Genomic DNA, 57,190 nt, shown 5'->3' on the forward strand with positions numbered 1-57,190 from the left:
CCTGCCGAGATTCGCCAGTTCGCCGAGTGGGTGAGCAAATACACCTACCCGACGTACGGCGTCCCCGCGGACGAGGTGTCGCTGCTCATTCTTCGGGAGCTGGGGGAGGCGCCGGACGACGACGTCACACCCGCGCATCCGGGCATCGCGGAGTTGGCGGTGGTCATGACCGCCGTGCGTGATCTTGAGCTTAAGCCCGGTCACTTCGATCGTATGATCAGCGGGGGAGAGGAGTTCGCGAGGCAGTTGGGCATCAACCTCGCCGCCTATCGCCCCGGGCCCGTCATGCGGTGGCGCTTCGAGATGGCAGAAGGTCGTTGGTACGGGTACTCGGCCCGGAAACGCTGGGGCGCGGAGCGGATGGGCGCCTTCGTCGACTCGTGGCGGAACGACGACGCCGTCTGAGAGGCAGAGTCCGCCCCGGTGCGAAGATGGTGCGATGACCGACGCGGCACACCGGCACGGGAGCGACCGGATCGAGTACCGCGACATCGTCGTGAACGAGGTCGCCGGATTCCGCCCGCTGACGTTGGACCTCGTCGTGCCGGCGGCGGTTTCCGGTCCGGTCCCGGTCCTGGTCTGGATCCACGGCGGCGCGTGGCTGTTCGGCTCGCCCAAGCACCCGGCGGACTGGCTCATGCGAGCGGATCCGTTCACCGCCGCGCTACGCGCCGGATTCGCTGTCGCCTCAGCGCAGTACCGGCTCAGCGGCGAGGCGGCTTTTCCCGCTCAGCTCGACGACGTCAAGGCGGCCGTGCGCTGGCTACGTCGCAATGGCGACCAGGTGGGCGTGGACCGCGAACGGATCGGGGTGTGGGGAGAGTCGGCCGGCGGGCATCTGGCCGCGCTTGTCGCGCTGACCGGGAACGATCAGGACGACAGCCGCGTCCAGGCGGCGGTCTGCTGGTACGCGCCGACGAACCTGCTGACCATGCAGTCGCAGGCGCACCCGGCCGCGACGATCGACCACGACGCTGTGGACTCACCCGAGTCCCTGCTGATCGGAGCCGCGTTGGCCGAGCACCCGGAGGTGGGCCGGGCGGCCAGTCCGATCGCCTACGTGACCGGCCAGGCCCCACCCATCCTGTTGGTGCACGGCGACCAGGATCTGGTGGTGCCGGTCGGGCAGAGCGAGGAGCTTGCCGCAGCACTGGCCGCCGCGGGTGCCGAGGTCGAGTTGTCGGTGGTGCCGGGCGCCGACCACTGCTTCGCCGGCGTACCGCTGGAACCACTGGTCCAGGACAGTCTGGCGTTCTTCACCCGCGTCCTCTGATCATTGCCCGGCCGGACCGCTCGCGGGGTCGGACCGGTTCCGTCCGGTCCGACCCCGCGCGCCCTGCCCGGTGTCACCCCTTCTGCTTCTCCTGGCACGGCACGCAGCAGCGGACATGCGGGAGAACCTCGAGGCGCTCGGCCGGGATGCGCTCGCCGCACCTCTCGCAGACACCGTAGGTGCCATCCGCGATCCGGCTGAGCGCACCGGTGATCTGCTCGAGGTGGCGGCGGGTGGCCACCAGCAGAGCGGCCCGGTTGTGGGCCTCGCCGGGGTCGCCGGTGTCCGCGTTGAGTTCGGTCAGTTCCCGTAGCCGAGCCGTCTGCGTCGCGAATTCGTCCGCCAGGGACGCGCGCAGATCAGCCAGCCAACCGTGCTCGGCTGCGCGTTGGTCGATGCTCATGGTCAGCCCTTCGAAAAGAGTGGGAAAAAGAAAAAGGGCCGAAGCCTGAGTAGCTTCGCCCTGCGGTCGTTCTGGGATGCAACGATTCCGCGGGTGGGCCTCGGCCGGCGCGCACCGGGCGCGACATGCGGTGCGTGGGCACGATGTAAAGGGCGCCGACGACCGGCACTCCCATGCACGCCTTGCCGAGGGCAGCCGTCACGACCTGGACAGCACCGGCTGCCGTCACGTCAGTGACGGCTGGCGAGCGGAGGGGCACCGGCGGCATGCCTCCACCATAGGGCGGCGACTGCGCTAAAGCCAACGCCCCCTGATCGATGCCCAACGCCTCGGGACAGGCAGTGGCAGCCGGAACGGCAGGGAGCCTCCGGCGCGATGCCGGAGGCTCCCTGGTCTGTCTGCCCCGCTCAGTTGAGGGCGTAGATCTCCGCGGCGGTGGTCCACGGGTTGCCGTTGACCTCGCTCAGAGCGCGTAGCCGCAGGTACTGCCCGGTCTTCGCGGTGAACCGGACCTCCTTCTGGCTGGCGTTGTTGGCGAACGTGCCGGTAGCCACTGCCGTACCCCAGTTGGTGCCGTCAGTGCTGACGTACACCTCGTACTGGCCGATGCGCCCGTTGGCGGCGCCGGAGCCGCTGTCCTGCCGGGGCAGGTAGCGGATTCCGGAGACGGAGTAGCTGGCACCCAGGTTGATCTGGATCTCGTGGGGCATCGGGGCGTTGCCGCCGGTGTACTTCGTGTGCCAGATCGTGCTGAGATTTCCGTCGAAGGCGTTGGTCGCGGCGCCGTTCTCGGCGGTCGTCTCCTGGCTGTCCACGTACTTCAGGGACCAGCCGGTGCGCGGGATGACGCCGGCACTGGGCACGCAGACCGTGCTCAGCTGATGCGCGCCCCGGTCGGGACGGCAGCCCGCCGTGACGGCGCCGCCGAAGTAGTCACGGCTGCCCGGGTTGGTCATGACCTGGCCGCTGGCCAGGGCCGGGGAGCCGGCGCGGAGCCGGTAGCCACCGGCGTCACTGATCGACGTGGCGGTGCCCGGCGCGACGAACAGCGGGTCGGCCGTGATCTTGTTCGGGTCGGTGGGCTCACCGGCCGGGTGCTGACCGTAGAACACGTTGGAGTCGAACAGCAGCGCCCCGGCGGTGTAGCTGGCCTGGGTCGTGGTCACGTAGAAGATGTTGTTGTAGAACTCGGCGTTGGCGCCGGTCGAGCCGTTGCTGTTGTTGATGATCTGGGCTGCCTGGCCGACGTAGAAGACGTTGTTGTAGATCTTCGTGTTGGTGATCTTCCCGCAGACGAGGTCGAAGATCTGCCCGCGGTCGTTCTGGCTGATGTTGTAGCGCACGATGTTGTCCTTGGTGGTCGATCCCCCTCCGTTGCAGAGCAGGATGAAGCCGCCCTCGTTGTCGTGGCTGTAGTTGTACTGGTAGATGGTGCGGATGTTGCCCTCGTCCAGGTCGAAGCCCTGCCCGTCGCAGGTGCTCCGGCCGCCGCTGACCTCGTTGAACTGGAACAGGGCGTCGTTGATGTTCCAGCCCCAGATGCCGGCGGCGCACTGCGCGGGCTCGCGAACCCGGAAGCCGTCGACCCGGTTGTTCTCCACCAGGGCGCTCTGGGTGTGGTGCACGTCGATGGCGTCGCCGCCGATGTCGGTGACCGTGTTGCCGCGGACGACGACCCGGGTCTGCGGAAGCCAGTTGCCGCAGGTGGAGCCGCAGTTGGGGTTGGCCAGCTCGGGCCGGACCATCCAGCGGGTCCAGAAGTGGATGCCGTAGCGGTCGACGGTGCTGATCGTGTTGTTGTTGATCAGCACGTCGTCGAACTTCGTCTGGGTGGTGTTGCCCAGGACCTCGAAGAAGATGCCGGCGCTGGCGTCGTCGTCCTTCTTGGTCTGGTTGCCGTTGACGTCGTGGACGCTGAGCCCGGTCACCCGGTAGTAGGTGCCGGTGCCGGAGTTCTCGCGGATGATGTGCACGCCGCGGCGGGTCGCGATCGCCGACCCCTTGTTGGAGATGTCCAGGTTGCGGATCTCCCAGTACTGCTGGTTGTAGAGCTTCACCACGTCGGCGACGACGCCGTTGCCGGGCAGCGCCGGCTTGGCGCCGCTGCCGTACGCGTCGATGACGATCGGTGCGCCGGCCGCGCCGGAACCCTTGGGGAAGAGTTGCTGACCGGCGCAGGTGGTGCCGCGCCGGATCAGGATCTGGTCTCCGGCGGCGAACGTCCTGGCGTTCACCGGCGTGAAGCTGTTCCAGGGGCTGGCCTGGGTGCCGCTGCCCGACGTGCTCGCGGAGCAGTCGACGTAGTAGTTCGTTGCGGCTGCCGCGGCGGGGGGCGCGGCGACAAGTATTGCGGTGGCTAGCGTGGTCAAAGCCACAAACGAGGACCTGAACAGGCGCATCGAGAGTCCTAACCGTGGGGGTGGGGAGCGGTTCACTTTCTTGGAGCTGTCCTGCGCGTACGACCGGGGGTATCGCCAGTGACGGGGCCCGGGGGGCCGCGGGCCCGTCCGCCGACGGGGGTCCGAGTCACCGGAACTTGCGGTTGTAGTCCGCGAGAAGACCGATCAGCACGGCGAGCGCCACGAGCATGATCGCGAGGCTGCCCCAGCCGACAGTGGGTCGGACGACCACGACGGTGACGACACAGGCGAGCGCGACCAGAATCCGGGCGACGACGAGCAGCACGGCACGCGTCGGTTCCTTCATGACATCCCTTTCTCGGGCCTCAGCCCTTGACGCCGCCGGCGGCCATGCCCTGGATCAGGCGACGCTGGATCAGCGCGTAGAGGAGCAGCACCGGCACGATGACCATGACCATGCCGGCGTAGAGCCGCCCGGGGTCAGCGGCCGCCTTCTGCGCGGCCATCAGGTTGAGCAGGCCGACCTGCAACGTCTTGCCCTCGCCGGGCAGCAGCGTCAGCGCGATGATGAAGTCGTTCCAGTACGCCAGGAAGTTGAAGAGGATCACCGTGGTGACCGCCGGTCGGGCCATCGGCAGCATCACCCGCGTCATGATCCGGAACCGGGATGCCCCGTCCAGCAGCGCGGCCTCCTCGAAGTCCCCCGGAATCGACCGGAAGTACGCGGTCAGCAGGTAGATCGTGAACGGGATCGAGGTCGCCGCGTAGACCAGCGAGAGCATCGCCGGGTTGTCGAGGAAGAACCCGTCGGGGAACACCTCGACCAGCGCGCGGTCCCAGTCGACCAGCATCAGGAAGATCGGCACCACGATGTAGTTGACGTTGACGAACAGCCCAGCCAGCAGCGCCGTCTCGACGATGCCCTTGCCGCGGAACTCGTACCGGGCGACGACGTACGCCGCCGGCACCGAGACCGCCAGCACGAGGACCAGGCCGAGGAGCGTGACAAGTACCGACGTGGCGAAGTAGCGGCCCATCTGCGCGCCGCCGAACGCGTCGACGTAGTTCTGCAGGTGCAGGCCCTCGGGCAGGGTCCAGGGGCTGCCGAAGAACTCGCTCTTGCGCTTCAGCGAGGCCACCAGCACCCAGCCGACCGGGATGACGATGAGCAGGGTGATCGCACCGACGAGCAGGTGGGTGAGGCCACGGCCGGGCCGTGGACCGGATTTGTTGATCGTGGTCATGGAGTGTCCTCTAGAACTGGAGGGGCTCACGCCGGGTCGCGCGGCTCACCAGGAGCGACACGAGGAACGAGAAAGCGAAGATCACCACGCCGATGGCCATGCCGTAGCCGTAGGCCGAGTTCGTGTACGCCTGCTTGTACATGTAGCTGAGCAGCACTTCGGAGGCGCCGTCCGGACCGCCGCCGGTCATCGCCCGGACCAGCACGAAACTGAGGTTGACCGCGCTGAGGATGAAGAAGGTCAACGTGGTGCGCAGGTTCTGCCAGATCAGCGGCAGCGTGACGGCGAAGAACTGCCGAGTGGCCGTCGCGCCGTCGAGCGCCGATGCCTCGTACAACTCCTCCGGGATGCCGGCCATGCTCGACATGTAGATGACCATGTAGTAGCCGAGCGACTGCCACAGCATCGCGATCGCTACCGAATAGAGCACCAGTTTCTGGTCGCCCAGCCAGACCTGTTGCAGGCCGTCCAGCGAGAGCAGCCGCAGCGTGCCGTTGAGCAGCCCGTTCTCCTGGTCGTAGACGGCCGAGAAGATCGCCGCGATGACCACTACCGAGAGCACGTTGGGGATGTAGAGCACGAACCGGTAGAGGGTGTGGCCGCGCAGCTTCTGCCGGGTCATGACGGCCGCGAGGAACAGACCCATCCCCATCGTCACCACTGTCACGACCACGAGCAGCGCGACGGTGTTCTGGAACGCGCGGAGGAACTGCTTGTCGTCGACGAGCTTGGTGAAGTTGTCCAGGCCGACGAACCTCATCTGCGCCGAGAAACCGCTCCAGCTGTAGAGCGACATCCGGAACACGCTGACGGTCGGCCAGATCATGAACAGGGCGAACAGCCCCAGCGCCGGGAGCAGGCAGGCGGCGACGAACCGACCGTCGCCGCGCCGGCCGCGTGCGCCGGAGCCACGCGTCGACGCCGGGGATCGGGTCGGCGTACGCCTGCTGGTGCCCGTTGGTGGTGGAGTGAGGGTCGTCGTCACCGTGACCAGTCCTTGCTTCTCGCGGGGGAGGGGATCGGCGGCAGCCCGGGACCGGGCTGCCGCCGGTGCGTCACTTGCCCGCTTGCCGCAGCTTCTCGCTGGCGTCGTTCAGTGCGGTCTGCCACTGGTCGACCGTCTTGTCGCCGCTGATGATGCTGTTCGCGGTGTCGAAGAGCGTGCCCTTGATGTTCACGCCCTCGACCGGGGCGGTGCTGGCGAAGCCGCCGACCAGAGCGGTGACGGTCGGGTCCTCGTAGAGCTGGTAGAACGGGGCGATCTCGGCGGGAAGCGTCTTGGCGATGCCCTTGACCGGCTGGATCGCGTTGGACTTGGCGAAGATGCCGGTCGCCTCGTCGGAGTAGAGGTACGCGACGAAGTCCTTCGCGGCGTCCTTGTTCTGGGCTCCGCTCGGCACCCAGGCCGACTCGACGATAGTGGTCAGGTAGCGCTTGCCTCCGGCGCTGACCGCCGGCAGCGGAGCCATCGCCCACTCGAACCCGCTCGCGCGCGGCGCGTCCTTCATCTCACCGACGACCCACGTGCCGTTCGGCATGAACAGCGTCTTGTTGTCCAGGAGCGACTGCTGGTTCTTGGTGAAGTCCTGCTCGTTCGCGTACCCGACGGTGGTCTTCGCCGCGTAGCTGAGCAGCTTGGTGGTGATGTCCAGGACCTGGCGGGCCTGGGGGGTCTTCCAGACGCCGTCGGAGTAGGTCATCACGTCCTTGTAGAACTGGTCCCCGCCGACGTCGGCGAGCAGCGCGAAGAAGAACGAGTCGAGGTAGCCCGCGGTCGGGTACGTGAACAGCGCGATGCCCTCGGCCTTGGCCGTGTCGCCGAGCTTGAACATGTCGTCCCACGTGGCGGGGACCTGCCAGCCCTTCTGCGCGAAGAGGCCCTTGTTGTAGACCAGGCCGGTCGGCGCGTAGTACATCGGCATCAGGTAGGTCTTGTCGTCGTTGTACGGGTTCGTGCTGAGGTTGCCCACGATCCCGTCGGCGAGCTTGGCCCGCACCGTGGTCTGCTCGCCCGGCACTGTCATGTCCAGGACGTCGGTGAGGTTTTCCAGCGCCTTGTCCTTCACCAGCGTCTCGGCGAGCGCGGCCTTGCGGCCCTGGGGCAGCACCACGACGTCCGGGAACTTGCCGGCCTTCATGTTCGGGCTGATCTCGTCCTCGAGTGTCTTCGAGAGCTGCAGCTGTACGTCCACATCGGGGTGCTTCGCCTTGTACGCGTCGACGACCTGCACGTACATGTCCCGGCCGTAGCCGCCCTCGAAGGCCGCGATCTTCAGAGTCTTCTTGCCGTCGGCGTTCTCGTCGCCACCGGAGCAGCCCGTGAGCAGGCTGAGCGCCGTCGTGACGGCGACCGCTAGGACTATGGGTTTTCTCAACATGGGGGGTCCTCCATGGGCGGTGCGCACAACTGTGCGGGAGTCGGCGGCGTGCACGGGGCGTGGTCCGCTAGATCGCTGGGCGGGCCGCGCGTTGTTACTGTGGCACCCGTAACATGAGCCGTCAAGAACGGTGCGTCGATACCAACGGTCAGCGGGACCGCGGCGCCGCAGTGGACTCCCGGACGATCAGGCTCGCCTGCGTCAGCGATTCGCCATCTGGATCGGTGCCGAGCAGGAGCGCGACGGCGGCAGCCCCTGAGCTGTAGAAGTCCTGCCGGACGGTGGTGAGCGGCGGGTGGCAGTACGCGGCCAGCTCGATGTCGTCCACGCTCACGATCGACACGTCCTGCGGCACCGATCGCCCGCGCTCCCGCAAGGCTTTGATCACGCCGAACGCCATCTCGTCGCTGGCCACGAAGATGGCCGTGACCTCGGGAATCATTGCCAGAATCTGCCCCTGGCGGTAGCCGGACTCAGGCGACCAGTCGCCCTCCAGCGCCGGTGGCGCGTCGATGCCGGCGGCGGCCAGGCACTCCTGCCAGCCCTGTCGACGCTGTCGGGCCTCGATCCACTCGTCCGGCCCGGCCACGTGCCACACCTGGCGGTGTCCCGCGTCCAGCAGGTGCTGGGTGGCCGTACGCCCCGCCTCGTGCTGGTCGATGCCCAGCACCCGCGCCCCGGTGGTGCGCGAGCCGTCCACGGTGACTGTCGGAATGTCCCGCGTGATGTCCTCCATCCGCTGGGTCACGGAGATCAGCGGGACCGCGATGATGATGCCGTCGACGCCCTGGTCGGAGAGCTTGAGCAGGGATTTCTCCATCAGCGCGGTGTCCAGTTCGGCGAGGGTCGCGATGCTCACCGAGTAGCCCGCCTGACCGGCCGCCGCCTCCACCCCGGCCGTCACCGCCGAGCGTGAGTAGTAGCCGCCGGCCTGGAGTAGCACCAGGCCGAGGGTGAAGCTGCGTCCCGAGGACAGCAGCCGGGGTGCGCCGTTGTACCGGTATCTGAGCTGCTCGGCGGCGTCGAGCACGCGGCGTCGAGTCTCCGCGTTGACGTTGGGCGAGTCGCGCAGCGTGCGCGAGACCGTCTGTGCCGACACACCGGCGGCGCGTGCCACATCAGCCATGCTCGGCTGCTTGCCACGCATTGTCGCCTCGGTCATCCGCCCTGCCCTCCTGAGAACCCGGTACGGCGGCATCCTAGCGCCATTGTTACGAATGGCACGGGTAACATAAGCTTCCGCCATGATCGAGACGACCCGGCCGGGCAGCACAGTGACATCGTCGACCAGACCATCGCCCGCGCTCGGCTGGAGCGACCGCCAGCTCTACCGCAACGGCGTCCCGCACCGCATCCTCTCCGGCGCCCTGCACTACTTCCGGGTCCACCCGCAGTTGTGGCGCGACCGGATCCGCCGGTTGGCCGACCTCGGTCTGAACACCGTCGACACGTACGTGCCCTGGAACTTCCACCAGCCGCACGCGGACCGCGCACCCCGCTTCGACGGCTGGCACGATCTTGAGGCGTTCATCGCGCTCGCCGGGGAGGAAGGCCTCGACGTCGTCCTGCGGCCCGGCCCGTACATCTGCGCGGAGTGGTCCAACGGCGGCCTGCCGGCCTGGCTGACAGCGCGTGACGTGGTCCTGCGCAGCTCCGACCCGGCGTTCATCCGGCCGGTCGAGCGGTGGTTCGACGAGCTGATCCCCCGCATCGCACGGCAGCAGACGCATGCCGGCGGACCGGTCGTGGCGGTACAGGTCGAGAACGAGTACGGCAGCTACGGAGACGACGAGGCGTACCTGCGCTGGAATCGCTCAGCCCTTGTCGCTCGCGGCATCACCGAGCTGCTGTTCACCGCCGACGGCCCCACCGAACTGATGCACGACGCGGGCACGGTGCCCGGAACCCTCGCCGCGGCCACTCTCGGCTCGAAGCCCGAGGCCGCGCGTAGCCTCTTCGCCCAGCGCCGACCCGACGAACCCTTCGTGGTCGCCGAGTACTGGAACGGGTGGTTCGACCACTGGGGCGAGCGGCACCACGTCCGCGCGGTGGACAGCGCAGTACGCACTCTCGACGGCATCATCGGCGAGGGCGGCAGCGTCAGCCTCTACATGGCCCACGGTGGCACCAACTTCGGTTTGTGGGCCGGCGCCAACGCCGACCGGGGCCGGCTACAGCCCACCATCACCAGCTACGACTCCGACGCGCCGATCGCCGAGGACGGCACACTCACCGCGAAGTTCCACGCCATGCGCGCGGCACTCGGCGCGACCGGGCCGCTGCGGGTGCCCGAGCGGATGCCGGTGCTCCCGCCGACGCGGGTGCCGCTGAGCCACCGCGCCGACCTGATCGCCGGTCTGCGCGCCGTGCCGGCACCGGAGTCGACAGGCCCGCGGGCGGCCACCTTCGAGCAGCTCGGTCTGGACGCCGGGATGGTGCTGCTCACCGCCCACCCGAGAATCCCCACCGGCGAGCACACCATCATCCTCACCGACGTACGCGACCGGGCTGTCGTTCTCGCCGACGGCGTACCGGTGGGCGTGGCCGACGCCGAGCACCCGGAGGTGCCGATCCGCGGCACCGGGGCGGTCGTGCGCCTGGAGGTCCTGGTCGAGAACCTCGGCCGGATCAACTACGGCCCACTTGTCGGACAGCACAAGGGTCTGCTCGGACCGGTGCTCGTCGACCGCCGGATCGTGCACGGCTGGACCAGCTCGCCGATCGCCCTGACCGAGTGGACGCCGGACGACCTGCGCCTCGCGACCACCGCCGGACCGGCCGGCACCGGCGCGGGCTTCGCGGTCGCGACAGTGCACATCGACGAGCCGGCCGACACCTTCCTGGCCCTGCCCGGCTCGGTGCACGGCCTGGTCTGGGTCAACGGATTCCTGCTCGGCCGCTACTGGGACATCGGCCCGCAGGTGACCCTCTACTGCCCGGCACCACTGCTGCGTACCGGCGAGAACACTGTCGTCGTGCTGGAGACCGACCGGCTCGGCCCGGTCCTGGAACTGCGCGACCGGCCCGAGTTGGGCCCCACCGAGGAATACGTGGAGGAGTTCGAATGACCGTCTGATCGGGGGCCCGGTCGCCCGCCGTGTCAGCGGTCGACCGGGCCCGGCGCAACGGTCAGGCGCGCTTGCGGCGACGCTTCAACAGGACGAGTCCCAGGCCGGCCGCGAGCAGCGCGGCGCCCCCGCCGGCGACGAGCGGCATTGCGGTCGAACCACCGTCGGCGGCGGCGAGATCCGCGGAGTCGAAGTCGGTGTCCGGCTCCGAGCCGTCGGTCTCGGCCTCCGTGGCGGCGTTCGCGCTCGCGCTGGCGCTCGCACTGGGGCTGGGGGTGGCGCTGGGAGACGGGGACGGGGACTTCGAGGGATCCGCGCCGACGGCAGCGAGCGAATCACCGTTTAGCGCGACCTTGACCTTGGCCTGACCACCGCCGGACGAGACGACGGCGACGGACAGCTTGCTCGCCTTGTCCGTCAGTTTGGTGATGGCGTCCGTGTTCGGCGCTGCGTTGTTGGCGGCCGTCTTGTCCGCCGTCGTGGTGTCGATGAGTGACGATGCGCCGTAGGAGCCCTTGGGGACACGGTAGGCGTGGACGCCCTCGAGCTTCGCGTCGAAGTTGCCGGCCGCGTGGCGGTACTCGATGACGAGCCGGTCGCCGCCCAGGGCGATGTCCAGGGCGCGGACTCCGCTGCCCTTGCCGTGCAGGGAGCGCAGCGTGTAGACCCCCGACTTGGTGACCTTCTGGGACGCCCCGCCGTTGAGCCACCCGGCGTGGATCATCTCGGGCGCGGAGAAGCCGGATGCCCGATAGCCGGCGCCCATGATGCTCTTGTAGCTGGAGCCCTCCGACTTGCACGAACCCAGGTTGCCGCCGGTACACAGGAAGCGACCCTGGTGACCGAAGCCCAGGTTGTGTCCCAGCTCGTGTCCGACGACGTCGATGCCACTGGCGGTGCCGTACAGGTTGATCCAGGTGGTCGGGCCGGGCACGCTGGCAAGGCCGGCCCAGGGGCAGTTGGTCTTCTGCGCCGGAAAGACGATCGAGAGACTTTCGTAGTCCTTGCCCGCGACCAGACCCCGCTTGGTGAGTTCCTCCCGGGTCATCTCGTTGATCTTGCCCTGCGGGCAGCCGGCGGCACTGAGATTCAGCTTGATCGGCCCGAGGAACTGCTCCGGGACGGCGGGTACCACCGTGTACTGCCCGCGTGACACCTCCGACAGGAACGACGCGGCCGAGTCGCTCTTCGCCCCGAAGTAGGTGTCCGGCGTGGACGCCTTCACCTTGTCCGGGAACTGGAAGGAAGCGTCGTTGAACTCCACCAGTACGGGGAGGATCTTGCGCTTCACCGGGGCGGCGGCCGCGTGCGCCGGTGCGGGGAGGATGCCGGCGGTCAGCGCGGCGATGCCGGTGGCGAGAGCGATGCGGCCAAGGGCAGACGTCTTCATGGGTCCTTTTCCTTCGAGGGGTGCCGGGCGGCCACGGGCGCCGTTGCCCGTGGCCGCCCGGACTCTGTGGCGCAGCGTCACGCCACGCGCAGCCAGCCGGGCTGAGGCAGCTGTTGCGATCGGGGTACGGGTGGATTCGGGCAGGCCCGCGACGGTGCCGTCCCCACTACGGCCGTCGAGGACCACCCAGAGTCGACACAGGCACTACATTTTTAGACATCCTATGTCCGATGTCGTATGACCGTAGGGCGCATCAATGTGCCAGTCAAGCCGGCGGGAGACGGCGGCTATCGTGCAGCTCGTGACGCATGAACGTGAATTGGTCTCGCCTGTCGAGTTGTGCCAACCGGACGGGCGGCTCAATCCCGCGGCGGTCGGCTGGACCCGCCGCCCGCTGCACACCGCGAACCTGCGTGGCTGGGGCCGGACCAAGCGGTGGGAGTACTGGGGAATCGTGACGCCGCGGCACATCATCGGGCTGGTCGCCTCGTCACTGGACTACGCCGGTGTGCACAGCGTCTATGTGCTCGACCGGGACAGCGGCACCGAGACGAAGGCCGACGTGGTGGTGCCGCTGGCGCGGGGGACGGTGCTGCCGCCGCGCAGCGGCGTGGGCGAGGCTCGTGCACAGGGTGGTGGCCTGACGATCCGGATCGCTCAGCGGCCGGACGGCACCGCCATCTCGGCGAGCGCCCCCGGAGTACGGCTGGAGGTGGACGTGCCGTTGCCGGCCGGTCACGAGTCGCTCGGCGTGGTCGTGCCGTGGAGCCCCACGCGATTCCAGTACACGGTCAAGGACCTCGGCCGCCCTGTTCTCGGCACGCTGGAACTGCACGGCCAGACGTACGAGATCGGCGGGCCGGACGCGTTCGCCGTGCTGGACCACGGTCGCGGCAGATGGCCGTACTCGATCACGTGGAACTGGGCCGCCGGTGTGGCACCCGGACGGGCGATCCAGCTCGGGGGTCGGTGGACCGACGGCACCGGGGTCACCGAGAACTGCCTGTTCGTCGACGGCCGGCTGCACAAGATCGGCGAGGAACTGCGCTGGACCTACGACCGGTCGGACTGGCGTCGCCCGTGGCGGATCAGCGGCGAACGGGTCGAAGCCGAGTTCCAGCCGTTCCACGAAAAGGTGGCCCGCACCAACCTGGGTGTCGTCGCGAACGAGACGCACCAGTGTTTCGGGCACTTCTCCGGCTGGGCAAAGACGGACGACGGGACGACGGTGAGCCTCGACGGGCTCGTCGGCTGGGCCGAGGAGGCGCGCAACCGCTGGTAGTGGCTCCGCCAGATGCCCGATCCGTCCGATCGGCGCGCCGCTTCGAACTGTGGACACCCCACCTCCGTGTTTATGATCGACGACCCCGACCGGGGCACTGAGGCATGGCCGTCGGTTCGGCCCGGAGCAAGAGGTGAGGTGCGCGACGGTGAACCGCGAGGCGTACGCCTGCTGGGTGCGTGAGCCCGGCGCGGCGGAGATCCGGCCGGTGTCGCTGCCGACGCCGGGCCCGGACGAGGTGCTGGTCCGGGCCCGCTACTCAGGGGTCAGCCGGGGCACCGAGACGCTTGTCTTCGCCGGCCGGGTGCCCGTCGACCAGTACGCCGCGATGCGCGTGCCCTTTCAGGAGGGTGACTTCCCCGGCCCGGTCAAGTACGGCTACCTCAGTGTCGGCGAGGTCGAACAGGGTCCGCCGGAGCTGCTCGGGCGCACGGTGTTCTGCCTGCACCCGCACCAGAGCGCGTACGTCGTGCCGGCCACCGCGGTGGTGCCGGTGCCGGACGGGGTGCCGCCGGCCCGCGCGGTGCTCGCCGGCACTGTGGAGACCGCGATCAACGCCCTGTGGGACGCCGCGCCGCTGGTCGGCGACCGGGTCACGGTGATCGGCGCGGGCATGGTGGGCTGCTGCGTCGCCGCCCTGCTCGCCCGGTTTCCCGGCGTGCAGGTCGAGCTTGTCGACATCGACGCCCGCCGGGCCGGGGTGGCCGGCGCGCTCGGCGTCGGGTTCGCCCAACCGGCCGAGGCGAGCGGCGACCGGGACCTGGTCGTGCACGCCAGCGCCACCGGCGCCGGCCTGCAACAGGCCCTGGACCTGCTCGCGCCCGAGGGCACGGTGATCGAGCTGAGCTGGTACGGCGACCGCCAGGTGCAGGTGTCGCTTGGCGGGTCGTTCCACTCCGGTCGGCTCACCGTCCGCAGCAGCCAGGTGGGCATGGTCGCTCCCGCCCGGCGGGGACGGCGCAGTCACACCGACCGGCTGGCGCTCGCCCTGGACCTGCTCGACGATCCGGCCTTCGACGCGTTGATCACCGGCGCGTCCCGGTTCGCGGAGCTGCCCGACGTGCTCGCCAGACTGAGCGCGGGCGACCTGCCCGCGCTCTGCCACCTCATCACCTACGACGACGGGGAGTGACAGTGTTCAGCGTGACCGTTCGGGATCACATGATGATCGCCCACAGTTTCCACGGCGAGGTGTTCGGTCCGGCCCAACGCCTGCACGGGGCGACGTTCGTGGTGGACGCGACGTTCCGCCGCGCCGACCTGGACGCCGACGGCATCGTCGTCGACATCGGCCTGGCCACCGAGCAGCTGCGGGCCGTCCTGGGTGAGCTGACCTACCGCAACCTCGACGACGAGCCGGCCTTCGCCGGGGTGAACACCACCACCGAGGTGCTGGCCCGTACGGTCGCCGACCGGCTGGCCGAGCGCGTACACGCCGGCCACCTGGGCGCCGGCGCACGCGCGCTGGCGGGCATCACCGTCACCCTGCACGAGTCACACGTCGCCTGGGCCAGCTACGAGCGGTCACTGTGATCGACGCGGGTCGGGCGACGCCCTCCGCCGGCCCGGGTAGCACCGGCCGTACGGTGCACGTCGTCCTGCCCGGCGACATCGACGACCCGGCCACGCCCAGTGGCGGCAACACCTACGACCGGCGCGTCTGCGTGGGGCTCGGCGAGCGTGGCTGGGCGGTACGCGAGCACGCGGTGCCCGGCACCTGGCCGAGCCCTCAGCCGGCCGACCGGGCGGCACTGGCCGCGGTGCTCGCCGCCGCGCCGGACGACGCCGTGGTGCTGCTCGACGGTCTGCTCGCCTCGTGCGTGCCGGACCTGCTCGTCCCGCACGCCCGACGGCTACGCCTGGTCGTCCTCGTGCACATGCCGTTCGACGACGAGGCGGAGGGCCGGGCGCTGGCCGCCGCCCGGGCCGTCGTCACCACGAGCGAGTGGACCCGCCGCCGCCTGCTCCTGCGCCACCCGCTGCGCCCCGACCGGATTCGGGTCGCGCCGCCGGGCGTGACCGCCGCTCCGCTGGCGCCTCCCGGCTCGACCGCCGGGAACCGGCTGCTCTGCGTGGCCGCGGTCACCCACCACAAGGGCCACGACGTGCTCGTCGACGCGTTGACGGTGCTGGCCGAGGTGCCGTGGACGCTTGTCTGCGCGGGCACGCTGACCCGGGAACCCGAGCTGGTACGCCGGCTGCGCGAGCGGCTCGTCGGCGCGGGCCTCGCCGACCGGGTTCGGCTGGCGGGCCCGCTCACCGGTGCCGCGCTCGACGCCGCGTACGCCGACGCCGACCTGCTGGTGCTGCCCTCGCGGAGCGAGACCTACGGCATGGTCGTCACCGAGGCACTGGCCCGGGGCCTGCCCGTGCTGGCCACCCAGGTCGGTGGTCTGCCCGAGGCGCTCGGCCGGACCGCCGACGGCGACCTACCGGGGCTGCTGGTGCCACCGGACGATCCGGCCGCCCTGGCCGGCGCGCTGAGCTGGTGGTTGGGCGACGAACTGCTGCGCGCCCGGCTGCGGTGGGCGGCTGTCGGCCGGCGGCACACCCTTACCGACTGGACAGTGACAGCCGCGTCGCTGACCGCCGTGCTGGAGGAGGTGGCGGCATGACCGTCGAGGAGACCCTGCCATTCGCCGACTGGTTGCGGTTGCGGGAGCCGGCCGACGCGGCGGCGCGGGCCGAGGAACTGCTGGACGCGGTCCGGCCCCGGTTGACCGGCACCACGCCGACAGTCATCCACGACCTGGGCAGTGGTACCGGCTCGATGAGTCGCTGGCTGGCCACCCGGCTGCCCGGCCCGCAGCACTGGGTGCTGCACGACCGCGACGCCGACCTGCTGGCCCGTGCCGCCGAGGGCATGACCGGGGTGGTCGCCGCCGACGGCGCCCCGGTCACCGTGGGCACCCGCTGCGGTGACCTCACCCGGCTCAGCGCCGCCGATTTGGCCGAGGCCTCCCTGGTCACCGCGTCCGCCCTGCTGGACATGCTGACCGCCGAGGAGATCGAACGAATGGTGGCCGCCTGCGTCGGCCGGCCCACCCTGTTCGCCGTCTCGGTGACCGGTCGGGTGCGACTGACCCCGGGCGACCCGTTGGACGCGGCGGTCGAGGCCGCGTTCAACGACCACCAGCGGCGTACCGTCGACGGCCGCCGACTGCTCGGCCCGGACGCCGTCGCCGCCACCGCCGCCGCGTTCGCCCGGCGCGGCGTGAGCGTGCGGCAACGGCCCAGCCCGTGGCGGCTCGGCCCGGCGCAGGCCGACCTGGCCGCCGAGTGGTTCCGGGGCTGGGTGGGCGCGGCCTGCGCGCAGCGTGCCGACCTGGCCGGCCCGGCCGAGGCGTACGCCCGGCGGCGGCTGGCCGACGCGGCGGCCGGCCGGCTCACCGTGCTTGTCGAGCACAGTGACCTCCTCGCGGGTGGATGAACCGTTCACTGCCTGGGTACGTGGACTAGGGCAAGTGGACGATCTTCAAGGGGAGGGCCGGCGCCGATGTTCTGGGCCTGGGCACGAGTGGTCGGCGGGGTCGGTCTGCTCGCCGTCCTGTTGTGGCAGGTGGGCACCGGCCCGTTCCTCGCCGGGGTGCGGCTGATCGACGCGCCGGCGTTGGCCGCCGCGCTCGTCATCGGGGTGCTCACCACTGTCTGCGCGGCGTGGCGGTGGAGTCTGGTCGCCGGTGGCCTGGGTGTGCGGCTGCCGCTGCCGACCGCGGTGGCGCACTGCTACCGGGCGGTCTTCCTCAACGCCACCCTCCCGGGCGGGGTGCTCGGCGACGTGCACCGGGCGGTCCGCCACGGCCGCGACGCCGGGGACGTCAGCCGGGGCATCCGCGCGGTGGTCTGGGAACGTACCGCCGGGCAGGTGGTGCTTGTCGGCGTCGCGCTTGTGGTGCTCGCCGCCCTCCCGTCCCCGGTGCGGCAGTATCTGCCCGTCGCCGCCGCGCTGCTTGTCGCGGCCGGGCTGGTCGCCGTGCTGCTGGCCCGGGTGGTGCCGAACGCCGGCCCCTCGCGCTGGGCGCGGGCGCTGCGCACCGCCGGGGCGGACGTGCGGTCCGGGCTGCTGTCCCGGCGCACCTGGCTCGGCGTGCTGATCGCCTCCGCGGTGATGGTCGCCGGTCACCTGGCCACCTTCCTGGTGGCGGCCCGCACCGCCGGATCCGACGCCCCGCTGTCGCGGTTGCTGCCGTTGACGCTGCTCGCCCTGCTCGCCATGGGCCTGCCGCTGAACATCGCCGGTTTCGGCCCGCGAGAGGGGGTGGCCGCCTGGGTGTTCGGCGCGGCTGGCCTCAGCGCGGCCGAGGGCGTCGCCACCGCCACCGTCTACGGTGCACTGATTCTGGTCGCCAGCCTGCCCGGAGCCGCGGTGCTGCTGGTGCGACGGAACCGACATCCGGTCGCCGCCGGGGAAGCCACCCCCGGTGACGGCTGTTGACTCGGTGGTGAGGTACACGCGTCGCCGCGCGTCGGTGGCGCCGGACAGAGGAGCCCCATGCCCGAAGCATTGCCGGTCGCCACGATCCGTACCCAGGTCACTGTGCCGTTGACGTTTCCCGACGGCTACGCCACGACGGTCCGGGTGTTCTCGTTCAAGGGCCTGGTGGACGGCCGGGAGCACCTCGCGTTAGGCCTGGGTGACTGGGCCGGCGCGCTGGACCGGCTCGCCACCGGGGGAGAGCCGCCGCTGGTCCGCCCGCACAGCGAGTGCCTGACCGGCGACGTGTTCGGCAGCCAACGCTGCGACTGCGGGCCGCAGCTGCGCGAGGCGGTGCAGCGGATCGCCGAGACCGGTGGTTTCCTGCTCTACCTGCGCCAGGAGGGGCGGGGCATCGGCCTGTACGCCAAACTCGACGCGTACGCGTTGCAGGACGCCGGGCTGGACACCTACCAGGCCAACGTCGCCCTGGGCCGGGGTGAGGACGAGCGGGACTACACCGCCGCCGCGCAGATGCTCAGCACGTTGGGGGTGCCGCGGATCCGACTGCTGAGCAGCAACCCGGACAAGGCCGTGCAGCTGGCCCGCCTCGGCGTGGACGTCGCCGAACAGGTGCCCACGAGCGTCTTCCTCTCGCCGGCAAACGCCGACTACCTGGCCGCCAAGGCCGCCAAGGCCGCCAAGGCGGCCGAGGTCGTCGCGGCGGCGCCCGACCTGCCTGTCGACAAGTGAGCCGCCCACCGGCGTCGACGCGGCCGTACGTGCTGCTCAGTTGCGCCACCTCGATCGACGGGTACATCGACGACGCGTCCGACACGCGGTTGCTGCTGTCCAACGACGACGACCTGGACCGGGTCGACGCGGTCCGGGCCAGCTGCGACGCGATCCTGGTCGGTGCCGGCACCGTCCGCCGCGACGACCCCCGGCTGCTGGTGCGCTCGGCGAGCCGCCGGGCCGAGCGGGTGGCGTGCGGTCGGCCCGCCTCGCCCACCAAGGTCACCCTGACCGCCCGCGGTGACCTGGACCCGACCGCCCGGTTCTTCACCGCTGGCGACCCGGCCCGGCTCGTCTACTGCGCCACCGCGGCCGTGGAGAAGACCCGGGAACGCCTCGGTCGACTGGCCACAGTGGTGGACGCGGGGGAGCCGGTCGACCCCGGGTGGCTGCTGCACGACCTGGCCGTGCGAGGCGTCCGGCGGCTGATGGTGGAGGGCGGCGGGACGGTGCACGCCCAGTTCCTCGCCGCCGGTCTCGCCGACGAGTTGCACCTGGTGGTCGCCCCGTTCTTCGTCGGCGACGGCCGGGCCCCCCGGTTCGTCGGCGAGGGGAGCTTTCCCTGGCATCCGGGCCGCCGCGCCCGGCTGGCCGAGGCCCGCCAGATCGGCGACGTGGTGCTGCTGCGCTACGCCCTCTCCGACCGCTGCGCCGACGGAGACGCCACCGCCCCGCCGACTGGTTGATCATGAGGTGGGCCCGACCGCATTGTCGCTTGTGGTCGCGGTGTGGGTAGGCGGCGGGCACCGGGGCCCTCGCGGCCGAGCACGTCGCGGGGGTTGGTGAGGTGGCACGCGCGCAGCGAGAGGCAGCCGCATCCGATGCACGCGCTGAGGTCGTCGCGAAGTGCCCGCAGGTGTTCGATCCGAGCGTCGAGGACGCCACGCCACTCGACGGACAGGCGGGCCCAGTCGTCGGGCGTCGGGGTGCGTTCGCTGGGCAGTTGATCCAGGGCCGCCCGGATCACCGTGAGCGAGATGCCGACGTGTTGGGAGGCCCGGATGAACGCCACCCGGCGCAACGTGTCGCGGCTGTACCGGCGTTGGTTGCTCGCCGTCCGGCTGCTGTGGATCAGACCCTTGCGTTCGTAGAAGTGCAGCGCGGAGACCGCGACGCCGCTGCGGTCGGCGACCTGCCCGACGGTGAGTTCGTGGAACGTGGTGCGGGCCCTCGGCATGGGACCCACTCTAGGACTTGACCTCAATCGAGGTTGAGGCCAGAGGATCAGTGCGTCCAGATCCACGAATCAGGGAGCACTGTCATGGCCAACGTTCTCGTCATCGGCGCTACCGGCAAGCAGGGCGGTGCCGTCGCCGAACTACTGCTCGACCACGGCCACGACGTCGTCGCCTACCTGCGGTCGCCCGAGTCACCCGCCGCGATGGCGCTGTCCAGCGCCGGCGTCCGGCTCGTCGCCGGCGACCTGGCCCATCCGGAGGGCCTCGCCGACGCCGCCAAGGGTGTCGACGCGATCTTCGGCCTGTCCGTGCCGTTCGGATCCGGCGGTAAGGACGAGGAGGTCGCACAGGGACGCCATCTGGTCGATGTCGCGGCGCGCGTCGACGCGCACCTGGTCTACTCGTCGGTACGCGGTGCCGGCCGGTTGGCACAGACCGATCTCGACCATGCCGACAGCAAGCAGCTCGTCGAGGCGTACCTGCGGGACCGGCAGGTCCGGGCGACAGTCCTCGGGCCCGTGTACTTCATGGAGAACGTGCTGAACGTCGGGTTCAGCCGGCTTACCGACGGGGTCCTGGCCAACCCGCTGACCGCGGGCAAGCCGCTGGACCAGGTGACCGTGCGCGACATCGCCGGTCTCGCGGTGCACGCCGTCGAGCACCCGGACCGGTTCGTCGGCGAACGGATCGACGTCGCCTCCGACCGGATCACCGGCGACGAGGCGGCCCGCATCCTCAGCGACGTGCTCGGTCGCGAGATCCCCTACCAGCAGATGCCGTTGGACCAGGTGCGGCAGTGGGCCGGCGACGAGATCGCCGACATGTTCCAACGGTTCGAGGAGAACACCGACTTCGTCGACATCGACGGGCTGCGCGCCAGGTACCCGGAGGTGACCTGGCACCGCTACGCGGAATGGGTCCGGACTGTCGACTGGGACCGCGTCCTGGCCAGCCGGCCGACCTGGCAGTAGGTCTGCCCGCCGTTGCTGGTAGGGGGCGCCCACGCCGCTAGGGTGGCTCGCGTGCCGCGACTAGTGCAGATCACCGCAGACAACGTCGAGGACGCGTGCCGGATCACCGTCCGACCGGACCAGCAGACGTTCGTGTCGCCGGTCGCCTGGTCCCTCGCCGAGGCGTACGCCCAGCCCGAGGTCGCGTGGCCCCGCCTGATCGTCGAGGGCGACGTGATCGTCGGTTTCCTGATGGGCTTCTTCGACATCGTCTGGGCCCCGGAGCGCTCCGACGAGCGACGATCGGGCCTGTGGCGGCTGAACGTCGCCGCCGAGCAGCAGGGCCGGGGGTACGGCCGCTTCGCGGTGCGGGCCGTCGGCGACGAGGCTCGCCGACGTGGGCGGGATCGGATCTACACCACGTGGGAACCGGTGGCGGACGGTCCGGAGCGGTTCTACCTGAAGCTCGGCTTCCAGCCGACCGGGGAGACGAGCGGCGGTCAGGTCGTCGGGGTGCGACACCTGACCGAGTGATCAGTCAGGGGGCGAGGGGTGCGTACGATGCGCTGTCGACTTCCCCTCGTCGCCGCGGAGGTATCGGGTAGATGGCAGGCCAGCACGAGGGTTTCGCCCTCGCCGTCGACCTGGGCACGTCCAACACGGTGGCGGTGCTGCGCTGGCCGGACGGGCGGACCCGTCCGTTGCTGATGGACGGTCAACCGGTAAGCCCGTCCGCCGTGTACGGCGACCCGGACGGCACCCTGCACTCCGGTTGGGACGCCCGCCGGTTGGCGCAGGCCGACCCGGCGCGGTTCGAGGCGAACCCGAAGCGTCGGGTCGACGAACCGACGGTGCTGCTCGGTGACCGCTCGTACCCACCGTCGGACCTGCTCGCCGCGGTGCTGGCGGCGGTCGCGCAGGCAGCCGTGGGCACCGTGGGGTTCCTGCCCCCGGCCGTGGTGACCTGCCCGGCGGCGTGGGACGCGCGGCGACGGCAGGTGCTCGCCGACGCGCTGCTACAGGCGGGCTGGCCGCAGGCCGTCGAGCACACCCTCGCCGGGCCGACGCCGCCCGGCACCCGGCTGCTGCGCGAACCGGTGGCCGCCGCCCGCTACTACACGCAGGTGCTGCATCGGCCGGTGCCGGTTGGTGACGCGATCGCCGTGTTCGACTTCGGCGGCGGCACGCTCGACGTGGCGGTGCTGCGCAACGAGGGCGCGGATCCCTGGGGCGACTCCGGCTTCACAGTGGCCGCCGACGGCGGCCTGCCGGACCTGGGCGGCCTGGACCTCGACGCCGCGCTGGTGCAGCGGGTCGGCGAGCTGGTCGGGGAACGCCACGCCGCGCAGTGGGCCCGGCTGACCCGACCGGAGGACCCGGCGCAGCGCCGCGACCAGGTGCGGCTCTGGGACGAGGTACGCGGCGCGAAGGAGACGCTGTCCCGTTCGACGGTGGCGCCGGTAGCGGTGCCGGGGGTGGCCGAAACGGTCCAGCTGACCCGGGCCGACGTCGAGCGGGTGGCCACGCCGCTGTTGCGCCGCGCGGTGGACCGGGCCCGGGAGGTGATCGCCGCCGCCGGACTCCGCCCCGACCAGCTCGCCGGACTGTTCCTCGTCGGTGGCTCGTCGCGGATCCCCCTGGTGGCCCGGATGCTGCACACCGAGTTGGGGGTGGCGCCGACGGTGCTCGACCAGCCGGAGTTGCCGGTGGCCGAGGGGGCGCTCACCGACCTGCCGCTGCGCCGACCGGTGCCGGTACCGGCGTACGCCGGGCCGCAACCCGCCCCAGCCGCGCCGGCTCCGTTGAGTCCACCCGCGCCGGCCGGGCCGGTCGGACCGGTCGGGGGCGGGCCAGCCGTACCGGCTCAGCCCTGGCCGCACTCGCCCGCGCCGGCCGGCCCGGGTCGGGCCGGTGCCCCGCCGGCCGGTCCGCCCGCGCCGGGTTGGTTGGGGGCCGCGCCGGGGCCGGCCGGCGCGGCGCGCTGGCGGCGGGCGCGCTGGGTGGTGCTGGGCGTGGTGCTGGCCCTGCTCGGGGTGGGCACCGCAGCGACGCTGTACCTCACCCGGGACCGCTACCCGGACCTGGAGTTCGCGCCGCTGCGCGAGCTGTCCCGGCCGGCGGCCGGCAGCGAGCGGCCGGCCGACATGCTCACGGCGGTGCTCGATGACCGGGCCTACCTCGGGTATCCGTTGCCGGACCACCGCCTGGAGGTGGTGGCGGTCGACACCACAAGCGGTGCGGAGCTGTGGCGCAGGGCGACCGACGTGCGGGCCGACGACTGGGAGGCGATCATCGCCGTGCCGGGCGCGGTCGCGGTCCGCGCCGACGCCCCGGGCGACAGCACCACCCGGCCGCTGGCCGTGCTCGACGGCCGTACGGGCGCGCAACGCTGGCAGCAGGCGATCCGCGGCGACGACGACATCTTCTTCGCCGCTGACACGGCGGTGCTCGTGGACCGGGCCGCCGGCCAGTTGGTTGGCCTGCGGCTGAACGACGGCGCCACGAAGTGGACCCAGGCGAGCCCCCGCGACCAGTACGGCGGCAGCCGCACCGCGGTCCGGCCGGTGGGCAGCGCGGAGGCGGCGGGTGGCCCGGCCTTCTTCGACGGCACGCCCCGCGACCCGTGGGCGCCCAAGGGGCGGCGACTGATCCAGGTGGGCGCGGACCGGTCCGTGCGCCTGCTCGACATGACCACCGGCGCCGTGCTGCGTCAGTGGGGCAGCGTCGCCGACTTCGACGACCTGGTGGTCGCCCACGAGGACCGCCTGTTCGTGGCCGCCAACGAGGGCGGTTACCAGCTGCTGGCGTACGACCTGGGGTCCGACGCGGCACCGGTGGTGCTCCACCGCTCCGGGGACGACAAGCAGCGCCCGAAGGCACTCGTGGCGTGCGGCGCGCGGCGGGCCTGCCTGCTGCAGGTGCCGGACAGCGACGTCGAACGCACCGAGGTGGTGGCCGCCACCGAAGGCGAAAGAATGGCGCACTGGCCGGCGCCGGGCGTGACCAACCTGGTCGCGGTGGGGGAGCAGGTGCTCGCCCAGCGGGAGTACCCGGAGCCGACCGTCACCCTCTTCGACGCCACCGGCAAGCCGGTGCTGCGGGACCGCGGTGGGGTGGCGGTCCGGCTGGACGAGGGCAACCTGCTGGTCTTCGCCAAGGCGCCCAGCGCGTTCGCGGACAACCGGGTGCTGGCCGGGGTGTGGGCCGAGTCCGGTGCGGTCGACGAGTTGGGCGAGCTGAAGGACGTACGTAGCTCGTCGTGCTCGTGGAACACCCACGTGATCGCCTGCGGCGCGGAGCAGGACTTCGTGCTGTACCGCTTCGCCGAGGACTGACGTTGGCGGTCGCCGGCCCGGCTCGTACGATGCTGCGGTGAATCTTCGGGGTACGGTCCGGGCCGATCGTCCGTTGGTGGTGCTGGCCGTCGGGGAGGAGGCCCGCTACCTGCCGCCTGACCTGCCGGTCCTGCTGACCGGCATGGGCAAGGTGAACGCCGCCAGCGCGGTGGCCGCGGTGCTGGCCGCCGGCCCCCGCCCCGCCCTGCTGCTCAACCTGGGCACCGCGGGCGCGTTGCGGCCCGGGTTGGCCGGCATCCACGAGGTCGCCACCGTACTCCAGCACGACCTGGACACCGACCTGCTGCGCACGCTCACCGGCGAGACCTACGGGGCGCCGCTGACCCTGGCCAGCGAGGGCGCGGTGCTGGCCACCGGTGACACGTTCGTGGCCGACGACGCGGCGCGGGACCGGTTGGCGCAGCGCGCCGACCTGGTCGACATGGAGGGGTACGCGGTGGCCTGGGCCGCCGCGCGGGCCGGCGTGCCGTGCCGGCTGGTCAAGCAGGTGAGCGACGAGGCGGGTGACGGCGCGGCCCGGACCTGGAAGGAATCGGTGGACGCCTGCGCCAGGGACCTCGCCGAGTGGGCCGGGCGACACCTCGCCTGACCACTCCGGTCACCTGGCGGGCTGGCGTGGTCCGAGCCCTGCAGTGGTTTCCCGGCGGCCGCCCCTGGGGATCAGGACATGCGCGGCCAGAGCGAGGGCCACGATCGCGGTGACCAGCACCGGTGGCCAGCCGCCAGCCCAGGGCAGCAGCAGCAGGGGCAGCAGTTGCGACGCCATCCGCCCCCACGGCACGCGGCCCGACAGCAGGTAGGCGAACAGTCCCCGGCCGAGCACGAACAGCAGCGGCCCGCCGATGATCAGCATCAGCCACCGTGCCGGGGTCGGTCCGGTCGGACGGTCGACGACGAGGTCGAAGGAGGCCGCCGTGACGGCCACGCCGACCAGCAGCACCAGATGGGTGTAGGGCGCGATCCGGGTGGACCGCCCGGGCACCGACGCGGCCGCGGTCTCGAGCAACTCGCCGGCCCGGTAGACGTAGATCTGCCAGAGCAGCAGCATGATGGCGAACGCGCAGAGCAGGGCGATGATCCTGAGGCGGTCGAATTCGCTGCGGCTGAGCTGCAGGGTGGGCACCAGGATGATGTCGCCGAGGGCCAGGATGACGAACTGCTGGTACCGCTCGCCCAGGTGGGCGGTGGTCCGGTCGTACTGGTCCAGCGGCACCCGGCCCAGCCCTGGTGTGGGGTAGCGCGCCGCCGCGGCGAGCAGGTCGATGGCGATCGCGACGGTCCAGATCCACCACCGCTCGGTGTCGGTCACCGCGCCGATGATCCACAGGACGCCGGACACCAGGAACCAGAACAGGAACCGGGTGGCCCGCGCCGTGGCCGAGCGGTGCTGCTGCCGGAACAACGCGCTGACCAGGACGATGCCCCGCACCACATGGGTGCCGACGTACGCGAGGGCGAAGGCCGTGGCCTGCCCGCTGCTGACCATCGGCAGCGATGCCGCCATCCCCACCGAGCCGACCATGGCGACCATCAGGATGGTCTGGATGGGGCGCTGCTGCGGGTCGTAGAACTCGGTGGTGGTGGAGGTGACCGACCAGGTCCACCAGATCGCGGTAAGCATCAGCAGCACTGTCGGGATGCGCGTCCAGGACCCCTCGTCGGCGAGCAGCTTCGAGGTCTGCGCGAGCGCGGCCACGAAGACCACGTCGAAGAGCAACTCCAGCAGCGTCGCCCGGGTCGACCCGTCCAGCCGTCGGACCAGCGCCGGGGTGCCTCTGGTGGTCATACCCGACCCTCCCGCTGCGTCCCCTGGAATTATCGGCGGCGGCGACGGCACCCGTCCGGGGATCGGCGATTCCCGCCGGTCGGGGAAGGGGACGGCCGGAGGTTGCCACGGCGTCGGACGCCGCGCGATGCTTCACCGCATCCATCAGTCTCGATCTCTTCGGAGGTTCGGATGCGCCGCTCCCCGCTTGTCGCCCTCGCCCTGACCATCCTGCTGCTCGTCGCGCCCGGTGCGGCGCAGGCCGCCGTCGCCGACCGGTCCGCCGCGCCCGCCGCCGACCCGGTGGCCCTGCTGACCGGGGTACGCACCGCGGGCACCGCCTGGGGTCTCGACCCCGCCACCGGCCGGATGACCCTCACCGTCGACGACACAGTGGCCGCCAGCGAACTGCGCGCCCTGCGGGCGGTCGCCGACCGGGCCGGGGTGCTGCTGCGTCGTGAACCCGGCACGTTGCGCCCACTGATCGCCGGTGGGCAGGGCATCTACGGCGGCGGCGGTCGCTGCTCGCTTGGCGCTAACGCGCGCAGCGGCAGCACCTACTACGTGATCACCGCCGGGCACTGCACCACCACCGCCAGCACCTGGTACACCGACAGCGCCCAGAGCACCGTGCTCGGCACCCGCACCGCCACCAGCTATCCGACGAACGACTACGGGCTGATCCGCTACACCGGTCGGATCGCCCACCCGAGCGCGGTCTACACCTACCCCGGCCTGGTGACCATCAACGGCCCCGGCACCGCGTACATCGGTCAGGCGGTGTGCCGTAGCGGCAGCACCACGGGGGTGCGCTGCGGCACCGTCACCGGCCTCAACCAGACAGTCAACTACGCCACCGGGGTGATCTACGGTCTGATCCGCACCAACATCTGCGCCGAGCCGGGGGACAGCGGCGGACCCCTCTACGTGGCCTCCACCGGCACCATCCTCGGCATCCTCTCCGGCGGCAGCGGCAACTGCACCTCCGGCGGCACCACCTACTACCAGCCGATCGGGGAGGTGCTGGCCGCGTACGGGCTGACGTTGCCCTGACCGGCGACGCGACGGGTTGCCCGTCTCGCGCGGGACACCTAGGCTCGGCGGCGCCCAGGACCCCGCCGCGAGGATGTGTGCCCGATGCCGAGCGATCCCCGACCTGACCAGGTGCGCACCCCGGCCGGCGGTGCGCCGGTCGAGGTGGCCGCGGTGGGGGAGACGATGGTGGTGCTCTGCCCCGCGCCGGGTGAGCCGCTGGAGCACGCCGCACAGGTCGCCGTCTCGGTCGGGGGCGCGGAGTCCAACGTGGCGGGTTACCTGGCCCGACTGGGGCACCGGGCCGCCTGGGTGAGCCGCGTCGGCGACGACCCCTTCGGCCGGGCCGTGGTCCGGCACGTCGCCGCCGCCGGTGTGCGGGTGGAGCAGGTGGTCGTGGACCCCTCAGCTCCCACCGGCCTGTACCTGAAGGACCCGGGCCCGCAGGGCACCGCCGTGCACTACTACCGGGCCGGGTCGGCGGCCTCCCGGATGGACCCGGGCATGCTTGCCGACCCGGGCCTGACCGGCGCCCGGGTGCTGCACCTGTCCGGCATCACCCCGGCGCTCTCCGCCTCCTGCCGGGCGCTTGTCGAGCACGCGGTGACCGCCCGCCCGCTGGCGGGGTCGCTTGTCAGCTTCGACGTCAACCACCGGGCCCGGCTGTGGTCCGCCGCGCAGGCCGCGCCGGTGCTGCGTGACCTCGCCGACCGGTGCGACCTGGTCTTCGTCGGTCAGGACGAGGCGGAGACGCTGTGGGGCACCGCGGACCCGACCGCCGTACGCCGGTTGTTGCCCACCCCGCAGACGGTGGTGGTCAAGGACGGCGCGGTGGGTGCCACCGCGTTGAGCCGCGACGCCGAGCCGGTCTTCGTACCCGCGCCCCGGGTGACGGTGGTCGAACCGGTCGGCGCGGGAGACGCGTTCGCCGCCGGTTACCTGGCGGGGTTGCTGCGCGACCTCGACCCGGTGCGGCGGTTGCGCCTCGGGCACCTGATGGCGGCGCAGGCGTTGACAAGCAGCGGCGACAACGCGCCGGTCCCGCCGTGGCCCTGGTTCGAGGATCTGCTCGACGCCCCCGTCGAGGCCTGGTCGCCGCTCGACCTGACCGGCGCGACGGCCCGGGCCTGAGTCGTCGGGTTCAGGCGGGCCACCAGGCAACGGACTCACCGCGATCTCGGATGGAGTGCACCATGACCACAGCGGATTTCGACCACATCTTCGGCGGGGCCCGGGTGATGGCCATCCTGCGCGGCCTGCCGGTCGCCGAGACCGTCCGGCTCGCCGAGCGCGCCTGGGACCTGGGCATCGACGTGGTGGAGGTCCCGGTGGCCACCGCCGACGCGGTGCCGGCGCTACGCGCCGCCGTCGAGGCGGGCGCCGCGCGTGGCCGCATCGTCGGCGCGGGCACCGTGCTCGACGTCGAGCAGGTGCACGCCTCGGCCGACGCGGGTGCCGCGTTCACCGTCGCGCCCGGCCTGGACCTGGCGATCGCCGACGCCGCCGCCGGGCGGGGCCTGCCGCACCTGCCCGGTGTGGCCACCCCGACCGAGGCCCAGCAGGCGCTGCGGCACGGCCTCACCTGGCTCAAGGCGTTCCCCGCGATCTCCCTCGGCCCGGCCTGGTTCAAGGCCGTTGCCGGCCCGCTGCCGCAGTTGCGCTTCGTCGCGACCGGCGGCCTCGACGCGGGCAACGCCGCCCCGTTCCTGCAGGCGGGCGTACGAGTGGTGGCGGTCGGCTCAGCCCTGTCCGACCCGAGCCAGCTCGACCGGCTCGCCGAACTAGCCCTCAAGCCCCCAACCCCCTAACCCATACCCCCTACCCCTACCCCCGCCCCCGCCCCTCGCCCCCGTCGATCATGGACATGTGGTGGTGTGCGAAAGCGGCAATTCACCTGACCTCGGGCACCACAACTCCATGATCGACGGGGGAGGTGGGTGGGGGAGTGGAGGGGTGGGGTGGGGTGGGGGAGCGGGGTGGGGTGGGGTGGGGTGGCGGGTTTGTGCCATGGCTCATATGCGCCGCGGTTTGGTGGGGGACGAGGGGTGGGCGTGGCATCGATGCTGTGCTGCGTACCACTTCTCGACACAAAGAGGTCATCTTGGCTCTGTCTCACCGGCGCCGCCGATCCGGGCTGATCGCCCTCGGTGCCGCCCTCACCCTGGCGGCCGGGTTCACCCCACCCGCCGCGGGAGCGTCCGCCGCCCCGCCCCGCACCCCCGAGCGCCCGGCCGGGATTCCTCCCGCCGCCGCCGGACGCGCGTCCACAGTCACCCTGATCACCGGTGACACCGTCACTGTCACCACGGCGGCGGACGGCAGCACCGTCTCGACAGTGCGTCGGCCGGACGGCAGCACCCCGAGCTTCCACCGCACCGTGCTCGACGGCGACACCTACGTCTACCCGGACACGGCGCTGTCCTACGTCACGAGCGGCCTGCTCGACCGGCAACTGTTCAACATCACCGAGCTCGTCGCCGACGGGTACGACGACGCGCACACCGACAAGTTGCCGCTGATCGTCACAATGACCGACGCGGCGGCCCGCGCCCGCACCCGCCCCGCCGTGGACGGCGCCACGCTGGTCCGGTCGTTGGACAGCGTGCAGGGCGCGGCACTGACCCGCGAGCGCTCCACCGCCGGCCGGTTCTGGGCCGCGCTCACCGCGGGCTCGGCCCGTCGTACCGGGGACGCCCCGGTCCTGGCCAACGGCATCGCCAAGGTGTGGCTGGACGGCCGGGTGCACGCCGACCTGGCCGAGTCCACCGCGCAGATCGGCGCGCCGAAGCTGTGGGCCGACGGCAACACCGCGACCGGTGTCGACGTCGCGGTGCTCGACTCCGGTGCGGACGCCGAGCACCCGGACCTCGCCGGCCAGATCGCCGAGTCCAGCAGCTTCGTGCCCGAGGAGCCCGACATCCTCGACTACAAGGGACACGGCACGCACGTCGCCTCGACGATCGCCGGCACCGGCGCGGCCTCCGGCGGCGTCGAGAAGGGCGTCGCGCCCGGCGCCCGACTGCACATCGGCAAGGTGCTCAACAGCGAGGGCAGCGGGCAGAACTCGTGGATCATCGCTGGCATGGAGTGGGCCGCCCGCGAGCAGAAGGCCCGGATCGTCAGCATGAGCCTGGGCGGCGAGGCCACCGACGGCAGCGACCCGATGAGCCAGGCCGTCGAACGGCTCAGCGCCGAGACCGGCGCCCTCTTCGTGATCGCGGCCGGCAACAGCGGCCCGGAGAGCATCGGCAGCCCCGGCGCCGCAGACTCCGCGCTGACAGTGGGCGCTGTCGACTCCACCGACCAGCTGGCCGACTTCTCCAGCCAGGGACCGCGCGCGGGCGACGGTGGGCTCAAGCCGGAGATCACCGCACCCGGCGTGGACATCCTGGCCGCCCGGTCCCACCAGGTCCGCGGGTCCGGCGACTACACGGTGATGAGTGGTACGTCCATGGCGACCCCGCACGTGGCCGGCACGGCCGCGCTGGTCGCCGCCGCGCACCCCGACTGGACCGGTCAGCGGATCAAGGAGGCGCTGGTCAGCACGGTCAAGGCCACCCCCGGTTACACCCCGTACCAGGCGGGTGCCGGCCGGGTGGACGCGGTCGCCGCCGCGCACGCCACCGTCTTCGCCACCCCGAGCGCCTACTCCGGTTTCCAGGCCTGGCCGCAGCAGCCGGGGGCGACTGTCGACCGGAAGGTCACCTACTCGAACGTCGGCGGCGCGCCGGTCACCCTGAAGCTGACAGTCGACGCGGCCACCGCACCGGCCGGCCTCTTCGCCCTCTCCGCCGACACGGTCACCGTGCCGGCGGGCGGCACCGCCACCGTGACGGTGACCGCGGCGTACGACAAGCTGCCGGTGGAGAAGCAGGTAAGTGGCACGGTCGTCGCCACCGACGACACCGGAACGGTCCGCGGACGCACCCTGATCGGGGCGGGCAAGGAGGGCCAGCGGCAGAACCTGACGCTTGTCGCCAAGGACCGGGACGGCAAACCGCTCGCTGGCAAGGTCATCCTCACCACCGACGGGCTGTTCACCGCCGTGGACCTCCCCGAGAGCGGCACCGCCACGCTGCGGCTGCCGGTGGCGAGCTGGAACGGCTGGATCTCCGCCGACGTGCGCGGCACGCACGGCCCGCACTCCAAGGGCATGGCGATGCTCAGCTTCACCGATGTCGTGTTGGACACCGACCGCACCGTCACCCTGGACGCCCGAACCGCCCGACAGGTGCAGGCCCGGGTGCCGCAGGAGACCACCGCCAGCGCGCTGCGGATGGACATCCACCGGTCCACCAAGAACGGTCTCACCGAGAGTCAGGTGCTGCCCGACGACTCGTACGACAGCATGTGGGCGTCGCCGACGAGCCGCCCGGTCACCGACGGCGAGTTCGAGTTCGGCGCCCGGTGGCGCCTCGAACAGCCGGCGTTGACCATCTCGGCGGGCGGTCGCTCGTACGACGATCTGTTGGTGAAGCGGGCCACCCCGGCGTTGCCGGCGGGTCGTCGCGAGCTGGACGCGGTCTTCGTCGCCGACGCGTCGGCGGCCGGGCTGGCCAAGCGGCCGGTCCGGGACCGGGCCGTGGTGGTGCGCCGCAGTGACAGCGTCGACATCGCCACGCAGGCGCAGGCCGCCGCGGCGGCCGGGGCGAAGCTGCTGCTCGTGGTCAACGACGGCGTCGGTCGGCTCCAACCCTGGGACGAGGCGGCGTGGAGCCCGGAGAGCCCGGCCCCGGTGACCGTGGCGACGCTCACCGCCGACGAGGGCGAGCAGCTCGTCGCGGAGCTGGGCCACGGCCCGGTGCGGGTCACCGTCGAGTCGCACCCGGAGACCACCTACCTGTACGACGTGGCGCACCACTGGACCGGCACGGTGCCGGCCGACCCCACCTACCGCCCGACGAAGCGGCAGTTGGCCCGGGTCGACGTGGAGTTCCGCAACTACCGGCAGGGCAAGGCGCTGGAGTTCCGCACCGACGTCTGGCGCGGCTGGGCGTCGAGCAACCAGGAGCCGGCCCCGGCGCAGGGCCGGCGGACCGACTGGGTGAGCGCCGACCAGCTGTGGGTCGACGACGCGTTCATCACCGGCGAGACCGGCCAGCACCTCCAGGCGGTGACGACGTACCCGGCGGGCAAGCCGAACGCCGTCAGCTGGTTCGGGCCGATCCAACGCCCCCGCATGGGCGGAAACTACCTGCCCGTGCGGTACCTGGACACCGTCTACCTGCCCGCGCCCGGCTGGGGCGACGGCGGCGGGCACATCGGCGAGGCGTACGCCAACTACGACATGGTCAACCGGACCACCCTCTACCAGGGTGAGCAGGAGCTGAACTGGGGCAACGCCGAGTACCTCCAGGTCTCCGGCCTGGCGGCGCAGCGACTGCCGTACCGGCTGGTGGTGGAGAACGACAGGGCCGCCTGGACCAACCCGTACTCCCGGCAGACCCGCACCGAGTGGGGCTTCACCTCGGCGGTCACCGGGGAGGAGTCGGCCGAGGTGCTGCCGATGCTCCAACTGGACTACCAGGTGGCCATCGACTCCGCCGGTCGGGCGTCACGCGGAGCACCGCTGACCGTGGTCGCCTCCCACCTGCCCGACGTCACCGGCACGATCGGCACGGTGACCGTCGAGGTGTCCTACGACGACGGGGCGACCTGGCACAAGCAGCAGTTGACCCGGCACGGCGACGGCTGGCGTACCTCGCTTGCCGCACCGGCGAAGGCCAGCTTCGTGAGCCTGCGTACCACCGCCCGGGACACCGCCGGCAACACCGTGAGCCAGCGCATCACCCGGGCGTTCGGCCTGCGCTGACGCCAGCCTGGCCGGCCGCCGGTCGGGGTGCCCCGCGCACCCCGGCCGGCGGCCGGTCCGGGGTCAGTCCCGTTCCTCGGTGAGCTGGTCCCAGGAGGTGGTCACTGGCAACAGTTCCCCGGCCAGCCAGGCGGGAAGCTGGTCGTCGTGGTGCGGGTCGCCGGGCACCCCGCAGGCGCCCAGCGGCACCACCCAGCGGCTGTCCTCGCGCCGGCCCAGATCCCAGACGAAACGCGCCGCCGGCCCCCGGAAGCACCAGTGGGTCACGCCGGGCACGCTCGAGGTGGCAAGCACACAGTCGTGGTCGCCGTCGAGTCGCGGGCCGGGTCCGGCGTCCGGGTCGGGCAGCGCCCGCCACGCCGCGAGCCGGTGCAGGTCCCCCCACCGCACCGGGCCGTCCGCCGCGCCGGCGACCTCCTCGGCCGCCGCCCGCACCAGCGCGGCCACGTCCACCCCGGGCAGCGGCGCCGCGCCGAGCAGGTGCTCAAGGGCGTGACCGACGCGCGGTGTCAGCGCCAACCAGGGCGCGAACACCTCCGGGTACGCGGGCGGCTCGGCAAGCGCGGCGAGCGTCGGGTGGGCGGCGATCCGGCGGACGACGGCGGCCCGCAGGCGGGCGAAATCCGCCGCGTCGGTGCTCTCCGCGGCCATCCGCCGGTCCCAGCGCAGCAGCCGTTCGCGCAGCGCGGCGGCGGTCGGGCCGAGCCCGGTCGACTCGGCCAGCACCGTCAGCAGCGGCCCGGCCGAGCCCAGGTACGTGTCGGTGTGCACGCGTGCCAACTCGTCGGCCGTCCAGTCGTGGCCGGCGTCGAGCAGTTCGGCGATCCGGTGTGCCCGGTGCGGCGGGGCGAACTCGACGCCGAGCGGGGCCGCCAGTCCTCGCTCGTTTGCCATCACCGCCCGGCCGCGCACGTCGGCCCGTGGCATCGGCGCATACCAGCCCTGCCAGGCGTACGCGGCCTCCCAGGCGGGGACCACGCGCCGGCAGTTGTCCGGATGCCGTACCGGCACCGCCCCGGCGACCCGGTGCAGCAGCCCACCGGCGGTGTCCGCCGCCTGCACCACGTTCACCGGCTCCACCCAGTGCCGCAGCGCATGGTCCACATCGGCCACCGTTCGGGCGCGCAGCAGCTCCGGCAGTGCCGCGAACCCCAGTTCGGCGCGGACCCGGGGCGGGTAGCGCAGGCTGATCGCCGACGCGTCGTCCGGCCCACCGCTGATCACCGGACCCCGGTCGGTCTCCACCACCTCGACCTGGACCGGGTCGGCCCCGGCCACCAGGATCGTCTCGACGTGGACGGGCACCGGCCGCCAACCGTCCGGGCCGAGGGCCTGCACCTGGTCGCCGTCGCGGCGCAGCCGCTCGGCGTACAGGTCCTGGTAGTCGGCCATCGCGTTGGTGATCGCCCAGGCCACCGCACCGGTGTGCCCGAAGTGCGCGATGCCCGGCACGCCCGGCACCGCCAGCCCGACCACGTCGTACTCCGGGCAGGCCAACCGGATCTGCTGGTAGACGCCGGGATCCTCAAGGAACCGGTGCGGGTCGCCGGCGAGCAGCGCGGCCCCGGTGCCGGTGCGCTCGGCGGCGAGCAGCCACCCGTTGCTGCCGGCCACTGCCGGTCCGTCGGTGGCGAACGCGTCGACAGCGTCCGGGCCGAGCCGCTGCGCCACGTGCGCACGCCAGAGCTTGCCGGGGAACCCCGCGAAGAGGATGTGGTGGCCCAGCCAGACCGCCAGTGGTGTCCACGGCTCCCACCGGCCCGGGCTCAGCCCGGTCGCGGCGAACTCCGGCGCGCGGGCCGCCCCGGCGGCAAGGCCCGCGTTGACCCCGTCCACGTACGCGCCCACCCACTCGGCGGTCGCCGGGTCGAGTGCCGCGTGGCAGCGGCGTGCGGTGTCGTCGAGGCGGACCTGCCGGGCGAACCGGTCCCAGCCGAGCGCGTCGACGCCGAGGAAGGCGGCGCTGCTGCCCTGGGCGCGGTGCCGTTCCACCTCGAGCTGCCACGCCCTGTCGTACGCGGTGACCCGGCCCTGTGCCGCCGCCAGCGTGAGCGGGTCGTCGGCCCGCAGGTGCGGCACCCCCCACGGGTCGCGGAACCGCCGCGCGTTCATGCCGGTCTCCGGGTGGCGGGGCGCGGGCCGGGGTGGGCCGGGGAGGGGGTCGTACCGGCGCGCGGCACCGATGGTGCCGCCCTGGTGACGGTGGGTGTGGCGTCCAGTGTGGGCTCCGGGGTCAGGGGACGCGGCGGACCGCTGTTGACAATAACCGAGGTTAGGCTAACCTAACCCCGCGCCGCGAAGAAGGTCAGCTGAACGGCAGCACCGCCCCCGAGGCGCGACCGCCCGGGGGCGGTTTCTGGCTGCCCTCGTCGAACGTGGAAGGACACACCCGTGACCGTGCCGACGTACCCCGGCGAGACCATCGCGCCGCCACCGGCGCCGGCCACCGCTCGGGCACACCTGCTGCACGACGGCTCGGTCGAGCAGTATCGACTCACAATCGCCGACGGCGTCGACCGGGTCGCCCGCCGGGTGGCCACTGTGCACCGCCCGGCCACCGGCATCACCCCCGCCGAGCTGGCCCCCCTCATCGACCGGGTGGACCTGGACCGGCCGCTCGGCGACGCGGGCGCCGCGCTCGACGAGCTGGAGGACGTCTACCTGCGCGACGCCGTCTGGTTCCACCACCCCCGGTACCTGGCCCACCTCAACTGCCCGGTGGCCATCCCGGCGCTGCTCGGCGAGGCGGTGCTCACCGCGGTGAACTCCTCACTCGACACCTGGGACCAGAGCGCCGGCGCGACCCTCATCGAACGGCGGCTGATCGACTGGACCGCCGAGCGGATCGGCCTCGGTCCCACAGCTGACGGCGTCTTCACGAGCGGCGGCAGCCAGTCGAACCTCCAGGCCCTGCTGCTGGCCCGGGAGGAGGCGTGCGCCGAGGCGACCGGACCGGCGGCACGCGCGGAGCTGCTGCCCCGGCTGCGGGTGCTCACCTCCGCCGCCGGCCACTTCAGCGTGCAGAAGTCGGCAAAGCTGCTCGGCCTCGCCCCGGACGCGGTGATCGCGGTGCCCACCGACGCCCGGCGGCGGATCCGTCCGGCCGCGGTCCGCGCGGAGATCGCCCGGTGCCGGCAGGCCGGCCTGGTGGTGATGGCCGTCGTGGCCACCGCCGGCACCACCGACTTCGGCTCCATCGACCCGCTCGCGGAGCTGGCCGAGATCCGCGCGGCGACCGGCGTCTGGCTGCACGTCGACGCCGCGTACGGCTGCGGTCTGCTCGTCTCGCCGACGCGGCGACACCTGCTCGACGGCATCGAACGGGCCGACTCGGTGACCGTCGACTTCCACAAGTCGTTCTTCCAGCCGGTCAGCTCCAGCGCGCTGCTGGTCCGCGACCGGCAGGCGCTGCGGCACGCCACCTACCACGCCGACTACCTCAACCCGGCCCGGATGGTCGAGCAGCGCATCCCCAACCAGGTCGACAAGAGCCTGCAGACCACCCGCCGCTTCGACGCGCTGAAGCTGTGGCTGACCCTGCGGGTGATGGGCCCGGACGCCCTCGGTGCGCTCTTCGACGAGGTGGTCGACCGGGCCGCCGACGCCTGGGAGCTGGTGAGCGAGGACCCCCGCTTCGAGGTGGTGACCCGCTCCGAGCTGAGCACCGTGGTCTTCCGCTACCTGCCCACCGGGGCGGGTCGGGGCCTGGCCGACGCCGCCAACCTGCACGCCCGGGAGGCGCTTGCCGCATCCGGCCTCGCCGTGGTCGCCGGGACCCGGGTCGACGGCCGGCACTTCTTGAAGTTCACACTGCTCAACCCGGCCACCACAGTCGACGACGTCGGCCACGTGCTCGACCTGATCGCCACCCACGCCGGCCGGTACGTGCACGACCACGCCGCCGCCGAACTGACCTGCCACGTCGGCTGATGCCGACGAACCCGAACTCGCGCCTGGAGACCCGAATGTCCACCCACGACTTCATCGCCATCGGGTTGGGCCCGTACAACCTGGGGCTGGCGTGCCTCACCGCGCCGATCGACGAGCTGGACGGGGTGTTCCTCGAGGCCCGGCCCAGCCTCGCCTGGCACCCGGGCATGCTGCTGGAGTCGGCCCGGTTGCAGACCCCGTTCATCGCCGACCTGGTAAGCCTCGCCGACCCGACCTCGCCGTACTCCTTCCTCAACTACCTCAAGGAGATCGGCCGGCTCTACCCGTTCTACATCCGGGAGAGCTTCTACCCCCTGCGCAGCGAGTACGACGCGTACTGCCGGTGGGCGGCGGCCAAACTGCCGAACCTGCGCTTCGGTCAGACGGTGACCACCGTCGAGTTCGACGCCGCCGACGACAGGTACGTGGTGCGGGCCAGCACGGGCGACGGGGAGAGCGTCGAGTACCGGGCCCGGCACCTGGTGCTCGGCACCGGCACCCCGCCACACCTGCCCGACGCCGTCGCCGACCTGCCCGGCGACGCGGTGCACAACTCCCGCTACCTGGAAAACCGGGATGCGCTGCGCACCAAGCGGAGCATCACCGTCATCGGCAGCGGACAGAGCGCCGCGGAGATCTACCAGGACCTGCTCGGCGACATCGACAGGTACGGCTACCAGCTGAACTGGGTGACCCGCTCGCCCCGGTTCTTCCCGCTGGAATACACGAAGCTGACGCTGGAGATGACCTCACCGGACTACGTGGACTATTTCCACTCACTGCCCGAGGTGACCCGCTACTGGCTGGAGGCCGGGCAGAAGGGCCTGTTCAAGGGGATCAACGCCGACCTGATCAACGACATCTTCGACCAGCTCTACGCGTACACCGTCAACGGGCCGGTGAACACCCGGCTGCTCACCAACGCCGAGCTGGTCACCGCCGCCCACGAGGACGGGGCGTACACCCTGGGGTTGCGCCAGGTGGAGCAGCAGCGCGACTTCACGCTGCGTACCGAGGGCCTGGTCCTGGCCACCGGCTACCACTACCGGGTGCCGGAGTTCCTCGACCCGGTGCGCGAGCGGATCCGCTGGGACGCGCACGGGCGGTTCGACGTGGCCCGCAACTACAGCATCGACCACACCGGGCGGGGGATCTTCCTCCAGAACGCCGGCACCCACACGCACAGCATCACCTCACCGGACCTGGGGATGGGCGCCTACCGCAACTCCTGGATCATCCGTGAACTGCTCGGCCGGGAGCACTACCCGATCGAGAAGAGCGTCACCTTCCAGGAGTTCGGGGTGTCGTCGTGAGCGACCTCTTCACCCGCGCCGACCACCGGCTCGGTGAGTTCACGCTGCGTCCGCTCGACCCGGACGCCGACGCCGTGCTGCTGCATTCCTGGGTGACGCACCCGAAGGCGGCGTTCTGGCTGATGCAGGACGCCGACGTGGCCCGGGTCGCCGAGGAGTACCGGCGCATCGCCGCGCACCCGCACCACGACGCGTACCTGGGGCTGTGGCGGGGGAGTCCGGCGTTCCTCGCCGAGCGCTACGACCCGGCCCACGTCGAGCTGGTCGGTCTCTACGACCACCAGCCAGGTGACGTGGGCATGCACTTCCTCTGCGCGCCGGTCGACACGCCCGTGCACGGCTTCACCCGGGCGGTGCTCACCACAGTCGTGGCATGGCTCTTCGCCGACCCGACGACCCGGCGGGTGGTGGTCGAGCCGGACGTCCGCAACACCGCAGTGCACGCGGTGAACGCCGCCGTCGGCTTCGCGGTCGTCGGCCCGATCCGCAAGCCCGAGAAGGACGCGCTGCTCAGCGTCTGCACCCGGGCCCAGTTCGAGGCCGCCACCGACCGCACCGCCGCCGACCGCGCCGCCGCCACCCGAACCGAAGGAGCCCCGGCGTGACCGCCACCGCCGTCCCCACCCCGACGTCCGCCGCCACCGGGCCCGCCGCCGGCAGCCCGGTCGGGCATCTCACCCCGCAGCGTTGGGCCCTGGCCAACCGGCTGCTGGTCCGCAAGGCACTCGCCGAGTTCACCCACGAACGGCTGCTCACCCCGCAGCCGGTGCCAGGTCCGGACGACCGGCAGTGGTACGCGGTAGGCAGCGACGACGGTCTGGTCACCTACCGGTTCGCCGCGCGGGTCCTGGCCCTGGAGCACTGGCAGATCGACGCGGACAGCATCACCAGACACCGTGACGGCGCGTCGCTCGCGCCCGACGCGGTGGACCTCATCGTCGAGCTGCGCGGCACCCTCGGGCTCTCCGCGCGGGTGCTCCCGGTCTACCTGGAGGAGATCACCTCCACGCTTGCCGGCACCGCGTACAAACTGGCGCAGGCCGCGCCGAGCGCCGCCGAGCTGGCCGACGCGGACTTCCAGACCATCGAGACGTCGATGACCGAGGGCCACCCGTGCTTCGTGGCCAACAACGGTCGGCTCGGCTTCGGCGTCGACGAATACCACAGGTACGCCCCGGAGGCCGCCGCCCCGGTCCGGCTGGAGTGGCTCGCCGCGCACCGGGACCACTCGACGTTCAGCAGCGCCGCCGACCTCGACTACGACACGCTCATCGAGGGCGAGCTGGACGCCGAGACCCGCGCCCGGTTCGCGGCCACGATGGCCGACCTCGGTCTGGACCTCGCCGACTACCACCTGATCCCGGCGCACCCGTGGCAGTGGTGGAACAAGCTCGCGGTCACCTTCGCCGGGGAGTTGGCCGCCCGCCGGCTGGTGCACCTCGGCCCAGGGCCGGACGTCTACCTCGCCCAGCAGTCCATCCGCACCTTCTTCAACGTCACCGCGCCGCACCGGCACTACGTGAAGACCGCGTTGTCGGTGCTGAACATGGGATTCATGCGGGGGTTGTCGGCCGCGTACATGGCGGCCACCCCGGCGATCAACGACTGGCTGGCGGACCTGATCGCGCACGACGAGGTGCTTACCGGCACCGGTCTGAGCGTCATCCGGGAGCGGGCCGCCGTGGGTTACCGGCACCGGCAGTACGAGGCGGCGACCGAGCGCACCTCCCCGTACCGGAAGATGTTTGCCGCCCTGTGGCGGGAGAGCCCGGTGGTCGACCTGAAACCGGGGCAGCGCCTGTCCACGATGGCCGCGCTGCTGCACGTGGACCGCGACGGCGGCTCGCTGGCGGCGGCGCTGATCGCCCGGTCCGGGTTGGCGCCCGAGGTCTGGCTGCGCCGCTACCTGGACGCCTACCTGACCCCGCTGCTGCACAGCTTCTACGCCCACGACCTGGCCTTCATGCCGCACGGTGAGAACGTCATCCTGGTCCTCGACGAGCACGACACCGTCGAACGGGTCATCTTCAAGGACATCGCCGAGGAGATCGCGGTGCTGAGCGCCGACGTCGAGCTGCCCGCCGAGGTGGAGCGGATCCGGGTCGACGTGCCCGACGACACCAAGCTGTTGACCATCTTCACCGACGTGGTGGACTGCTTCCTGCGCCACCTCAACGCGGTGCTCGTCGAGGCCGGTGTGCTCGCCGAGGACGACTTCTGGCGTACCGTCGCGGCCTGCGCCGCCGACTACTTCGACAGGGTGCCGCAGCTGGCCGAGCGGGTCCGCCACTACGACCTGTTCGCCCCGGAGTTCACGCTGTCCTGCCTCAACCGGCTCCAGCTGCGCGACAACCAGCAGATGATCGACCTGGCCGACCCGTCGGCGGCGCTCCAGTTCGTCGGCACCCTGGTCAACCCCCTCGCCGCCCACGCACCGACCCGCTGACCATGATCGGGTCTGGTCAGGCTGCTGGCGTGGGCGCTTGTCGCTGCCGGAGGGCTGCCCGGCTGAGTCGCCGGACGTCCGGCTGAGCCGGGCTCAGCCGGTCGTTTCGGGGCTCTCGGCGGTGCCGGCGCGCTGGAACGCCCGCGCCAACCGGGCCAGGTCGAAGCTCTCGAAGTGCTGCAGGAAGCGGCGGCGGACGGAGTTCAGATGACTGGGCCAGGCCTCCTCCAGTCGGGCGAATCCCGCTTCGGTGAGCACGGCGTTCCAGCCGCGCGCGTCCTGGGCGCAGCGCTCCCGCCTGACCAGGCCCTGCGTCTCCAGCCGGATGATGGTGCGGGTCATGCCGCTGAGCGAGAGGTAGCAGGCCGCGGCGAGCTCGTTCATCCGCATCCGCCGCCCCGGTGCCTCGGATAGGTTCATCAGGGCGGTGTATTCGGTGAGCGGTAGCTGACGGTCACCGACCATGTCGGCATCGATCGCGCGGGGCAGCACGTGCATCACCTGGCCCAGGGCGCGGACCAGGGCCTCCTCGTCGGGGTTGAGGGGCTGCGGAGGTTCTGCGGCGGGGCTGGACATCCTCATATCATACTTGCTTGATTGAGCAAATGCTTACCCAGAGTGTGACAGTGGCCATGGACAGAACATTTGCTTGACCAAGCAATGACCGGTTAGCGTCGGCTGGTCAGCCCACGTACCGAGGAAAGGCGCCACCATGACCAGGATCGGGATCATTCTCGGCAGCACCCGCCCGGGGCGTAACGGTGAAGCCGTTGCCCGCTGGGTGCTCGAGATCGCCAAGCAGCGCTCCGACGCGGAGTACGAGCTCGTCGACCTGCTCGACTACCAGCTGCCGCACCTCGACGAGGCGTACCCGCCGTCGATGGGCCAGTACACCCAGCCGCACACGCTGCGCTGGGCCGAGACGATCGCCTCCTACGACGGGTTCATCATCGTCACCCCCGAGTACAACCACTCGACCTCGGGTGCCCTGAAGAACGCTATCGACTTCCTCTACGCCGAGTGGAACAACAAGGCCGTCGGCTTCGTCAGCTACGGCTCGGTCGGCGGCGCGCGGGCCGTGGAGCACCTGCGGTTGATCTCCGGCGAGCTGCAGATGGCCGACGTGCGTTCGCAGGTCGCGCTCTCGCTCTTCACCGACTTCGAGAACTTCAGCGTCTTCAAGCCCAACCAGTTCCAGCAGGACGCGCTGACCACCACCCTCGACCAGGTGGTCGCCTGGAGCACCGCGCTCGCGCCGCTGCGCCAGGCCTGATCGTTTTCGAACTGCCGCAGCCGGCCGCGGGAGGATCCCGCGGCCGGCTCACCTCGCGACGCGTTGCCCACTACCCTCATCGTGATGAGCCGATCCGCCCACGCTGGCCGGCCGCCGCTGTGGCGGGACCGCACCTTCGGCACCTACTGGGTCGCCCAGTCGCTCTCCGCGGCCGGTGACTCGTTCGCCTACCTGGCGGTGCCCCTCCTCGTGCTCCAGGCGACCGGGTCGGTGGCGCAGATGGGCCTGCTCACCGCCGTCGCGGGGGCGGCGTCAGTCGTCGCCGGAATTTTCGGCGGGGTGCTTGTCGACAGGTACGACCGCCGCACCCTGATGATCGTGGCGGACCTGGTCCGGCTGGTGCTCTACGCCCTGGTGCCACTGGCCTGGCTCATCGGCCCGCAGGTCTGGCTGCTCTTCGTCGTCCTGCCGATCTGCGAGGCGGCCGGCATGGTGTTCCAGGTCGCCGCGGTGACCGCGGTCCGCAACCTGGTCGACTCCGACCGGATCACCGAGGCCAACGGCCGGTTGCAGGCGACGTACGCGGCGGCGGCCGTCCTCGGGCCGCTGCTCGCCGGCGTGGTGTCGGCCCGCTTCGGCCCGGCGCTCGCCATCGCCGTGAACGCGGCGAGCTTCGCTCTCTCGGCAACCGGTCTGTGGCTGATCCGGCTGCGATCCGTGCCGGCCGGTGCCGCCGCGCCGGCGGCCCGGGAGCGGCCACTCGCCGAGTTCCTGGCCGGGGCGCGGTTCCTGTGGCGGCAGCCCGTGCTGCGGGCGCTCACCGTCCTGCTGTCGGTGTTCATCTTCCTGACCTACGGCTTCACCGACGTGCTGATCTACCACGTCACCCACGACCTCGGCGGCTCCGAGGGCACTGTCGGCGTGGTGCTCGGCCTGGCCGCGCTGGGCACGGTCGCCGGTGCGCTGCTGGTGGCCCCGCTACGGCGCCGTCGTGGCTTCGGCGCGACCTGGATCGGCGCGCACGCCGTCTGCGGGTTCGCGGTGGCGGGCGTCGGCCTGGCGACGAGCGTGCCAGCGGCCACCGCGTTGACCGGTGTGTACCTGTGCTGTCTCAGCATCGGCGGGATCTGCTCGATGTCGCTACGCCAGGAAATCACCCCCGATCACCTGCTCGGCCGTGTGACGTCGGCGTTCTGGAGCACGCACTACGCCCTCGGTCCGGCCGGGGCGGTCGTGCTGACCTGGGCCGCCGCGCGGTTCGGGGTCGCTGCCGTCACCCTGGCGGCGGGCGCGGGATGCCTGCTGGTGGCGGTCGCCGGCCTGTTCACCCCGGTCCGCCGCGCGGGCGCGGAGCCGGCGGTGCCGCAGCCTGGAGTCCGCGTCTCCCCGGCCGCCGGCACCGCTGGTGGTTGAGGCCCTGTCGAGCTGATGTCGCAGACGATTCACCTGGCGGAGGCGATTGTTCTGGCGGCGGCGATTCACGTGGCGGAGGCGATTCATCTGGCGGAGCCGATTCGGTCGGCGCGACGGGCAGCCGATTCGTTTACGACATCAGCTCCAAAGGACCCGACCACCGCCATGCGGCCCGAGCGGGAGCCCCGTTCAGAACTCCTGGTACATCACGTGCAGGCCGACCCGGCCGAGAGTGGGGTGCCGGAACGCGCCCGGCACCGTGCCGATCACCGTGAAGCCCTCCCGCCGGTACAACTCCACCGCCGACCGGTTGCTCTGCGCGACGGCGTTGAACTGCATTCCCGCGTACCCCTGGTGGCGGGCCCAGGCCAGGGCGTCGCGACACAGCGCGGTGCCGAACACCCGCCCGCCCTCCACCGCGACGACGGTCCGACCCGGCGCCGCCTCGACCCAGATGGCGTACGACTGCTCGGCGGTCATCGCCGGGTCGTAGGTGAACGTCTCCTGCGCCCGGATCACCTCCTCGGTGATCGGCCACACCTGCGACCAGTCCTGGTCGACGAACTCCCGAATCAGCACCGGGGGAGGTTAAGTCCGCGACAGTCCCCGGACAATCGGTTAACCCTGGGTGCATCCGAGCGGCGTCCCCGGTGCGAAGCATGGGTCGTGACGAGACGTCACGGATCCGTCGCTTCGACGAAAGGCCCGTTGATGAAGATCGCACGACTCGCCGCCAGGATGGCGGTGGGCGCCATGGCCACCGCGCTGGCCACCACGGCCATCGCCGTGCCGGCCGCCCAGGCGACCGGCAAGGCCAAGCCGCTCGGCACGACCTCACTCGCCGAGGTGCTCACGAAGGACACCAGCGGCTTCGACCGCAACTCCCGGGACTTCGACGTCCTGACCGCGGCCGTGCTGGCCGTGCTGGAGGCCAAGCCGAACTCGCCGGTCAAGGTGCTCACCGACGGCACTGTGGCACTGACCGCGTTCATCCCCACCGACGCGGCCTTCCAGCAGTTGGTACGCGAGATCACCGACGCGAAGAAGCTGCCGAGCGAGAGCGCGGCCTTCACCGCCGTCGCCGGGCTCGGCATCGACACCGTCGAATCGGTGCTGCTCTACCACGTGGTGCCCGGCGCCACGATCGACCGCAAGACCGCGGTCCGCGCCGACGGCACGGACCTGAGCACCGCGCTCGGCTCGACCGTCGAGGTCGACGTGCGCACCTACCTGTACATCTTCCGCCAGGTGCGGCTGATCGACGCCGACACCAACGACCGGGACGCCCGCGTCGTCACCTTCGACGTCAACAAGGGCAACCGGCAGATCGCACACTCGGTGGACCGGGTGCTGCGCCCGATCGACCTGCCCTGACCGGGGGCGGGTGGCGTCCGACCCCGCGTCGGGCGCCACCCGCGCCGGCCGTCAGTCCGAGCCGAGCGCGGCGACCTCCTGGTCGAGCAGCTCGGCCAGTCGCGCGTGCCGCCCCGGGTGGCTGTGCACTGTCATGCCACGGCTGGGCATCTCCGCAGTCATCAGCAGGTACAGGTGCAGCCGGTACAGACCCAACCGGTGGTGCGCCGAGGCGTCCAGCAGCAGCGGCTCGGCGGACGCGGAGCGGTAGCCGCGCAGCAACGGATGCTCCGGCTCGTCCTCGGCGCGGCGAAAGAGCAGCGGCGAGACCAGGTCCAGCAGCGGATCGCCGTACAGGAACCGCTCACCGTCCACCAGGCCGGACAGCCGCAGCCGACCGTCGGAGTCGGGCTCGGCCAGCACGTTGCCGTCCCAGCAGTCGAAGTGCAGCAGCGCCGGGCGGCGTACCTCGTCCAGCACGTCGGCGTGCCGATCCACCAGCGCGTGCAGGTGCTGCGGCGTGAACGGCAGTCGCACGTTCCAGTCGGTCGCGTCGGCGAGCAACGCGTCGAGCATCGCCGTGAACGCCGCCCGCCAGGTCGCCCCACCGGCCCGGTCGTCGTCGTACCCGAACCGGTCGCCGGTGACCCGGTGCAACGCGGCGAGGGCCGCGCCGAGGTCGGCGCGCACCGGGCCGTCGTCGACCGCCGGGTCGGCACCGGCAAGCTCGGACAGGGACCGGCCGGGCAGCATCCTGGTGACCAACCACTCGCCGTACGCGGGGTCGGTGCCGTGCCGCAACACCGACGGTACGGGCACCTGCGGGGCGTGTTCCGCGACGAGCCGGAAGTATCGCGCCTCGGCGGCACAGAGCCCCTGCTCGTAGCGCAGCAGCGGCGTCCCGGGCGGCGGGGCGAGTTTCAGCACCACCCGGCGGTCGTCGTCGAGGTGTGCCCACCAGACCGTCGCGTACCCGCCGCCGGCCAGCGGTCCGGCGTCCCGGACCCGGGTGTGCGGGCCGAACGACGCGCGGAGCAGGTACGCCACGTCGTCGCCGGTGAGCGGACGCTGCGTGGGACTGACGCCGGTCATGAGTCGGCCTCAGCGCGGCGGGCGCGCGGCGCGGCGCCGGCGCTCACCCGGGCGGCGGGCGGGACGGGACCGGCGGTGTCCCTGCGGACCAACTCGGCGGGGAGCACCTCGACGCGCGGGGCCGGACCCTCGGCGTCGAGCACCAGGGACATCGCCCGGACTCCCATGTCGACGAGCGGCAGCCGCACAGTGGTCAGCGCCGGGGTGACGTCCCTGGCGATCGGCATGTCGTCGAATCCCAGCACGGAGATCTGCTGCGGCACGGCCAGGCCACGTGCCCGCAGGGTGGCGAGCGCCCCGATGGCCATCGAGTCGTTGAGGGCCACTATCGCGGTCAGCTCCGGGTCGGCGTCGAGCAGCCGGGCGGTCGCCTCGGCGCCACCGTCGCGGTCGAACTCGGCGTACCGGATGCGCCGTTCCGGCAGGTCCCGGCCCTGCTCGGCGAGGGCCTGCCGCAGTCCGGCCAGGCGGTCGGTAGTGGTGGTCAGGATGCGCGGGCCGGCGACCACACCGATCGTCCGGTGCCCCAGCCCGCACAGCTCCCGTCCGGCGAGGTATCCGCCGGCCCGGTTGTCCGGCATCACCGCGTCGCCTGAGTGTTCGTGCCTGCCGATCACCGCCACCCGCCCGCCGGTGGCCTCGTACGCGGCGAGTTTCTCGTTGAGCTGCCGGGTGAACGCCTCGTCGTGGTAGCCGGACCCGGCCAGGATCAGCGCCGCCACCTGGTGGCCGCGCAACAGCTCCACGTACTCCAGTTCGCGGTCCGGATCGCGGTAGCTGTTGCAGATCATCAGCAGCCGGCCCCGGTCGGTGGCGACGCGTTGCAGGCCGCGGGTGATCTCGGCGAAGTACGGGTCGGAGACGTCGTGCACGATCACGCCGACCGCACTGCGGTGCGAGCGGGCCAACAGCTGAGCGTGGGCGTTCGGCACGTACTGCAACTCGGCGACGGCGGCGAGCACCCGCTCCCGCAGATCGTCGGTCACCGGTTTGCTGCTGCCGTTGATCACTCGGGAGGCGGTGGCGGGAGAGACGCCCGCTCGACGGGCCACATCGGACAGGGTCGCCATGGCCCGCCCCCCTCGGTCTGTTGACGGCGTTTCGCCGTGCCGGCTAGCGTCACGGTACCGCAGAGAAAGCCCTTTCCCGCCGGGAGGCCCGGCCAGTTCCGACCGCTTCGCGGCCCCGCTGCCCGACGTGGGGCGCTGCTTCACAAGGCTGTGCGGCGGTGTGGCCGCCAACCACCGAGCGCGGCTCGGCACGACCAGCACGACGGAAGGAGCACCATGACCCGCAGGTCGATCGGCATCATCGTCAACGGCGTGACCGGACGGATGGGCTACCGGCAGCACCTCGTCCGCTCGCTGCTGGCCATCCGCGAGTCCGGTGGTGTGACGATGGCCGACGGTACGACCATCTGGCCGGAACCGGTCCTGGTCGGGCGCAACGAGACGAAGCTCCGGGAACTCGCCGAACGGCACGGGCTTACCGACTGGACGACCGACCTGACCTCGGCGCTGGCCCGCGAGGACGTCGAGATCTACTTCGACGCCCAGGTCACCCAGCAGCGGGAGAAGGCGATCCGGCGGGCCATCGAGGCAGGCAAGCACATCTACACGGAGAAGCCCCTCGCCGAGGACACCGCCGCCGCGCTGGACCTGGCCCGGGCCGCGGACGCGGCAGGCCTACGCACCGGCGTCGTGCAGGACAAGCTGTTCCTGCCCGGTCTGCGCAAGCTCAAGCGTCTGATCGACGGCGGCTTCTTCGGCCGGATCCTCTCGGTGCGCGGCGAGTTCGGCTACTGGGTCTTCGAGGGCGACTGGCAGCCCGCTCAGCGTCCGTCGTGGAACTACCGGGCCGAGGACGGCGGCGGCATCACGTCCGACATGTTCCCGCACTGGCACTACGTGCTTGAGGAGCTGTTCGGCCGGGTGAACGCGGTCTCCTGCGTGACCGCCACGCACGTGCCCGAGCGGGTCGACGAGGACGGCCGCACCTACGCGGCCACCGCCGACGACGCCGCGTACGCGGTCTTCGAACTCGACGGCGGCATCATCGCCCAGATCAACTCGTCGTGGGGCGTGCGCGTGTACCGCGACGAGCTTGTGGAGTTCCAGGTCGACGGCGTCGAGGGCAGCGCCGTGGCCGGGTTGCGCACCTGTCGCGTGCAACACCGTGCGGTCACCCCGAAGCCGGTGTGGAACCCGGATCTGCCGGCCACCGAGGACTTCCGGGCCCAGTGGACCGAGGTGCCCGACAACGAGGAGTTCGACAACGGTTTCAAGGTGCAGTGGGAGGCGTACCTGCGGCACGTCGTGGCGGGTGAGCCGTTCCGGTGGGACTTCCTGGCCGGTGCCCGCGGCGTGCAGCTCGCCGAGTTGGGGCTGCGCTCGGCCCGCGAGGGTCGCCGCGTCGAGGTGCCGGAGCTGCGGCGGTGAGCGCGAGGAGTGAGCCGGGGTTGCGAGCCCCGCAGTCGCGAACGAAAGGTGGCTCGGTGAGCGTCGAGGTGGCGCTGCCGGGCGGGCGACGGCACCGGCTGGCCGGGGGCGGTGGGTTCGCCCGGCCGGACGCGCCGGCGCGGAGCCGGATCGCGTACGCCGCCGCGCACGTGGTCGCCGACCCGAACGCGGAGAACGTGCCGGGTGCCCCGGCGGCGGTGGACTGGACCAGCACGCTCGCGTTCCGCCGGCACCTGTGGTCGTACGGGCTGGGGGTCGCCGAGGCGATGGACACCGCCCAGCGGGGGATGGGGCTTGACTATCCGGCCACCCGGGAGCTGATCCGGCGCAGCGCCGCAGAGGCCCGCGCGGTGGGCGGGCGGATCGTCGCCGGGGTCGGTACGGATCAGCTGCCACCCGGGCCGGCGACCCTGTCGGCGATCACCGCCGCGTACACCGAGCAGCTCGGCGACGTCCGCGCGGCCGGCGCCCGGCCGGTGCTGATGTGCAGCCGGCACCTGGCCGCCGCCGCCCGCGGCCCGCAGGACTACCTCCGGGTGTACGACGAGCTGCTGACCGCCGCCGACGGGCCGGTGCTGCTGCACTGGCTGGGCCCGATGTTCGACAGGGCGTTGACCGGTTACTGGGGTGCTGTGGACCTGGACGTGGCCGCTGACACGGTCATCGAGCTGATCACGGCGCACGGGTCGAAGGTGGACGGGATCAAGGTGTCGTTGTTGGACGCCGGCCGGGAGGTCGCGCTGCGCCGCCGGTTGCCGGAAGGGGTGCGCCTCTACACCGGTGACGACTTCCACTACCCGGAGCTGATCCGGGGCGACGGGTCGGGTCACTCGGAGGCGCTGCTCGGGGTGTTCGCGGCCATCGCGCCGGCCGCCGCCGCCGCGTTGGCCGCCCTGGACCGGGGGGACCTGACGGCGTACGACGAGATCTTCGCGCCGACGGTGCCGCTGGCCCGGCACCTGTTCGCGGCGCCGACCTGGCACTACAAGACGGGGATCGTGTTCCTGGCCTGGCTGGCCGGGCACCAGGACAACTTCACAATGGTCGGTGGTGCCCAGTCCGGCCGGTCCGCAGCGCACCTGGCGACCCTGCTCGTCCTGGCCGACCGGGCCGGGTTGCTGCCCGACGCCGAGCTGGCCGCGGCCCGCGCCCGGTCCTTCTTCACTGTGGCGGGAGTGGCGCAGTGAGCGCCGGCCCATTATCGCGTGCCGGCGTCGAGCAGCTGCGCCGCTTCTCGTTCAACCAGGCCACCGCCATGCGCTGGCCGTTGCCGGAGGTGGTGGCCGGCTGTGTGGCGGCCGGGGTGCCGGGCATCGGGTTGTGGCGTGAGCCGGTCGCCGAGTACGGGCTGGCCCGTTCGGCGAAGCTGGTCCGCGACGCCGGCCTCACCGTCACCTCGCTGTGCCGGGGTGGCTTCTTCTCCGCCGACGACTGGCGCGTCGACAACCTGCGAGCCATCGAGGAGGCGGCCATCCTCGGTGCCCCGGAGTTGGTGCTGGTGTCCGGTGGGCTGCCGCCGGGCAGCCGGGACGTCGACGGCGCCCGTCGTCGGGTCGCCGACGCGATCGCTGAGCTGGCCCCGCACGCCGAGGCGGCCGGGGTGCGGCTGGCGATCGAGGCGCTGCACCCGATGTTCGCCGCCGACCGCTGCGTGATCGCCACCCTGGGTCAGGCGCTGGACATCGCCGAGCGGTTCGACCCGTCGGTGGTCGGCGTGGTCGTGGACGCGTACCACGTCTGGTGGGACGACACGGTGTACGCGCAGATCGCCCGGGCCGGCGAGTGGATCGCCGCGTTCCAGGTCTGCGACTGGGTGACGCCGCTGCCGCAGGGGGTGCTGCTCGGCCGGGCGTTGCCCGGTGACGGCTGCATCGAGCTGCGTCGGCTGCGCGAGGCGGTGGACGCGGCCGGGTACGCCGGCCCGATCGAGGTGGAGGTCTTCTCCGCCGAGGTGTGGGCGCGTCCGGGCGCGGAGGTGCTGGACGCGGCGATCACCGGCTACCTGCGCCACGTTGTCTGAGCCTGCCGAACGGAGTGGGCCAGCTGCGGTCGGCGGACGGCGGTGGGCAGGGAGACGCCGACCGTCGGGCGGGCGACCTCGACCGCCCTACTCGGCTGGCCCACCCGGGGCGCGCGAGCCGTACGCCGGGCCGAACACCACAAGCAACGCCAGGTCCTCGGTCACCTCGTCGAACCGGTGCTCCTCGCCAGCCGGCACGAAGATCACCGAACCCGGGCCGACCTCGGCCGCGCCGTCCGGGGTCACGATCCGGGCCCGCCCGGTGGTGACCACGTAGATCTCGTCCTCGGTGTGCGGGCGCTGACCGTCCCGACCGCCCGCCGGGATGCAGTACGTCCCCACCGACAGGTCCGGCACTCTCAGCTGTTCGACCCAGTCGCTGGTGGTCCCGGCGGGTGCGGTCCACCGGCCCGCGCCTTCGATGATCAGCATGGCGGAAGCCTAGTGCCGCATCGGCGGTCGGCAAACCGTCGGCGGCCCGGGTTCGTTGGCGCACTGCCGTCGACCGGCGGGCGGGCCCGCCGCGGGGGAGGTGCCGGCGCGGGCCGCCAGGGGTTCCCGCCCTGCTCCGGGCGGCATCGGCAAAACATGATCTAGGCGCGGCCGACAGAACGTGATCTTATACGCACCAGCGATCCGTAACACCGTGCAAACCATCGATTAACCGTCGGCGGCTTAGGTGGGGGAGCGCTCCCATGAGCGGATCGTGATCGAGGAACAGCTCCACAAGGGAGCCATCGAAAGGAGCCTCGTGGCTACAGGCACGAGCGGAAAAAGGCTGCGACGACTAGCGATACCGACGCTTGTCGTAGCGCTGATCACCGGCACCACCGGGGTCGCGGGATCGGCGTCGGCAGCCCCCGCAGGGGCGGCGGGCAACGGCAGCGGCAGCGGCGGCTACTTCACCGCCGGGCAGGACAAGAAGGTCACCCTGACCGACGGGGCCGACCGTCGACCCGACGGCCGGAACGCAGCAGCCCAACGGGGTACGGCCGACGCGACAGGTGCGGGCATGTACGTCGTCGAGCTGGTTGAGGACCCGCTCACCGCGTACGCCGGCGGGGTGTCCGGGCTGGCGCGGACCCGTCCGGAGGCGGGCCACCGACTGGACGTGACGTCGGCACCCTCGCGGGCCTACCGGGGACACCTCGACGCGCAGCGTACGGCCGTCGCGGCCGCCGCCGGGGTCACCGTCAACGCGGTATACACCACCGCCTTCAACGGATTCTCCGCGAAGCTGACCGCCGAGCAGGCGGCCACCCTGCGGGCGGACAAGCGCGTCCGCGCGGTGACCGCCTCGCGGGCCCTCGGCACCAGGACACCGCCGCCCTCGGCGCCGTCGACAGCGCCGACTCCCGGTGCTCCGGCCGCCACCGCCCCGGCCGCCCCGGAGCGCAAGCCGGCGGGAGGTCCCGCCGGCAAGCCGGCCACACCCGGCCCCGGTACCGGCGCGGGCATGGTGATCGGTGTCCTGGACACCGGCATCTGGCCGGAGAGCGCGTCGTTCGCCAAGACGATGCCGGCTCCCTCGACCTGGCACGGCACCTGCCAGACCGGTGTCGCCTTCGTGGCCGAGCACTGCAACGGCAAGATCGTCGGCGCGCGGTACTTCGCTGACAGCTGGCTCGCGGGCGGCGGTTCCGTGCCCGAGGGCGAGGTCCTGTCGCCCCGCGACATGTCCGGGCACGGCACGCACACCGCCTCCACGGCGGCCGGTCTGCCGATCCCGAACGTCACAATCGACGGTCGGCGCTTCGGCCCCGTCTCCGGGGTGGCGCCGGACGCCCAGATCGCCGTCTACAAGGTGCTCTGGAGCGGCATGGGCTACGACGCCGACATCATCGCCGGCATCGACGCCGCCGTCGCCGACGGCGTGCAGGTCCTGAACTTCTCGATCGGCAGCGACCTCGGCGACTGGGAGGCCAACACCCCGATCGGCATCGCCTTCCTCAACGCCACACTGGCCGGAGTCTTCGTGGCGGCGTCCGCCGGCAACACCGGCATCGTGAGCGGGGCGATCAGCAACGCGGCGCCGTGGGTGACCACTGTCGGCGCGGCGGTGACCAACCTCGACGAGGCGACGGTCAAGCTCGGTGACGGCACGAAGCTCGTGGGCGGGTCGCTCGACGCGCTGCCCGGTGGTGACGCGCGGCCGATGGTCTTCGGCGAGCAGGCCGGGTCACCGGATCTGGGTGCGGTCTACTGCGAGCCGGGCAGCCTCGACCCCGCCAAGATCAAGGGCAAGGTGGTCGCCTGCGCGCTGTCCGACATGTTCGGTTCGGCCGCCGAGATCAAGGCCAAGGGCGGCGCGGCGATGGTGGTGTTCGAGCCGACCGGCAACTACCGGATCTACTCGATCTTCAACTTCCCGGTCGTCTACCTGCCGACCGAGAAGCAGGCCGGCACGCTGTTCAACTACCTGATGCGCCACCCGACCGACGCGCGGGTGTCCCTGCGCAGCGGCGGTGACGGCTCCAGCGTCCCCGGCGTGCCAAGCGTCGCGGACTTCTCCTCCACCGGCCCGGACAAGGTGACCCTCGGCGTGCTGAAGCCGGACCTGGTCGCGCCGGGTTCGGACATCATCGCCGCGGTCTCCCCGGCGGGCAACTTCGGGCGGAACTACGACGCGTACTCCGGCACCTCGATGGCCTCGCCGTACGTGGCCGGCGCGGCGGCGGTGCTGCGTGCCGCGCACCCGGACTGGTCGCCGGGTGCGGTCGCCTCGGCGCTGCGGACCACCGCGACCGACACTGTCGGCACCAGCAGCCCGCTCGACCAGGGCAGTGGTTTCATCAACCTGGCCGGCGCCACCGACCCCGGCCTGGTCATCCAGCCGACGGCGGCGGACCTGGTCGCGTTCAGCGAGACGGCCGTGCCGGACGGCAAGGAACTCAACCTGCCGGCCATCTCGTTGCGTGAGTACGACGGGACCCGCCCGGTGACCCTCACCCGCACCCTGACCAACGTGGGTAAGGCGAAGGAGACCTACCACTCCTCGGTGTCCGGTCTGCCCGGCATGAAGGTCACCGTGACGCCGGCGTCGGTGACGTTGGCACCCGGCAGGTCCGCGACGGTGACCATCACGTTGCGCCGGGTCAGTGCGCCCTGGGACCGGTACGTGACCGGTTCGATCGGCTGGCGCGGCAAGGCACACAGCGCCCGCATCCCGGTCGCCGCCCGGCCGTGGGGGATCATGCCCCGGCCGTACGGTGACGACGGGGAGGAGTTCGGCCGGATGACAAACGGTGCGTTCGGCTCGATCCAGCCGGGCTTCACCGGGGCGCTCGCCGGTCGCAGCACCGGTTACACGCCGATGCAGCGCTCGTCGCACTCGATGCCGGCCGGCGTCTACGGCGGCGTGTTCGACCCGGCCGCCACCGGGGTGAAGAAGTTCGAGCTCACGGTGCCGACGAACACCGCCGGCATCATCGTCGAAGCCGACACCGACGACCCGAACACGAACCTGGACCTCTACCTGTACAAGGGCGACACCCTGATCTACAGCAGTGACAGGTACTGGACCAGCACGGAGCAGGCGTACAAGTTCCTGCCCGAGCCGGGGCGCTACACCGCGTACGTGTTCGCGCAGTTCCCCGGCGCGCCGGTCGTCGACTTCCAGTTCGGTCACGCGATCATCGGGCGGGACGCGAAGTATTCGGCCGCCACGCTGACGCTGCCGTCCGGGGCGGAGCGCGGTGCGACGCAGGGATTCACGCTCAAGCCGAACAAGCCGCTGCCCGAGGGCGACTTCTGGTCGTACACGGAGTTGAACACCAACGGCACTGTCATCCCCGGAAACCTCGTCTACACCCAGCAGAGCGCCTGGGAGTAGCAGGCACCAACGGGTGGGGGGCGGTGCCGGCCGGCACCGCCCCCCACCACCTGTCCACCATCTCCCGCCCACGCCTGGACCCGCACCGGCACGATGGTGTGCGCGAAGGCCCGCCTACTGGGCCGTGCCGGCAAGCAGCCACCGCCGGACGGGGATCTCCAGAAGCACCCGGCCGTCTCCCCGGCTGACATCCCACCCGCCGTACTTGCTCGCGAACGTGGTGACGATCGCGTCCGGGAACGCGCTGTGCACCTGGGCGACGCCCTCGGCCACGACCGGCGCGTCGCCGCCCTCCAGGGCCAGGGACACCCGGGGGTCAGCCAGGATATTGCCGACCTTGACACTGCGGCTGTCGCAGCCGATCCACCAGGTCCCGGTGGCGTAGACGAACCAGACCGGCGTCAGGTGCGGGGAACCGTCGCGCCGCACCGTACAGAGCCAGACGTTGCGCTCCCGCGACAGGCGGAGGGCGACGTCGCTCGGCGGAGCGGGGGCGGGTCCGGTCATCCGCCAAGTGGATCACAACGGCTCGGCGAGGGCGCCGCGGCCCGGCGGAGCCGCGTCCACAGCCGCCGGGGCCCAGGACGGGCGCCAGGTCTCCGCCGGGAGCGGGGTCAGGCTCGCCAGGTGGTCGATGATCGCCCGCAGGTCGGGGTGCGGGTTCGCCCGGGGGAGGACGAGCGACAACGGGTACGCGAGCGTCGGACGCCCGATCGGGATGCGGCGCAGGTCGTGGTTCGCCGGCCAGAGGTACCTGTCGCGCGAGCCGACGAGGGTGGCCACGTCGGCGGAGTCCGCGAGGACGTCGAGCAGAACCTCGTCGCCGAAGTGCGGCCCCGCCGCGTCGATGCGGAGGTCGAAGTCGGTGGCGAGCTGGTCGTAGAAGTCCGCCCACTCGCTGCGCGCCCTGATGCCCGGCACCCAGATCCGATGACCGCGCAGCCGCGCCGGGGTCAGTGCTCGTGCGGCCGCCAGCGGGTGCCGCGGGCCGACGAGGAGTTCCAGCGGGGAGTCGAACGCGTGGATCATCCGTAGGCCGCGCGGCAGGGCGGCCACGTCGGTGACCGAGCGGAACGAGGCGTCGATGTGGCCGGCCTGGACCGCCGCGGCGGCCTCGCGCGGGTCGTCGACCCGCAGGGTCACCACGTCGAGGTTGGTTTCCGGATGCGACAGCCAGTAGTCGTGCAGGACGACGGCCTGCGCGGATCGCAGGCCCAGCACGTCGATCCGCAGGGCCCGCGAGCCCGGTCTGATCGCGGCGACGGCACTGTCGACACCGGCGACGACGTCCCGGGCGTGCGGGAGGAGGGCCTGGCCGTCGAGCGTCAGCTCGACCCCGCGGGCGGTACGGGTGAACAACCGCACGTCGAGTTCCCGTTCGAGGGCCGCGATCCGCTTGGACACGGCCTGTTGCGTCACGCCCAGCTCGTCGGCGGCCTGTTGCAGCTGCCCCAGCTCCGCCGCCCGGACGAACGACCGCACCGCCTCGGTATCCACCTGTGGATTATGCCCAGCCACAACCGGTGGTTGTGACTCGCCCGGATGCCTGTTGTTTGATCCTCCGGCGGCTCGTGCGGTGGGATGCCCCGACCGCGACGTCGGCTGTCAGGGGGAGGCGCATGCGTACCCGGTTGGGGCCGGATTTCGGTCGGCTGTGGTCGGCCTACGGGGTCAGCGCCTACGGCACGTGGCTCGCCTTCGGCGCGTTTGCGCTGCTCGCGGTGCGGGTGCTGGACTCGTCGGCGTTCGCCGTGTCGCTGCTGGAGGCGGCCGGGCCGGCCGTCGCGGCGATCGTCGCCGTCGCGCTCGGGCCGTGGGTCGAGCACCGGGCCAAGCGCCCGGTGATGATCGGGATGGACCTGGTCCGGTTCGCCGCGATGGTGAGTGTGCCGATCGCGTACGCCCTCGGCGTGCTGTCCTACGGCCAACTGCTGGTTGTCTCGGTTGTCTCCGGGACGGCGAGCATCGCGTTCACCGCCGCGTCCGGCGCGTACCTGAAGCATCTCGTCCGAGGCGAGCACCTGCTGGTGGCGAACGGAAGGTTCGAGGGCACGACCTGGACGGCGACAGCGGTCGGCCCGCCCCTCGGCGGTGCGCTCGTCGGGTTGCTCGGCCCGGTCGTCACGGTCCTGGCCGACGCGCTGAGCTACCTGCTGTCCGCGTTCGCGGTGCTGCGTATCCGGGGCGGCGATGTCGCCTCGCCCCGCGACGGGGTCACCCGGCTGCGCCCCGCCGACCTGTCGCACGGGTGGCGACTCATCCTCGGCGACCGCGTGCTGCGGGGCCTGTTCCTCAACTCGGTGCTGGTCGGCGGCCTCATCATGGCCACCGCCCCGCTGCTGGCCGTCCTCCTGCTCGGCGAGTACCACCTCCCGGCCTGGCAGTACGGTCTCGCCTTCGGCATCCCGGCGCTCGGCGGGTTCGTCGGTGCCCGGCTGTCCGCCCGGCTCGCGCACCGGTACGGCCGGCACCGGGTCATGATCGTCTCCGGGTGGCTGCGATCGGTGTTCCCACTCGGTCTCGCGTTCGTCAGTCCCGGCGTCCCCGGGCTCCTCACCGTGATCATCGTCGAGGGCCTGCTGATCACCTGCATGGGCATCTTCAACCCGGTCCACGCGACCGAACGCCTGCAACGGACCCCGGTGTCGCACACCGCCCGGGTGCTGAGCACCTGGAGCGCCAGCAGCAGACTCCTGCAGGCCGTCCTGACGGTGAGCTGGGGCGCGCTCGCCGCCGGCACCAGCCCGCTGGCCGCGATCACCGTCGCCGGCGTACTCCTGCTCGCCACCCCGCTGCTGCTGCCCCGGCGGTCACAGTGGGCGAGCCCGGAGCCGGTCCCGCCGGCCGACGGCGTCCGGGTCGGGTGACCCACCCGGCGCGGCGGACCGGTCGCCCGGATCACCGGTCCTTGCGGAGCAGGACCGTCACCGCCGCGCCGTCGGCCGTGCCGAAGGTGCCCTCGGTGGGATGTCCCAGCGCCGCGCCGAGGGCGCGCACGTGCAGGTCGACCACCGCCTCCACCAGGTCGGCAAGTACCGACACGGTGCCGCGGCCCTGTCGCCAACCCGCCAGGCACAGGCCGAGGCCGATGACCAGCGCAGGCCACCACAGCAGGCCGAGCGTCAGGTACAGCAGCCCCCAGCCCACCCGTCGGGCGGCGGCGGTGAAGTCGGCCTGCGCCAGGGCGAGCGGGTCCCGGGCCTCCTCGGGCAGCAGCAACCACAGTCGGGGCCAGGCCGCGGCCAGGTCCAGGCCGTAGCAGGCCCGCACCCGTACCGCCGTGGCGAGCATGCGGTCACCGATCCAGGTCGGCCGGTCCGGCTCGGTCACCGCGATCCGGTCGCAGGCGCGGGCGAGCGCCTGGGTGTCCGGCAGCGGTCCGGTGGCGCCGTCGCCAG

At 71.9% G+C, this 57,190-nt stretch carries 50 protein-coding genes (2 of these 50 cut by a window edge); 31 read left to right on the forward strand and 19 right to left on the reverse strand.

Annotation, left to right across the window (positions count from 1 at the left end; genetic code table 11):
* Both AB0B86_RS00955 and AB0B86_RS00960 read left to right on the forward strand, forming a co-directional pair.
* Window positions 1-405: the 3' portion of a hypothetical protein gene (locus AB0B86_RS00955; RefSeq protein ID WP_357409729.1), read on the forward strand. 189 nt of this gene lie to the left of the window's left edge; the window shows 405 of its 594 coding nt (coding positions 190-594); its start codon lies beyond the left edge, outside the window; it ends in the stop codon at window positions 403-405.
* Between the two features lie 34 nt (window positions 406-439).
* Complete coding sequence (locus AB0B86_RS00960; RefSeq protein WP_357409731.1) at window positions 440-1,273, forward strand: alpha/beta hydrolase; 834 nt, start codon at window positions 440-442, stop codon at window positions 1,271-1,273.
* Window positions 1,274-1,346: 73 nt separating this feature from the next.
* Here the strand turns inward: AB0B86_RS00960 and AB0B86_RS00965 are convergent, their stop codons facing one another.
* The 7 genes from AB0B86_RS00965 to AB0B86_RS00995 all read right to left on the reverse strand — a co-directional run bounded on the left by AB0B86_RS00965 (window position 1,347) and on the right by AB0B86_RS00995 (window position 8,784).
* Window positions 1,347-1,676 (reverse strand): TraR/DksA C4-type zinc finger protein, encoded by a 330-nt coding sequence (locus tag AB0B86_RS00965; protein WP_357409734.1) that lies wholly within the window; start codon window positions 1,674-1,676, stop codon window positions 1,347-1,349.
* 407 nt (window positions 1,677-2,083) lie between these two features.
* Window positions 2,084-4,045 carry a discoidin domain-containing protein gene (locus tag AB0B86_RS00970; protein WP_357414752.1) on the reverse strand — a complete coding sequence of 654 codons (1,962 nt, stop codon included), beginning with the start codon at window positions 4,043-4,045 and terminating at the stop codon, window positions 2,084-2,086.
* 157 nt (window positions 4,046-4,202) lie between these two features.
* Window positions 4,203-4,382, reverse strand: a complete 180-nt coding sequence (locus tag AB0B86_RS00975; protein ID WP_357409738.1) for a hypothetical protein — start codon at window positions 4,380-4,382, stop codon at window positions 4,203-4,205.
* Between the two features lie 19 nt (window positions 4,383-4,401).
* The gene (locus tag AB0B86_RS00980; protein WP_357409740.1) at window positions 4,402-5,280 is read right to left on the reverse strand and encodes a carbohydrate ABC transporter permease; all 879 of its coding nucleotides are present in this window, start codon (window positions 5,278-5,280) and stop codon (window positions 4,402-4,404) included.
* A 10-nt stretch (window positions 5,281-5,290) separates the two neighbouring features.
* A complete protein-coding gene (locus AB0B86_RS00985) occupies window positions 5,291-6,265 on the reverse strand; it encodes a sugar ABC transporter permease (protein WP_357414754.1) in 975 nt (324 codons plus the stop codon).
* Window positions 6,266-6,335: 70 nt separating this feature from the next.
* A complete protein-coding gene (locus tag AB0B86_RS00990; RefSeq protein ID WP_357409744.1) occupies window positions 6,336-7,658 on the reverse strand; it encodes a carbohydrate ABC transporter substrate-binding protein in 1,323 nt (440 codons plus the stop codon).
* Between the two features lie 148 nt (window positions 7,659-7,806).
* Entirely contained in the window at window positions 7,807-8,784 is a 978-nt protein-coding gene (locus tag AB0B86_RS00995; protein WP_357409746.1) for a substrate-binding domain-containing protein, read from the reverse strand.
* A gap of 118 nt (window positions 8,785-8,902) precedes the next feature.
* Here AB0B86_RS00995 and AB0B86_RS01000 point away from each other — a divergent pair, with 118 nt between their 5' ends.
* On the forward strand, window positions 8,903-10,726 hold the full coding sequence (locus tag AB0B86_RS01000; RefSeq protein WP_357414757.1) for a glycoside hydrolase family 35 protein: 1,824 nt from the start codon (window positions 8,903-8,905) through the stop codon (window positions 10,724-10,726).
* Between the two features lie 61 nt (window positions 10,727-10,787).
* Here AB0B86_RS01000 and AB0B86_RS01005 read toward each other — a convergent pair whose 3' ends face one another.
* Window positions 10,788-12,116: a hypothetical protein gene (locus AB0B86_RS01005; RefSeq protein ID WP_357409750.1), complete on the reverse strand. Its 1,329-nt coding sequence runs from the start codon at window positions 12,114-12,116 to the stop codon at window positions 10,788-10,790.
* Between the two features lie 301 nt (window positions 12,117-12,417).
* Here AB0B86_RS01005 and AB0B86_RS01010 point away from each other — a divergent pair, with 301 nt between their 5' ends.
* The 8 genes from AB0B86_RS01010 to AB0B86_RS01045 all read left to right on the forward strand — a co-directional run bounded on the left by AB0B86_RS01010 (window position 12,418) and on the right by AB0B86_RS01045 (window position 19,293).
* On the forward strand, window positions 12,418-13,398 hold the full coding sequence (locus AB0B86_RS01010) for a DUF2804 domain-containing protein (RefSeq protein ID WP_357409752.1): 981 nt from the start codon (window positions 12,418-12,420) through the stop codon (window positions 13,396-13,398).
* 148 nt (window positions 13,399-13,546) lie between these two features.
* The gene (locus tag AB0B86_RS01015; protein ID WP_357414759.1) at window positions 13,547-14,530 is read left to right on the forward strand and encodes a dehydrogenase; all 984 of its coding nucleotides are present in this window, start codon (window positions 13,547-13,549) and stop codon (window positions 14,528-14,530) included.
* A 2-nt stretch (window positions 14,531-14,532) separates the two neighbouring features.
* Complete coding sequence (locus AB0B86_RS01020; RefSeq protein WP_357409756.1) at window positions 14,533-14,931, forward strand: 6-carboxytetrahydropterin synthase; 399 nt, start codon at window positions 14,533-14,535, stop codon at window positions 14,929-14,931.
* A complete protein-coding gene (locus AB0B86_RS01025; RefSeq protein ID WP_357409818.1) occupies window positions 14,931-16,013 on the forward strand; it encodes a glycosyltransferase family 4 protein in 1,083 nt (360 codons plus the stop codon). Before AB0B86_RS01020 ends, AB0B86_RS01025 begins: the two co-directional genes overlap by 1 nt.
* Window positions 16,010-16,828: a class I SAM-dependent methyltransferase gene (locus tag AB0B86_RS01030; RefSeq protein ID WP_357414761.1), complete on the forward strand. Its 819-nt coding sequence runs from the start codon at window positions 16,010-16,012 to the stop codon at window positions 16,826-16,828. The genes AB0B86_RS01025 and AB0B86_RS01030 overlap by 4 nt, the downstream gene beginning before the upstream one ends.
* 66 nt (window positions 16,829-16,894) lie before the next feature.
* The gene (locus AB0B86_RS01035; protein ID WP_357409760.1) at window positions 16,895-17,833 is read left to right on the forward strand and encodes a lysylphosphatidylglycerol synthase transmembrane domain-containing protein; all 939 of its coding nucleotides are present in this window, start codon (window positions 16,895-16,897) and stop codon (window positions 17,831-17,833) included.
* A gap of 57 nt (window positions 17,834-17,890) precedes the next feature.
* Window positions 17,891-18,565, forward strand: coding sequence for a GTP cyclohydrolase II (gene ribA, locus AB0B86_RS01040; RefSeq protein ID WP_357414764.1), 675 nt, complete (start codon window positions 17,891-17,893; stop codon window positions 18,563-18,565).
* Entirely contained in the window at window positions 18,562-19,293 is a 732-nt protein-coding gene (locus tag AB0B86_RS01045; RefSeq protein ID WP_357409764.1) for a dihydrofolate reductase family protein, read from the forward strand. Before ribA ends, AB0B86_RS01045 begins: the two co-directional genes overlap by 4 nt.
* Here the strand turns inward: AB0B86_RS01045 and soxR are convergent.
* The gene (gene soxR / locus AB0B86_RS01050; RefSeq protein ID WP_357409766.1) at window positions 19,236-19,784 is read right to left on the reverse strand and encodes a redox-sensitive transcriptional activator SoxR; all 549 of its coding nucleotides are present in this window, start codon (window positions 19,782-19,784) and stop codon (window positions 19,236-19,238) included. The genes AB0B86_RS01045 and soxR overlap by 58 nt on opposite strands.
* 84 nt (window positions 19,785-19,868) lie before the next feature.
* Here soxR and AB0B86_RS01055 point away from each other — a divergent pair, with 84 nt between their 5' ends.
* The 4 genes from AB0B86_RS01055 (at window position 19,869) to AB0B86_RS01070 (ending at window position 24,680) form a co-directional block, all read left to right on the forward strand.
* Entirely contained in the window at window positions 19,869-20,756 is an 888-nt protein-coding gene (locus AB0B86_RS01055; RefSeq protein ID WP_357409768.1) for an NmrA/HSCARG family protein, read from the forward strand.
* 51 nt (window positions 20,757-20,807) lie between these two features.
* A complete protein-coding gene (locus AB0B86_RS01060; RefSeq protein WP_357414766.1) occupies window positions 20,808-21,269 on the forward strand; it encodes a GNAT family N-acetyltransferase in 462 nt (153 codons plus the stop codon).
* Window positions 21,270-21,340: 71 nt separating this feature from the next.
* Window positions 21,341-24,070 (forward strand): Hsp70 family protein, encoded by a 2,730-nt coding sequence (locus AB0B86_RS01065; protein ID WP_357414768.1) that lies wholly within the window; start codon window positions 21,341-21,343, stop codon window positions 24,068-24,070.
* Between the two features lie 37 nt (window positions 24,071-24,107).
* Window positions 24,108-24,680 carry a nucleosidase gene (locus AB0B86_RS01070; RefSeq protein WP_357409774.1) on the forward strand — a complete coding sequence of 191 codons (573 nt, stop codon included), beginning with the start codon at window positions 24,108-24,110 and terminating at the stop codon, window positions 24,678-24,680.
* 9 nt (window positions 24,681-24,689) lie between these two features.
* On the opposite strand, the gene AB0B86_RS01075 is transcribed toward AB0B86_RS01070, so the two are convergent.
* Entirely contained in the window at window positions 24,690-25,877 is a 1,188-nt protein-coding gene (locus AB0B86_RS01075; RefSeq protein WP_357409776.1) for a low temperature requirement protein A, read from the reverse strand.
* Between the two features lie 171 nt (window positions 25,878-26,048).
* On the opposite strand from AB0B86_RS01075, the gene AB0B86_RS01080 reads away from it, so the two are divergent.
* From AB0B86_RS01080 to AB0B86_RS01095, 4 genes are all read left to right on the forward strand, one after another.
* The gene (locus AB0B86_RS01080; protein WP_357409779.1) at window positions 26,049-26,909 is read left to right on the forward strand and encodes a S1 family peptidase; all 861 of its coding nucleotides are present in this window, start codon (window positions 26,049-26,051) and stop codon (window positions 26,907-26,909) included.
* Between the two features lie 84 nt (window positions 26,910-26,993).
* Window positions 26,994-28,019: a sugar kinase gene (locus AB0B86_RS01085; RefSeq protein WP_357409781.1), complete on the forward strand. Its 1,026-nt coding sequence runs from the start codon at window positions 26,994-26,996 to the stop codon at window positions 28,017-28,019.
* Between the two features lie 62 nt (window positions 28,020-28,081).
* Window positions 28,082-28,696: a bifunctional 4-hydroxy-2-oxoglutarate aldolase/2-dehydro-3-deoxy-phosphogluconate aldolase gene (locus AB0B86_RS01090; protein ID WP_357409783.1), complete on the forward strand. Its 615-nt coding sequence runs from the start codon at window positions 28,082-28,084 to the stop codon at window positions 28,694-28,696.
* A 293-nt stretch (window positions 28,697-28,989) separates the two neighbouring features.
* Window positions 28,990-32,700, forward strand: coding sequence for a S8 family serine peptidase (locus AB0B86_RS01095; protein WP_357414770.1), 3,711 nt, complete (start codon window positions 28,990-28,992; stop codon window positions 32,698-32,700).
* 63 nt (window positions 32,701-32,763) lie between these two features.
* Here the strand turns inward: AB0B86_RS01095 and AB0B86_RS01100 are convergent, their stop codons facing one another.
* On the reverse strand, window positions 32,764-34,812 hold the full coding sequence (locus AB0B86_RS01100; RefSeq protein WP_357409787.1) for a penicillin acylase family protein: 2,049 nt from the start codon (window positions 34,810-34,812) through the stop codon (window positions 32,764-32,766).
* Between the two features lie 279 nt (window positions 34,813-35,091).
* On the opposite strand from AB0B86_RS01100, the gene AB0B86_RS01105 reads away from it, so the two are divergent.
* From AB0B86_RS01105 to AB0B86_RS01120, 4 genes are all read left to right on the forward strand, one after another.
* Window positions 35,092-36,630, forward strand: coding sequence for an aspartate aminotransferase family protein (locus AB0B86_RS01105; RefSeq protein WP_357409789.1), 1,539 nt, complete (start codon window positions 35,092-35,094; stop codon window positions 36,628-36,630).
* Window positions 36,631-36,665: 35 nt separating this feature from the next.
* Window positions 36,666-37,943, forward strand: coding sequence for a SidA/IucD/PvdA family monooxygenase (locus AB0B86_RS01110; RefSeq protein WP_357414772.1), 1,278 nt, complete (start codon window positions 36,666-36,668; stop codon window positions 37,941-37,943).
* Window positions 37,940-38,548: a GNAT family N-acetyltransferase gene (locus AB0B86_RS01115; RefSeq protein WP_357409793.1), complete on the forward strand. Its 609-nt coding sequence runs from the start codon at window positions 37,940-37,942 to the stop codon at window positions 38,546-38,548. The genes AB0B86_RS01110 and AB0B86_RS01115 overlap by 4 nt, the downstream gene beginning before the upstream one ends.
* A gap of 89 nt (window positions 38,549-38,637) precedes the next feature.
* On the forward strand, window positions 38,638-40,389 hold the full coding sequence (locus tag AB0B86_RS01120) for an IucA/IucC family siderophore biosynthesis protein (protein WP_357409820.1): 1,752 nt from the start codon (window positions 38,638-38,640) through the stop codon (window positions 40,387-40,389).
* Window positions 40,390-40,482: 93 nt separating this feature from the next.
* Here AB0B86_RS01120 and AB0B86_RS01125 read toward each other — a convergent pair whose 3' ends face one another.
* Window positions 40,483-40,965: a MarR family winged helix-turn-helix transcriptional regulator gene (locus AB0B86_RS01125; protein WP_357414774.1), complete on the reverse strand. Its 483-nt coding sequence runs from the start codon at window positions 40,963-40,965 to the stop codon at window positions 40,483-40,485.
* Window positions 40,966-41,101: 136 nt separating this feature from the next.
* On the opposite strand from AB0B86_RS01125, the gene AB0B86_RS01130 reads away from it, so the two are divergent.
* Both AB0B86_RS01130 and AB0B86_RS01135 read left to right on the forward strand, forming a co-directional pair.
* A complete protein-coding gene (locus AB0B86_RS01130; protein ID WP_357409796.1) occupies window positions 41,102-41,662 on the forward strand; it encodes an NAD(P)H-dependent oxidoreductase in 561 nt (186 codons plus the stop codon).
* Window positions 41,663-41,746: 84 nt separating this feature from the next.
* Window positions 41,747-43,036 carry an MFS transporter gene (locus AB0B86_RS01135; RefSeq protein WP_357414776.1) on the forward strand — a complete coding sequence of 430 codons (1,290 nt, stop codon included), beginning with the start codon at window positions 41,747-41,749 and terminating at the stop codon, window positions 43,034-43,036.
* Window positions 43,037-43,225: 189 nt separating this feature from the next.
* On the opposite strand, the gene AB0B86_RS01140 is transcribed toward AB0B86_RS01135, so the two are convergent.
* A complete protein-coding gene (locus tag AB0B86_RS01140) occupies window positions 43,226-43,615 on the reverse strand; it encodes a GNAT family N-acetyltransferase (RefSeq protein ID WP_357409800.1) in 390 nt (129 codons plus the stop codon).
* A gap of 132 nt (window positions 43,616-43,747) precedes the next feature.
* Between AB0B86_RS01140 and AB0B86_RS01145 the strand changes: the two genes are divergently transcribed.
* A complete protein-coding gene (locus AB0B86_RS01145; RefSeq protein ID WP_357409802.1) occupies window positions 43,748-44,410 on the forward strand; it encodes a fasciclin domain-containing protein in 663 nt (220 codons plus the stop codon).
* Between the two features lie 51 nt (window positions 44,411-44,461).
* Here the strand turns inward: AB0B86_RS01145 and AB0B86_RS01150 are convergent, their stop codons facing one another.
* Complete coding sequence (locus tag AB0B86_RS01150; protein WP_357409804.1) at window positions 44,462-45,481, reverse strand: aminoglycoside phosphotransferase family protein; 1,020 nt, start codon at window positions 45,479-45,481, stop codon at window positions 44,462-44,464.
* Entirely contained in the window at window positions 45,478-46,551 is a 1,074-nt protein-coding gene (locus AB0B86_RS01155) for a LacI family DNA-binding transcriptional regulator (protein ID WP_357409806.1), read from the reverse strand. The genes AB0B86_RS01150 and AB0B86_RS01155 overlap by 4 nt, the downstream gene beginning before the upstream one ends.
* 216 nt (window positions 46,552-46,767) lie before the next feature.
* Between AB0B86_RS01155 and AB0B86_RS01160 the strand changes: the two genes are divergently transcribed.
* The 3 genes from AB0B86_RS01160 to AB0B86_RS01170 all read left to right on the forward strand — a co-directional run bounded on the left by AB0B86_RS01160 (window position 46,768) and on the right by AB0B86_RS01170 (window position 49,960).
* A complete protein-coding gene (locus tag AB0B86_RS01160; RefSeq protein ID WP_357414778.1) occupies window positions 46,768-47,919 on the forward strand; it encodes a Gfo/Idh/MocA family oxidoreductase in 1,152 nt (383 codons plus the stop codon).
* Between the two features lie 56 nt (window positions 47,920-47,975).
* On the forward strand, window positions 47,976-49,127 hold the full coding sequence (locus tag AB0B86_RS01165; RefSeq protein ID WP_357409810.1) for a dihydrodipicolinate synthase family protein: 1,152 nt from the start codon (window positions 47,976-47,978) through the stop codon (window positions 49,125-49,127).
* A gap of 68 nt (window positions 49,128-49,195) precedes the next feature.
* Complete coding sequence (locus AB0B86_RS01170) at window positions 49,196-49,960, forward strand: sugar phosphate isomerase/epimerase family protein (RefSeq protein ID WP_357409823.1); 765 nt, start codon at window positions 49,196-49,198, stop codon at window positions 49,958-49,960.
* Window positions 49,961-50,047: 87 nt separating this feature from the next.
* Here the strand turns inward: AB0B86_RS01170 and AB0B86_RS01175 are convergent, their stop codons facing one another.
* Entirely contained in the window at window positions 50,048-50,392 is a 345-nt protein-coding gene (locus AB0B86_RS01175; protein WP_357409812.1) for a cupin domain-containing protein, read from the reverse strand.
* 319 nt (window positions 50,393-50,711) lie between these two features.
* Between AB0B86_RS01175 and AB0B86_RS01180 the strand changes: the two genes are divergently transcribed.
* A complete protein-coding gene (locus tag AB0B86_RS01180; protein WP_357414780.1) occupies window positions 50,712-53,792 on the forward strand; it encodes a S8 family serine peptidase in 3,081 nt (1,026 codons plus the stop codon).
* Between the two features lie 114 nt (window positions 53,793-53,906).
* On the opposite strand, the gene AB0B86_RS01185 is transcribed toward AB0B86_RS01180, so the two are convergent.
* Together AB0B86_RS01185 and AB0B86_RS01190 are read right to left on the reverse strand one after the other, a co-directional pair.
* Window positions 53,907-54,299: a pyridoxamine 5'-phosphate oxidase family protein gene (locus AB0B86_RS01185; RefSeq protein WP_357414782.1), complete on the reverse strand. Its 393-nt coding sequence runs from the start codon at window positions 54,297-54,299 to the stop codon at window positions 53,907-53,909.
* Between the two features lie 12 nt (window positions 54,300-54,311).
* Complete coding sequence (locus tag AB0B86_RS01190) at window positions 54,312-55,289, reverse strand: LysR family transcriptional regulator (RefSeq protein WP_357414784.1); 978 nt, start codon at window positions 55,287-55,289, stop codon at window positions 54,312-54,314.
* 122 nt (window positions 55,290-55,411) lie between these two features.
* Here AB0B86_RS01190 and AB0B86_RS01195 point away from each other — a divergent pair, with 122 nt between their 5' ends.
* On the forward strand, window positions 55,412-56,659 hold the full coding sequence (locus tag AB0B86_RS01195) for an MFS transporter (protein ID WP_357414786.1): 1,248 nt from the start codon (window positions 55,412-55,414) through the stop codon (window positions 56,657-56,659).
* A 31-nt stretch (window positions 56,660-56,690) separates the two neighbouring features.
* Here AB0B86_RS01195 and AB0B86_RS01200 read toward each other — a convergent pair whose 3' ends face one another.
* Window positions 56,691-57,190, reverse strand: partial view of a hypothetical protein gene (locus AB0B86_RS01200; protein WP_357409446.1) — the 3' portion only. The gene runs 403 nt beyond the window's last position; only the last 500 of its 903 coding nucleotides appear in the window; its start codon lies beyond the right edge, outside the window — the gene reads right to left on this strand; the stop codon is at window positions 56,691-56,693.

It is taken from the genome of Micromonospora sp. NPDC049047 (genome assembly GCF_040649135.1).
Lineage (GTDB): Bacteria > Actinomycetota > Actinomycetes > Mycobacteriales > Micromonosporaceae > Micromonospora.

What these genes read in the sequence shown, in the direction of transcription:
- AB0B86_RS00960 (WP_357409731.1), top strand. Translation starts at nt 440, where the DNA reads ATGACCGACGCGGCACACCGGCACGGGAGCGACCGGATCGAGTACCGC.
- AB0B86_RS00965 (WP_357409734.1), bottom strand. Translation starts at nt 1,676, where the DNA reads ATGAGCATCGACCAACGCGCAGCCGAGCACGGTTGGCTGGCTGATCTG.
- AB0B86_RS00975 (WP_357409738.1), bottom strand. Translation starts at nt 4,382, where the DNA reads ATGAAGGAACCGACGCGTGCCGTGCTGCTCGTCGTCGCCCGGATTCTG.
- AB0B86_RS00980 (WP_357409740.1), bottom strand. Translation starts at nt 5,280, where the DNA reads ATGACCACGATCAACAAATCCGGTCCACGGCCCGGCCGTGGCCTCACC.
- AB0B86_RS00990 (WP_357409744.1), bottom strand. Translation starts at nt 7,658, where the DNA reads ATGTTGAGAAAACCCATAGTCCTAGCGGTCGCCGTCACGACGGCGCTC.
- AB0B86_RS00995 (WP_357409746.1), bottom strand. Translation starts at nt 8,784, where the DNA reads ATGGCTGATGTGGCACGCGCCGCCGGTGTGTCGGCACAGACGGTCTCG.
- AB0B86_RS01000 (WP_357414757.1), top strand. Translation starts at nt 8,903, where the DNA reads ATGATCGAGACGACCCGGCCGGGCAGCACAGTGACATCGTCGACCAGA.
- AB0B86_RS01005 (WP_357409750.1), bottom strand. Translation starts at nt 12,116, where the DNA reads ATGAAGACGTCTGCCCTTGGCCGCATCGCTCTCGCCACCGGCATCGCC.
- AB0B86_RS01030 (WP_357414761.1), top strand. Translation starts at nt 16,010, where the DNA reads ATGACCGTCGAGGAGACCCTGCCATTCGCCGACTGGTTGCGGTTGCGG.
- AB0B86_RS01035 (WP_357409760.1), top strand. Translation starts at nt 16,895, where the DNA reads ATGTTCTGGGCCTGGGCACGAGTGGTCGGCGGGGTCGGTCTGCTCGCC.
- ribA (WP_357414764.1), top strand. Translation starts at nt 17,891, where the DNA reads ATGCCCGAAGCATTGCCGGTCGCCACGATCCGTACCCAGGTCACTGTG.
- soxR (WP_357409766.1), bottom strand. Translation starts at nt 19,784, where the DNA reads ATGCCGAGGGCCCGCACCACGTTCCACGAACTCACCGTCGGGCAGGTC.
- AB0B86_RS01055 (WP_357409768.1), top strand. Translation starts at nt 19,869, where the DNA reads ATGGCCAACGTTCTCGTCATCGGCGCTACCGGCAAGCAGGGCGGTGCC.
- AB0B86_RS01065 (WP_357414768.1), top strand. Translation starts at nt 21,341, where the DNA reads ATGGCAGGCCAGCACGAGGGTTTCGCCCTCGCCGTCGACCTGGGCACG.
- AB0B86_RS01075 (WP_357409776.1), bottom strand. Translation starts at nt 25,877, where the DNA reads ATGACCACCAGAGGCACCCCGGCGCTGGTCCGACGGCTGGACGGGTCG.
- AB0B86_RS01080 (WP_357409779.1), top strand. Translation starts at nt 26,049, where the DNA reads ATGCGCCGCTCCCCGCTTGTCGCCCTCGCCCTGACCATCCTGCTGCTC.
- AB0B86_RS01085 (WP_357409781.1), top strand. Translation starts at nt 26,994, where the DNA reads ATGCCGAGCGATCCCCGACCTGACCAGGTGCGCACCCCGGCCGGCGGT.
- AB0B86_RS01090 (WP_357409783.1), top strand. Translation starts at nt 28,082, where the DNA reads ATGACCACAGCGGATTTCGACCACATCTTCGGCGGGGCCCGGGTGATG.
- AB0B86_RS01100 (WP_357409787.1), bottom strand. Translation starts at nt 34,812, where the DNA reads ATGAACGCGCGGCGGTTCCGCGACCCGTGGGGGGTGCCGCACCTGCGG.
- AB0B86_RS01110 (WP_357414772.1), top strand. Translation starts at nt 36,666, where the DNA reads ATGTCCACCCACGACTTCATCGCCATCGGGTTGGGCCCGTACAACCTG.
- AB0B86_RS01125 (WP_357414774.1), bottom strand. Translation starts at nt 40,965, where the DNA reads ATGTCCAGCCCCGCCGCAGAACCTCCGCAGCCCCTCAACCCCGACGAG.
- AB0B86_RS01130 (WP_357409796.1), top strand. Translation starts at nt 41,102, where the DNA reads ATGACCAGGATCGGGATCATTCTCGGCAGCACCCGCCCGGGGCGTAAC.
- AB0B86_RS01135 (WP_357414776.1), top strand. Translation starts at nt 41,747, where the DNA reads ATGAGCCGATCCGCCCACGCTGGCCGGCCGCCGCTGTGGCGGGACCGC.
- AB0B86_RS01145 (WP_357409802.1), top strand. Translation starts at nt 43,748, where the DNA reads ATGAAGATCGCACGACTCGCCGCCAGGATGGCGGTGGGCGCCATGGCC.
- AB0B86_RS01150 (WP_357409804.1), bottom strand. Translation starts at nt 45,481, where the DNA reads ATGACCGGCGTCAGTCCCACGCAGCGTCCGCTCACCGGCGACGACGTG.
- AB0B86_RS01155 (WP_357409806.1), bottom strand. Translation starts at nt 46,551, where the DNA reads ATGGCGACCCTGTCCGATGTGGCCCGTCGAGCGGGCGTCTCTCCCGCC.
- AB0B86_RS01160 (WP_357414778.1), top strand. Translation starts at nt 46,768, where the DNA reads ATGACCCGCAGGTCGATCGGCATCATCGTCAACGGCGTGACCGGACGG.
- AB0B86_RS01170 (WP_357409823.1), top strand. Translation starts at nt 49,196, where the DNA reads ATGCGCTGGCCGTTGCCGGAGGTGGTGGCCGGCTGTGTGGCGGCCGGG.
- AB0B86_RS01175 (WP_357409812.1), bottom strand. Translation starts at nt 50,392, where the DNA reads ATGCTGATCATCGAAGGCGCGGGCCGGTGGACCGCACCCGCCGGGACC.
- AB0B86_RS01185 (WP_357414782.1), bottom strand. Translation starts at nt 54,299, where the DNA reads ATGACCGGACCCGCCCCCGCTCCGCCGAGCGACGTCGCCCTCCGCCTG.
- AB0B86_RS01195 (WP_357414786.1), top strand. Translation starts at nt 55,412, where the DNA reads ATGCGTACCCGGTTGGGGCCGGATTTCGGTCGGCTGTGGTCGGCCTAC.